The following is a 57,166-nucleotide window of genomic DNA, read 5'->3' as shown; positions in this document are numbered from 1 at the left end:
TCCGGCGCGTCGAGCAGCGACCGCGCCGCCGCCCGCGCCTTCTGCGAGGTCAGAAACCCGCGGGTCACCTCGGCGAGTTCGCGATGGTCGTCGGTCAATGCGATACCCATGCGGGTCCTCCTCGCGGCGCTGCTGATTCCCTAAAGAGTGTACTCAATGCGCCGTGAGGAGCGCCGGGGTGCTACTTGGGCGCGAAGCGCTGCCCCGCGTCCAGCCGCAGGCACTGGCCGTTCAGCATCGGGTTGTCCACGATGGCGGCGACCAGCTTGGCGTACTCTTCGGGCCGGCCGAGACGCTTCGGGAACGCCGCGTCCTTGGTCAGCGCCGCGGCGAACTCGTCCGGGATGCCCTGGGTCAGGCCCGTGGCGAACAGGCTCGGCGCGATCGCCAGTACCCGGATCCCCAGCGACCCGAGGTCGCGCGCCATGGTCAGGCACATGCCCGCGATGCCGGCCTTGGCGGCGGTGTAGGCGACCTGTCCGATCTGGCCCTCGAACGCCGCGATGGACGCGGTGTTGATGATCACGCCGCGCTCCTCATCCTCGGGGTCGTTCTTGGCCATGTGCGCGGCGGCCAGTCGGCTGATGTTGAACGTGGCGATCAGGTTCAGGTCGATGACGGACTGGAAGGACTCCAGGTCGTGCGGGCCGGACTTCGTCATGGTCCGCTTGGCGATGCCACCACCGGCGGTCGTCACCGTGACGTGCAGGCCACCGAGATCGTCGACCGCGGCCTGCAACGCCTGCTCGGTGCCGGCGAAGTCGGTGACATCGACCGGATAGAACTTCCCGTCGATCCCGTCGGCTACCGCCTTGCCGTCCGAACTCTCCCGGTCGAGCACCGCCACCTGGGCACCGCGCTGGTGCAGAAGTTCGGCGCTGGCACGTCCCATCCCCGAGGCGCCGCCGATGACGACGACCTTCTTCCCGCTGATCTCCACCCGAACCTCCAATATCTGGGTTGTCACTTTGACTGAGATTTGTAACGTTAACCCGTCACGGTAGCGGGTTGGCTCCGACACCTTGTCACCGAGCCATGCCAAGCTCGAAACGTGCTCCTTGTCGATGTAGCAAGCACTTCGCTTAATGTGGGCGCCACCTCGTCGCGGCTGACCAAGGTGGCCCACATCGCCGACCTGCTGCGCGGTGCTGCCACCGATCCCGAGCTGGTCGCGACTGTGGTGTCGTGGCTTTCCGGTGAGCTCCGACAGCGCCAGATCGGCGTCGGCTGGGCCGCGTTGCGCTCACTACCCCCTCCGGCACCGGAAGCCACGCTCACCGTCGGGCAGGTGGACGCCACGTTCACCGAGATCGGCTCCGTCGCGGGCAAGGGGTCCCAGGCGCGGCGGGCCGCCCTGCTCACCGGGCTGTTCGCCGCGGCAACCGAACCCGAGCACACCTTCCTGGCCCGTCTGCTCGGTGGCGAACTGCGCCAAGGCGCGCTGATCGGCATCATGACCGACGCCGTGGCCAGGGCCGCCGGGCTGCCCGCCGCCGCGGTGCAACGAGCGGCGATGCTGGGCGGGGATCTGCCGGCCGTGGCGGCGGCGGCCCTGACCGGCGGATCACTGGACGCCTTCACGCTGCAGGTCGGCCGACCGGTCGGACCGATGCTGGCGCAGACCGCGACCGATGTCGCGGGTGCGCTCGAACGCCACGACGGCACAACGATTTTCGAAGCGAAGCTGGACGGCGCGCGAGTGCAGATCCACCGCCGCGGTGATGATGTCACCGTCTACACCCGCAGCCTCGACGACGTCACCGCCCGGTTGCCCGAGGTCGTGGAGGCCACGCTGGCCCTGCCCGTGTCCGACCTGATCGCCGACGGGGAGGCGATCGCGCTGCGCCCGGACAACAGGCCGCACCGCTTTCAGGTCACCGCGTCGCGATTCGGGCGATCGGTGGATGTGGCTGCCGCGCGCGACAAGCAACCGCTCTCGGTGTTCTTCTTCGACATCCTGCATCGCGACGGCGCGGATCTACTCGATGCGCCGACCACCGAGCGGCTCGCCGCTCTGGATGAGCTGGTGCCCGCGCAGCACCGGGTGGATCGGCTGGTCACTTCCGATGCCACGGCCGCGACCGCATTCCTGGACGCAACTCTGGCCGCAGGTCACGAGGGTGTGATGGCCAAGGCGCCGGACGCCCCGTATCAGGCGGGGCGGCGCGGGGCGGGCTGGTTGAAGGTCAAGCCGGTGCACACCCTGGACCTGGTGGTGCTGGCCGTGGAGTGGGGTTCGGGACGTCGCAGCGGCAAGTTGTCCAACATCCATCTCGGCGCCCGCGACCCAGAATCCGGCGGCTTCGTCATGGTCGGCAAGACTTTCAAGGGGATGACCGACACCATGCTGGAGTGGCAGACCCGGCGGTTCACCGAGTTGGCGACCGACGGCACCGACGGGTACGTCGTAGCGGTCAGACCCGAGCAGGTGGTCGAAATCGCCCTGGACGGGGTGCAGGGCTCGAGCCGCTATCCCGGCGGCGTGGCTCTGCGGTTCGCGCGGGTGCTGCGCTACCGCGACGACAAGAGCCCCGCTGAGGCCGACACCATCGACGCCGTGCGCGCCATGTACTGATCCCGCCGCTGTTCCGGCGCCGAGTGGGAACCTCACGACGCGACACGCCGCGGAGGCGTCGGTAGATTCACAGTCGCTATCGGCCGCTGGAAGGGAGCCCGGGTGGACAGCGACATCAGCTACATCCGCACCGAGCCTGACCTCCCACCCGTCGCCATCGTCGACCGCTCCCCCATCAACCTCAGACACAAGGTCGTCTTCGGTCTCATCGCGGTCATCGGCGCGACCGCCTGGACGATCGTCGCCTTCGTCCGCGGCGAGGCGGTCAACGCCGTGTGGATCGTGGTCGCGGCGGTGTGCACCTACATCATCGCGTTCCGGTTCTACGCCAGGCTGATCGAGGCGAAGATCGTCCGCCCCAGGGACGACTTCGCGACACCGGCGGAAATTCTCGACGACGGCACCGACTATGTGCCGACCGACCGGCGGGTGGTGTTCGGCCATCACTTCGCCGCGATCGCGGGCGCCGGTCCACTCGTCGGCCCAGTGCTCGCCACCCAGATGGGTTTCCTGCCCAGCAGCATCTGGATCGTCGTCGGCGCCGTGCTCGGCGGATGCGTGCAGGACTACCTGACGCTGTGGATCTCCACACGTCGGCGCGGCCGATCACTGGGTCAGATGGTCCGCGACGAACTCGGCGCGACCGCCGGAGCGGCAGCGCTGCTGGGCATACCGGTCATCATCACCATCCTGATCGCGGTGCTTGCGCTGATCATCGTCCGCGCGCTGGCGCAGAGCCCGTGGGGTGTCTTCTCGATCGCCATGACCATCCCGATCGCCCTGTTCATGGGTTGCTACCTGCGATTCCTGCGTCCCGGGAAGATCTCGGAGGTGTCGGCGATCGGGGTGGGCCTGCTGCTGCTCGCCGTGATCTCGGGTGACTGGGTCGCCGGTACGTCCTGGGGCGCAAGGTGGTTCACCCTGTCGCCGGTCACGCTGGCCTGGCTGCTCATCGTCTACGGCCTCGCGGCATCGGTGTTGCCGGTGTGGCTCCTGCTGGCACCGCGTGACTATCTGTCGACCTTCATGAAGGTCGGCACCATCACCCTGCTGGCAATCGGCGTCTGTGTGGCGCATCCGGTCCTCGAGGCGCCGCCGGTCTCGCGGTTCGCTCTCAGCGGCGATGGTCCGGTCTTCGCCGGTTCGTTGTTCCCGTTCCTTTTCATCACCATCGCCTGCGGTGCGCTGTCCGGCTTTCATTCGCTCGTCTGCTCCGGGACGACGCCCAAGATGCTCGAAAAGGAAGGGCAGATGCGCCTCATCGGCTACGGCGGAATGATCACCGAGTCGTTCGTCGCCGTCGTCGCGCTGCTGACCGCATCAATTCTCGACCAGCACTTGTATTTTGCGATCAACGCGCCGTCGGCGCAGACTCACGACACCGCCGCCACCGCCGCGCGGTACGTCAACGGGCTCGGGTTGAGTGGGCCGTCGGCGACCACGGAGCAGATCAATCAAGCCGCTGCCGGTGTCGGTGAAAAAACGATCATCTCGCGCACCGGCGGTGCCCCGACCCTGGCCTTCGGGATGTCGGAGATTCTGCACCGGGTGTTCGGCGGCACCGCCCTCAAGGCCTTCTGGTACCACTTCGCGATCATGTTCGAGGCGCTGTTCATCCTGACCACCGTCGACGCCGGTACCAGGGTCGCGCGATTCATGGTCTCCGACGCACTCGGAAACCTGGGCCCCGCACTGCACAAGTTCCGCAATCCCAGTTGGCGCCCGGGTGCCTGGCTGTGCAGCCTGGTGGTGGTCGCCGCGTGGGGCAGCACGCTACTGCTCGGCGTGACCGACCCGTTGGGTGGCATCAACTCGCTTTACCCGCTGTTCGGAATCGCCAACCAATTGCTCGCGGGTATCTCGCTGACCGTCATCACGGTGATCGTGATCAAGAGGGGCCACGTGAAATGGGCCTGGATTCCCGGTGTTCCGCTGTTGTGGGATCTGGCGGTCACGCTGACGGCATCGTGGCAGAAGATCTTCTCCGGGGACCCCAAAGTCGGTTACTGGACGCAGTACTTCCAGTACTCGGCGGCCCGCGACGCCGGCAAGACATCCTTCGGTTCGGCGGCCACCGCGCAGCAGCTCGACGACGTCATCCGCAACGCGTTCGTGCAAGGCACCCTGTCGATCGTCTTCGCAGCAGTGGTCCTGGTCATCGTCGCCGCCGCGATCCTGCTGTCAGTCAAGGTGATTCGAGGCGCCGGAAGGCCGTTGACCGAAGACGATCAGGTGAACTCCCGGCGCTTCGCGCCGTCCGGGCTGATCCCCACCGCCGCCGAACGTGAGGTGCAGCGCCAGTGGGATGCGGTGGCCGCTAGGGACCCCAGCTAGTCAGATCCCTTGCCGGTATTCCATTTTCGGCACAGTAGGTGTGGTATCGCTGAAGCGATGTTTTGTGGTTTTCCTGCCACAGGATCCTGTTGTCCTCGTCGAGGAACAGCAACTCACCGACCAGAATGAAAAAGACCTCGGTGTCCTCGAAGCTCTCGGGAGTGTGCGACGAACCCGCCACCTCGTACAGGGTGTCGCCGGCCCGCGCGATCCAGTCGCTCTCCTTGTAGCGCCACGCTCCGCTAATGGTATGCGCCACAACGATTCCAGTGTGATAGTGGGTTCCCAGTTCGACCCCGGCGGGGATCTTCATCGACACGATAGACTCCGCGCGCACCGGATCGATCTTCCAGTATTTCAAGAAGACCTGGTCGCTCAGGGGCGTGAAGGGTACCCACGGGTTGTCAGACCCGTGCATGTAGTTGACGTCGAGTTCCTGTAGCGCTTGCATCTGCTCCTCCTCGTCCGGGATCGGCATGGGCGCCGATGCCGCAAAACGGTAAGCAACGGTCGCGACATCGGCTCGGGGCGGGGCGACAGAGTTCACCAACGCATTTGTGTTGCCGCCACAAAACCACCGTGCTCGGTGAGCCCACGCACCGCGGGCAGCAACGCCAGGGCCACCGACAGCTCCAGGGTGTTGTTGTCGATCTGGCGGCCGAGCAGTTGCTCCGCCTGGTGGACGCGATAGCTGACGGTGTTGGGGTGCACCGAAAGCCGTTGCGCCGCCTTGCCCGGACTCCGGTTTTCATCGAGGTACACCGCCAGGGTGGCCGCGATACGGTAAGTCGCTTCATCGTCGACGGCCAACGGCCCGAGGACGCGCTTGACGAATGCCACGGCATGCTCGTCGTCCGCGCTGGCCAGCGCCGCGACCGCCACGTCTCGGTAACGAGTCACGACCGCGGCACGCTCGCCCAGCAACGAAGCGAGTCGGTGGGCGTGCGAGGCTTCGCGATAGGTGCGCCGGAAGCCGCCGATCCCCCATCCCGGCTCACCGACCGCCACCGAGACCCCGTCGGGTGATCGAGCGTCATCGCCCAGTGACGCCAGCTCGGCCGCGGTGAACGCCTGCGGCCGGCTGAGCCAGGCTGTGACTGCCATCGAACCGGCGGGAAGGATCATGGGACTTTGCGCCGACAGCGCCTCGGTGAGCTGCCACAGCGCCGCCGTGAGTGTGCTCTGCAACCCGGGGTCGTCACTCGAGCTATCGAGCCAGGCGCGGACACCGAGGTGGTGGCGGTTGATGTCATAGCGCATACGTTTCGAAGCACGTTGAGCGTCGACTTCGGTTCCGGCGAGGATGTCTTCCACCGCCGCTGCCCGCGCGGCAGCCGTCCCTCGCAGCCACGCTTCACGCTCGATTTCGTAGTGGTGCTCGGCCTCGAGCAGAATCACGTCGGCATAAGCGAAGAAGAAGGTGCTCACAAGCTCGAGGCTCGCGGCCTGTTCGGGTGTCGGCGCCCTCGCCACGATCTGCTTGAACGTCCACTGCCACGCTCTCTCGTGCGCCAGGCGCACCGATCGAAAAAGATCGTTGAGAGGTATCCCTCGTTGCACACCGGAGCGCGCAATGACGACGGTGGATGGGGTGAGTTCGAGCCCGCGCGGGTCGTCGCCCATATCGATGCACTGGGCTACTTGGCGCAGACTGTCTTCGACGCTGATCAGCTGCTCGGACACAGCCGGTGGGTCGGGCACTACCGTGGGCACTACGGCCTGGTACCGCTCAACTATCTCCGCAGCCAGTTCTGTTGCTTCCGAGCGCAATTGGGCAGCGACCGGCCGCAACACCTGTTCCCACACGCGCCGGGCGGCCGGCTCCCGAAGCGACCGCCATTGAGGCTCCATAGGGGCAGAATCTAATCCCGTTGTGCCGCTGCCACAATGCTCGGCCGATGTGCGTGACTGCCCCGATCAACTGCCGGGCGGCAGCAGCATCGACTGCCAGGTGCGCTGCCCGCCGGCGATGGCCAGATCAGACTGGGTGTGAACGCGCCCGTCGGGGCCGAGGTAACTGCCGGTGGCGGGGTCGTACTCGGCGGCCGGTACCGGTACCGGCGGTGGCAGTTGCGGGACGGGCTGACCCGACAGCGTCGCGTTCGGGTCGCCCTTCCAGTTGTAGCCGTCGTTGAGCGGTACATAGGTTTGATCGCTCTCACACATCGCGACCGTGGGCGCGCGTTTGCCCGGTTGTGCTACGCACGGTGTATTGCGAACGCCGCGAACGTTGTTCGGCGAATCTTGCGGCACCCGGCAGTACAGATCACCCGGCGGCCGGTCCGGGTGATCCTCCCAGGAAGGCACCCGCTGCTGTTGGGCCGGCAGGTAGCCGGTGGTACACGGCGGCGGCAGGTTGAGCCGCAGATTGAAACTCAGGAAGGCGCCCCGGTAGGCCTGTTTGGTGTTTCGGTTGGGGACGCCGATGGCCTGAATCGTCGCCACGGCCTGGGGAAGCAGCACGAGCAGCTGCTCGATTCCGGCGTGATACGTCAGGGCGACCTGGCCGACGCCGACCAGATTGGACAGCAGGATCGGCAGCGTCGGGTTCACCCGGTCCAACAGCCGGCGCACCTCGATCGCCGCGGGTCCCGCGGCACGCAGCACGTCTTTCAGGGCGCCGTCGTTTCGCTGCAGCCCCGAGCTGATGTCGGACAGATGGGCGGCCCACTGCGTTACCGCGTCCGGGGACGCCGCCTGGCTGTCCAGTACCGGCCTGGAGTGGTCGATGAGCGTCAGCAACGGCCCCAAATTCTTCCGGGCGTCACTGGACAGCGCGCTGGTGCCCGTCACCAGCCTGGAAAGCTCCGGTCCCAGGCCACCCACGGCCGTGAAAGACTCGTCCACAACGGTTTTCAGGTTGTCGCGCGGGATCGCTTCCATACCCCTGTTGACCGAGTCCAGCAAGGTGTCCAGATCGGGCGGCACCGACACACGGTCCCGGGTGATCACGTCGCCGTTGCGCAGCGGCCGGGAATCGCGGCGCGGCAACAGCGCCACGTACTGCTCCCCCACCGCCGACTGGCTGTGCACCTGAGCATCGAGATCGGAAGGGATGTCAACGCCCGATTTGAGCGAAAGCACGGCCGCGACACCGGTGTCGGTGAGCCGCACGCTCTCGACGCGGCCGACCTCGGTGCCGCGATAGGTGACGTTCCCACTGACGTAGAGACCCGCGGCCTGCGGCAACTCCACGGTGACCTGGTAGCGTCCCACGCCGAACATGGCCGGCAACTGCATATAACCCAGGGCCATCGCGGCGCCACCCACCAGCGCGACCACCCCGAAGATCGCCAGCTGGATCAGGATTCGTCTTGTCAGCGGCGGCATGTCAGGGCCCCTGATCCCAATGATAAGGCGCCACAAGGGGATTGCCGGCAGTAGCCGGGCTGGGCATCTGGCCGATGGTGCGGCCCCACTGTAGTTCGAGCTCGGTCAGATTGCCCTCGAACCGGGTGCCGGTGAGGAAGGATGCGTCGAGCCGGCTCAGTGTCAGGTCGATGATTGCGGTCAGGTTCGCGTAGTCGCCGCGGGCCCACTTGCTGATGGTGTCCTTCGGGAAAGGGTAGGTGGGCAGCAGTCCCAGCGAGCGCGTCAGTGCCGGACCGGCATTGGCGAGTGATTCCAGCACCGGCCCCAGGTCTTTCAGCTCCTTGACCAGAGCGTCCTTGGTCTGGTTGGCGGAGTCGGCCGCCAGGGCACTGAATTTGCCGATCTGATCGAGGGCTTCGACCAGTTGCTGGCGCTCCTGTTTGAGGGTGGCAAGCGCATTCGGCATGGTCGCAAGCGCCCGGTCCAGTACCGGACGCTGCTCGGCGAGCTGGCCGACCAGGTTGTTCAGGTGTTCAGTAGCGGCCAGAATGTCACCGGTCTGATCGTTCACGGAGCCGGTGAACCGGTCCAGCTGCCCGATCAGGCTGCGCAGGTCGTCGGCCCGTCCGGACAGAGCCGTGCTCAACGACTCGGTGATGTCCTGAATCTGGCCGATGCCACCGCCGTTGAGCAGCAACGAGATAGCTGCCAGGGTCTGCTCGGTCGACGGGTAACTGCCGGCCGACGCCAGGGCGATCAGCGATCCCTCTCTCAGCTTCCCCTGCGGCGGGACGTCGGCCGGCGGTGCCAGTTCGATGTGCAGCGAACCGAGCAGGCTGGTCTGTCCGATCGTCGCGGTCGCGTTGGCCGGCAGGTCGACGTCACCGTTGAGCCTGATGGTGAGCAGCGCATGCCAGGCCTGTCGCTCGATCCTGGTGACGTTGCCGACGGTGACATCGCCAACCTGGACGCGGGAGTTCTGCTCCAGGGTCCCGACATCGGGCATTTGGACGTGAATCATGAACGAGCCGGGGCCGTTTCCGACGCTGCCCGGCAGTGGCAACGAATTGAGACCGCGCCATCCGCAGCCACCCAGAACCAGCACAACCATCCCCAACAACAGAGCTGCCGTCGCACGGCGAATCATCGGTTACCCCCCTCCGGCAGCAGCAGTCCCGGCAGTCCGTCGGCGGGATCGGTGGCGTGGATCTCGGCCGGCAACGGCACAAGTCCGGCCCCGAATGGCGTATTCGGTTGTGGTGGAACGTAGTCCGGCCGCAGCCAGTCCTCGCTGTAGGTCACCTCATTGGGTCGCGCCGTGGCACCGACCACCGTGTTCTCGCCCAGCGGCGGGAAGTTGTACTGACGGTTCTTGATGATCGGCGCCAGGTACCGCACACACAACTTCGCCGACTGCTGGTACCCCAGCCTCGACGCCGCCTGGATGGCTCCGCAGAGAAAAGCGATGGGATTCGCGAAGTTGTTGAACGCCGGCGCTCCGCTCAACGTGCCCTGCGCCGGCTGGTAGATGTTCATGAAGTTCTGCAGTTCGGTCGGGGCGATGTGCAGTGCCTGCTTGATGTCGCCGAGACTGGCGTTGAGCACCTGGGACACCGACGCGAGCTGGTCGGCCGAAGTGCCCAGCGCTTCCCGATTCTCGGCCACGAATCCCGTGACGTCACGGGTCACCTCGGCAAGGGCAGCCACGGCACTGCCGACTTCGTTGGGATCGTTGGCCAGCAGTCCGGTCACCGCGGCGAGGTTCTCGTTGAGCTGCCTCATCAGGTCCGCGCTGCTCTGCAGCGCCGAAACCAGGATCGACAGGTTGCGCACCGTGCTGAAGAGGTCGTTGCTGTGGTCGGCGATCGCCGAAACAGCCTGGGAGAGCTCGAGAAGGGTGTCCCGGATGGTTGCGCCCTGGCCCCGCAGGTTGGCGGCGGCGGTGTTGACGACCGCGCCGAGGGGGCTGACGTTGCCGGGCCGGGTGGGCTGCAGCATCTGCGCGAGTCTTTCCAGATCCGAACGCAGGTCGTCCCACTCCACCGGTACGGCGGTGCGCTCCAGGGGGATCACGGCGTCGTTGGGCAGTTGCGGGCCGCCGGTGTAGGCCGGCGTGAGCTGAATGGCCCGCGATGTGACGAGTGACGGCGACAGGATCACCGCTTTGGCGTCGGCGGGCACCTGGTACTTGGAGTCGTAGAAGAAGGTGATCTTGACGCGTCGGGGTTGGGGTTCGATGGTGTCGATCTTGCCGACGGCTACCCCCAGGATGCGCACCTCGTCGCCTGCGAAGATGCCGTTGCTGTTCTGGAAGTAGGCGACCACCCTGGTCTTGCCGGAAGCCGCCAGGCCATGCCAGGCCGCCGCCACTCCGGCGATCAGGGTGAGCACCAGCACGGCACCCAGTCCGAGGCGAATGACGTTGCGTTTCATCGCTGTTCCCCCGGGGCCGGCACGAACACCGGCGGGTGCGTCGGCACCGGCGGCGGGGACGTCTGACCGGGCGCCAATGCCGGTGGTCCCGGGGGCGGCCCGCCTGGCGGTGGTGCGGGCGGCGGTTCGCGGTAGGGATAGCGGGGATCGCCGGGGTTACCGGTGATGGCGTCCGGCAGGGTCAACTGTGGCTCGCCGCCCTGGCCGGTGCGCGGGTACGGCATCGGCAACGCCGGTGTACCGGGCTGACCGACTTCGGGGTCCGTGAGTTGCGAGGGCAACAGCACATTGGGGTCCAGCCCCAGGTCGGAGAACGCCGCGTCGATGAAGGGCTGGATGAACTGGCCGGGGATCAGGTTCGCGATGTAGAAGTTGAACCACGGCCCGGTGGACATGGACTCGCCCAGCGACAGCGCGTAGTCGTCGAACTTCTTGATTGCCAGGGCAATCCGCTCCTTGCGGTGGTCGACGATCGCCAGCGCCGCATTGAGTCTGTCCAGCGTCGGTTTGAGCGTCTGCCGGTGTTCGGCGATGAAGCCTTTGACCTGACGACTCGCTGCCTCGATGTTGCCGGATATCTGATCCAGGGCCCGGCTCTGGCTGCGCAATTGGGTGAGGACGGCATTGCTGTCGGCAACCAGACGCACAATCTGGTCGCTGCGCCCGGCCAGCACCGTTGTCGCTTTATTGGCGTTGGACAACAGGTTTCGCAGTTGCGCGTCCCGGTCGGCCAGCACCGCGGAGAACCGGGCCACGCCGCTCAGCGCGATCTTGAGGTCGGGTGCGGTGTCGGAGAAGGTGTCGGCCAGCACCCCCAGCGATTCGGACAGGCGGTTGGTGTCCAGTCCACTGATGGTGGCCGCCAGATCCCCGAGTGCGTCGGGAAGCTGGTAGGGCGATGTGGTGCGCTCGAGCGGAATCGGCCCGCGCAGCCGGCCGTCGCCCCGGGGTGTCACCTCCAGGATCTTGGCGCCCAACAGGCTTTTGGTCTTGATGGACGCCTCGGTTCGTTCGCCGAGCCGGATGTGCTTGTCGACCTCGAAGGTGACCAGCACGCGGGGCCCGTCCAGGGCGATACTGTCGACCTTGCCCGCCTTGTATCCCGAGACCTGTACCGCGGTCCCGATCAACAGCCCGCCCGCTTCGGCGAAGTAGGCCGAATACTCTTTCGCGGATTTGAAGAACGGCAGCTTGCTGTACGTCAGGGCGGTCACCACCGCCGCGGCGACGACCACCACGCCGACTGCGCCGACGACAAGTGGATTGCGCTCGGAGAAATACTTCATCGCGGCGTGCACCTCCCCGACGGCTGACCGATCACCTTGACGTAAACCGGTTGCCCCCCTTTGCCGTTCACCTTCAAGATCAGGTCACACAAATAGAAGCTGAAGAAGTCGCCGTGCAGGCCCTGGCGATTGAGCATCTGATAGGCATCGGGCAGCGTGTTGAGCAGATCGTCGAAGTAGTCGTGGTCGTCCAGGGCGAGACCCGCTATCCGGTCCGACTCGTGCAGGGCTTTCCCGAGCGGCTGCCGTCCCCGTGCCAGCAGATCGGTGACGGAGCCGGCCGCCGCGTTGCTGTAGGCCAGCGAGGTGCTGATGTCCTGCTTTCGGTCGGCCAATGTGGCGAGCAATTGCGCCAATGCGTCTACGGCCTTGGCGAACTGGGTGCTCTGGTCGCCCAGCGATCCGAGCACGGTGTCCAGGTTCCCGATGACCTGCCCGATCAGCGTGCCCCGGTCGGCAAGCGTGTTCGTCAGTGCCGCGGTGCGCACCAGGACCGAGCTGATGGTGGCGCCCTCACCCTGGAAGGCCTTGATCAGCTCGCTGGACAGCATGTTGACCTGGTTGGGATCCAGCGCGTGGAACAGCGGCCGGAAGCCGCCGATCAGCGCGTCCAGGTCCAGGGCGGGCGCGGTCCGGGCCAGCGGAATCGTGCCGCCCGGCGTGAGTTGCCTTGCGCCGCCCGGTCCTTCCTCCAGGGCGAGATAACGCCCGCCGATCAGGTTCTGGTACCGGATGACCGCCCGGGTGCCCTCGGTCAGTACCACGGAATCGTCAGCGCTGAAGTCGACCAGGGCGGTGCCGTCGTCCTGGATCGAGATCTTCTTGACCTGGCCGACCTCGACTCCGGCGATGCGCACGAAGTTGTCGGCCTCCAGCCCGGAGACGTTGCTGAACGTCGCGTGGTACTGCTTCTCCTTCCCGAACCGCAGGTCGGCGAAGATCGCCAGCATGGCAACCAAGCCCAGCACGCACACGGCCATGAAGGCAGCGAGCCGCCAGATCGCCCCTAGCACAGTCATTCTCACCTGGTCTGCTCCTGGGTACTAGTGGCCGCTCGGGGTGGGCTGCACCTGAGCGGGCGCCGGTGGCACGAACGGTTCGGATCCCGGTGGCGCGGGCCCGGGTTCGCGCGGTGCGCCCGGCGGGGGCGCCGGCGGTAAGCCCGGGTAGAGCGGAGTTCCGTCGGGGGCGTACTGCGCGGCGCCGTAGGGCGGTGCCCCGGGATACGGGATCGGTCCGGGCGCCGGGCCGCCCGGGTAGCGGATGCTGGGCGGCTCGGGGATCCCGCGGGTGACCGGGAGGTAGTCGGCGTAGGCGGGGAACGCGATGCCGGGGTTGGGCCGGATGTCGAGTCCGGTTCCCCAGCCGGTGTCCGTGATGAGTTGGCGCAGCGGCCAATTCGCTGCTACGTCGGGCAGGGATCCGCAACCCGGCTTACCGCCCGGACCGCCCTTGGCCCCGACGATCGGCAGGTTCTGCGGATAGCGGTATTGATCGGCGCCGAACAGCGGAGTGCTGTCGATGACCAGTGAGTAACCGTTCGCGCCTCCGGTCGCGTCCAGGTAGCCGGTGTCCAGGGCGAGCTTGGCGCCGACCAGCATGCACGTCAGTCCGGGGTTGTACTTCATCAGCAGGCCGGTGGTGGGCTCCAGCAGGTTCACGGCTTTGATCAGGTTGTCCCGGTTCGCTCCCAGAACCTGGGTTCCGCTGCGCGACAGCCCGATGACGTTGGTCAGCAAGGCATCCAGGTCGGGTGCGTCGGAGAGGGTCGAGCTGGTGACGCTGGCTGTGTCCAGCGTTCGCAGAATGTCCTGTGCCGCAGCACTATACGTGTCAGCGACGCTGCCGGCCGCCCGGGTGTCGCCGCGGATCGTCTCCGCGCGCGGGTTGACCGCCCGGAGCACCTCATTGGCATCGGTGACGCCCTGACCGATGGCTGCCCCGTGTCCGCGCAGCCCTTCGGCCAGCGCCGACAGCACCCCGTTCAGCTTGGCCGGGTCGATCTGGCTGAGCACCTTGACCAGGTTGGCGAACATCGTGTTGACCTCGGTGCCGACGCTGTCGACCCTGATCGCAGCGCCGGCGGCCAGGTGTCGGCCGCTGGGGTCACCGGGGTAGACCAGGTCGACATATTTGGCGCTGAACAGCGTGGTCGCCCGGATGCGGGCCCGCACGTTCGCCGGGATGTGCCTGATCTCTGCCGGGTAGATGTCCAGCCGCAGGCGCACCTCGTCTTTGCCGGTGCTGACGGCGCCGACCCGGCCCACTTGCACGCCGCGCATCTTGACCTTGCCGCCGCGGTCCATCACCAGGCCGGCCCGGTCCGAGATCAAGGTGACCGGAACATAGGATTTGAACGACCCACTGAACAACGCCGAGGTCGCCGCGACGACGCCGATCGTCGACACGAGCAGTATGAGGGTCCACCATGCGGGATGCATTCCCCCTGGTCGCGGCTCCTGCATGCCGACTCCGATCCGCCCGCTAGCCCGACAAGTTGAAGTGACCGGACTGGCCGTGGACGGACAGCGAAATCGCAAGCACCACAAGGGTCAACACGATCAACGAAGTGCGCACGGAGTGGCCCACCGCCTCCCCCACCCCGGCGGGACCACCGCGTGCGGTGTAGCCGTAATAGGTGTGCACCAACATGATTGCGATCGCCGCGACGATCACCGTGACGAACGACCAGAGCAGATCGATCGAGTTGAGGAAGGTGTGGAAGTAGTGGTCGTACACGCCGGTGGACTGTCCATAGAGCCTGGTGGTTCCGAATCGCGCGGCCTGAAAGGCGCACACCACAGCCACGCAGTACAGCGGGATGACCACGACGACACCGGCCACCACCCGGGTGGAGACCAGGTAGGCCACCGAGCGGACCGCCATGACTTCCAGCGCGTCGATTTCGTCGGCGATGCTCATCGCCCCCAGTTGCGCGGTGGAGCCGGCCCCGATGGTGGCGGCCAGGCCCACACCGGCCACCGCCGGGGCGATGATCCGGACGTTGACGTAGGCGGAGATGAAGCCGGTCATCGCTTCCACGCCGATGCCCGACAGCTGGTTGTAGCCCTGAACGGCGATCACGGCTCCGGTCGAGAGGGTCAGGAAGCCGACGATGACCACCGTCCCGCCGATCACTGCCAGCGCTCCGGTGCCCATGCTCATCTGGGCGACGAGTCGTATCATCTCCCTGCCGTACCGCCGGAAGGCGGTGCGCATCTCGGCGAATGTCCGGGCGTAGAAAGCCACCTGGGCGCCAACGTGATTCCAGCTCGCCACCACGTTCATTGCGGCCCCGTGTAGAAGACCGCGGTGGCGACGATGTTGATCAGGAACAGGGCGATGAAAGAGTAGACGACCGTCTCGTTGACGGCATTGCCCACGCCCTGCGGCCCCTTGCTCACGGAAATGCCCTTGTAGCAGGCGATCAGGGCCGCCGCCATCCCGAACAGCGCACCCTTGACCAGGCCGAGGATCAGATCGGGCAGGTGGGTGATCAGTGTCAGACCGGCGGCGAAGGCCCCGGGTGTGACGTGCTGAACGAACACCGAGAAGACGAAGGAGCCGGCCAGACCCACCAGGGTCACCAGCGACACCAGGGACACCGCGACAACGGTGGCGGCCAACACCCGGGGCGCCGCCAGCCGGCGAATCGGGTCCACGCCCATCACCCGTAACGCGTTGAGCTCGTCGTGGATCGCGCGGGAACCGAGGTCGGCGCACATGGCGGTGGCCCCGGTGCCGGCGACGACGAGAACCGTCACCACCGGGCCGATCTGGGTCACTGAGGCGGTCGCTGCGCCGGTGCCGGAGAAGTCGGCGGCACCGAATTCCACCAACAGGATGTTGAGGGTGAAGACCACCAGCACCGTGAACGGAATGGTCAGCAGCAGCGTCGGAATCAGTGAGACCCGTGCCACGAACCAGCTCTGCAGCAGGAATTCGCGCCATGGAAACGGCAGCTTGAACATGGCCACGAACGTGTCCAGTGACATCGCGAAGAATTCGCCGACGGATCGCAGCGGCTTGGTGACCCTCTCCAACTCAACTGAAACCATCGGCGGCTTCCTCTACTTTGCGCAATGCCGGCGGGTTCAGCTTGCGCAACGCGCACGCCGTCCCACTAGGGACTTAGGTCGCCAACTTACGTTCCCGAAAACACTTGCGTATCGGCTGGCCAGGAACGATTCGGCGCCGCGTCATCGCACCGGCCGCGGCGCGCTGGTGGCGGGGTGGTGCCGAACTGCCTTGCCGGGCCCTAGAATTGTGCGGAATGAGAGTCGGTATCGACTTCGGCACCACCCACACCGTCGCAGCGATCGTCGACCGGGGCAATTACCCGGTCGTCTCCTACGACGGCGTCGACACGTGGCCGTCGGTCATAGCGGCCGATCCCGGCGGCGAGTTGCGTTACGGCCTGGACGCGGCGGCGGTGCGCCACGAACCCGGCTGGGAGGTGCTCAGGTCGTTCAAGCGTCTGCTCAACGACGCCGGGCCGCAGACCATGGTGCGGCTGGCGGGCCGTGAATACCGGTTGGCCGATCTGCTCACCGGGTTTCTGGCCCAGCTGAAAAGCGATCTCATCGAGCGCTCGAATGCCGGCGCCGCCAGCGGTGAGGCCGTCCAGGCGGCCGTCAGCGTGCCCGCCAATTCGTCTAGCGCCCAACGCTTTATGACCCTGGATGCCTTCGCCGCGGCGGGGTTCGAGGTCGTCGCGCTGCTGAACGAGCCGTCCGCCGCGGGACTGGAATACGCCCACCGGTACCGCTCCACGATCACCGCCAAACGCGAGTACGTGCTGATTTACGACCTGGGCGGTGGCACGTTCGACGCCTCGCTGCTGAAAATGGCCGGGCACGTCAACGAAGTCGTGGTCAGCGAGGGAATTCAACGACTCGGCGGTGACGACTTCGACGACGCGATCGCGCAGTTGGTGCTTGCCGACTCACAACTGCCCGGCGTGCGGGGCGCACCCTACGAACTGCTCGTAGAGGAGTGCGCCACCCGCAAGGAGGCGGTCGGTCCGCAGACCCGGCGCTTCCTGGTGGACCTGACCGTCATCGACGGCGCTGACCGCCCGCCGTTCTCCTGCCCGATCGACGATGTGTACGCCGCGTGTGCACCGCTCGTCGACAAGACGACGGAGCTTCTTTCGCGCGTCCTGCACGACCCGGTCGGTGACGGCAGAGACGTCCCGTGGTCGGAGGTGGCGGGTATCTACGTGGTGGGTGGCGCGGGCAGCTTCCCGATCGTGTCGCGGATGCTGCGCGCGAGCTTCGGCGACAAGCGGGTCAAGCGCTCACCGCACCCGTTCGCCGCGACCGCCATCGGACTTGCCGTCTTCTTGGACACGGAGTCGGGTTTCGTTCTCTCCGAACGCTTTTCGCGGCATTTTGGGGTTTTCCGGGAGGCGCAGGCCGGCGCCGACGTGGTCTTCGACCCGATCGTGCCCAAAGACGCCGCGCTGCCCGCCGACGGACGCACACCGCTGGTCGTCAGCCGAAAGTACCGGGCGGCGCACAACATCGGGCACTTCCGGTTCGTCGAGTGCAGCCGCGTGGTCGACGGGCGCCCCGACGGCGACGTCACGCCCTACGATCCGGTCCTGTTCCCGTTCGACCCGGCGCTGACCGACCGGGACGATCTGCGGCGCCAGCCGGTGGGCCGCTGGCAGGAGGGGCCCGACGTCGAGGAGATCTACACCGTGGGCCCTACCGGCGCGGTGGAAGTCACCCTCACCACCGAGCCGACCGGCATCCAACGCACCTTCCGGCTGGAACGGCGGGGCCATGGAGTTCTATGACGTCCTGCGAAGCACCTTCGCCGCAAGGGAATTCACCGATGACCCACTGCCCGACGCCGTCCTGTACCGCATCCTCGACAACGCCAGGTTCGCTCCCAGCGGTGGCAACCGGCAGGGCGCGCACATCACGGTGGTGCGCGACGCCGGTACCCGCCGGCGACTCGCGGAACTGGGGGCACCCGCCGCCCGTCGCTATTTCGCCCAGCTGACCGCCGGTGAAAACCCTTGGAATCCGGTGCATCCCACCGCGGTGCCGCAAGACGTCATCGATGACACCGAGGTTCCCGAGACGTTCATTGCGCCGATGGTCAACGCTCCCGTCGTCCTGGTCGTCTCCGTCGACCTGAACGTGGTGGCCGCCTTGGATCAGGAGTTGAACCGCGCCGGACTCGCCGGCGGAGCCTCGGTGTACCCGCTGGTGTGGAGCATCCTGCTGGCCGCCCGCTACGAAGGCTATGGCGGCACCATCACGACAATGGCGATTCCACGCGAAGACGCGGTCCGCGAGCTGCTGGAAATTCCGGGTTCGCACGCGGTCGCGGCGCTGGTGCCGCTCGGAAAGCCACCGCGCCAGCTGACGAAACTGCGCCGCCGTCCGGTCGCGGAGTTCGTCACCCGGGAACGTTTCGACGGCCCGGCGTTCACGGGCTGAGACCCGGTCAGACGGCCTTGGTTGTGCCGACGTAGGACACCACCACGTCAGATTCATCGGTGATGCGGGTCAAGGTCGAGTACGAGCGGATGAACGACTGTCCCACGCATCCGTCGATCTTGATGTGGAAGTCGCTGATCATGATCCAGGGGTTCGGGCCTTTGAACTCTTTTCGCACGACCGGCACCACGACGACGAAGCCGGGCTTCATGCCCACGCTCACCACCCCGTTGTACGAGCCGGTGATCAGCGGCAGCAGCACCGGTGGCTGGCCCGGCCCCAGCGGCAACTCCGCGCCGAGCGACGGGGCGATACCGCCGCCGTTGGCCATGGTGACGCCGTTGGCGGTGCTCATGTCGATGCCGCAGCCGATTTCATAGCCGACTTCCAGGATGCCGTGCGGCGGTTCCGGACCCTGCAACGACGCGACGAACACTCCGCTGGACAGGTATTCGCGCGACGACGCCGCAGTGGTCAGCGGCGCGACGGGAACCTGTTTCTCGTCTTTCGCACCGAGGGCCAGCGTCCAGCCATCGGGGGTGTTGACCCGCGCGGGTGTGCCGGGCGGCAGGACACCGTCGGCCGGTGACCCCGTGCCCGACACCGGTTCGGCGCCGGGCTGCGCAGTCGCCGCGGCGGCGGGCGTCACCAACAGAAGGCACACAGCGAATACCGCAGCCCGGCGAACAACCGCGGAAATCGGCATCACGGCCTACACGCTAGGCACGGCGGGATCTCAGTCCGGGTTTGCGCGAGGCCGCAACTCGAAGTTGTTGCGCGTTTGTAGCTGGTTCGCGATGCAAAGACGGGAGGCTGGACAAACCGTGTCGCGAGTAGACTCCGCAGTTGACCGTTCGCGCCAATCGGCAGGGAGGGCGACCATGACACGTCACAGGTTCGCTACCGCCCTGTTGGCCGTCCTGATCGCGATGTCGGCCCTGGCGGGCAGCGCCGGCGTCGCCCGCGCCGATCCGGACGACGCGGCGCCCCAGATCATCGACGACCTGCTCGTAATCGTTCCGGGATTGACTCTCGATCCCCGCGACCGGGACTCCACACAGCACGGCGCCGGGCCCAAGGAGTGGACCGGCAGCGGAATGTACTGTCAGAACCAACACGTCAAGTGCCAGAAGATGGGATTCTAGGCTGACCGAGACACGTCGCGAATTCCGTTCCGCCTGCTGGCTTTAACGCCTCTGACCGGAAGGAAGGTCGCCGATGTCCACCTGGCTCATCACGGGTTGTTCGACCGGCCTCGGCCGCGCTCTCGCCGAGGCGGTAATCGACGCCGGCCACAATGTCGTCGTCACCGCACGCGACGTCGCGAAAATCGCCGACCTGGCTGACACCGCATCCGAGCGCACGCTGGCCGTGGCCCTCGATGTCACCGACGCCGAACAGGTCGGCGCGGCCGTCCAGCAGGCACAGGATCGGTTCGACGGCATCGACGTCCTGGTGAACAACGCCGGCTACGGATATCGCGCCGCCATCGAAGAAGGTGACGACAAAGATGTGCGCGCCCTGTTCGAAACCCACTTCTTCGGCGCCGTCGCCATGATCAAGGCGGTGCTACCGGGCATGCGGGAGCGCCGCTCCGGTGCGATCGTGAACATCTCCTCGATCGGCGTGCAGCTGACGCCGGTCGGATCGGGTTACTACTCGGCCGCCAAGGCGGCCGTGGAGGGCATGAGCGGGGCATTGCACGGTGAGCTTGCGCCGCTGGGCATTTCGGTCACCGTCGTCGAACCCGGCGCTTTCCGAACGGATTTCGCCGGGCGTTCGCTGACCCAATCCTCTTCCGTCATCGACGATTACGCCGACACCGCCGGGCGCCGCCGGATCGAGAACGACACCATGCACGGCAGTCAGGCCGGTGACCCCGCCAAGGCGGCCGGGGTGATCATCACCGCAGTCGAGTCCGACGAGCCCCCCGCCTTCCTGCTGCTCGGCGAGGATGCCCTGTTCTCCTACCGCCACATCGCCGAACGCAGAGCGGCCGAGATATCGGCGTGGGAAGAGTTCACTACCAGCACCAATCTGGACAACTAATGCAGGGAGCGGTGTTGGCGGCGGGGGTCCTCGGCGCATTCGTCTGCACCGCCATGGGAGTGACGCTGCTGATCATCGGGTTGCGGAGGCGTTCGGCGCGGCGCATTCAGGCCCAGTTCCCGCCGGGCCACCTGCCCGGCTATCCGGGCGGGTACCCGCCCGCATTCCCGGGCTACCCCGGTGGCGGCTACCCGCCGTTGCCGCCTCCACCCCACAAGTCGGGCGCAGGCCTGATCGTCGCGGGTGTCGTGTTGCTCGCCGTGAGCGCCCTCGGCGTCGTCGGTACGGTGGCCCTGGCCGCCGGCCGGAGCACCCGACTGGCGGTGGGCGACTGTTTCACCAACGAAATCCTGGACAAGCAGCGCTGGAAGTCCAAGAGTTGCGGCAATCCCGAGGCGGTGCTCGAATACGCCGCAAAGGTGGACTCCAGGGGCAACTGTCCGGACGGCAAGCTCGACAGCAGCTCCTACCTATCCGTCGAGCACGACGGTTTGCGACGCTGCTTCATACCCAATCTGCTTGTCAGCCATTGCTATTCGTCCGATCACAACGGCGAGACGATACGCGCGGTGAGCTGCGGCGCCGGCGGCACCGTGGTGCGGATCACCACGCGGCTGGACAACACCGTCGACACATCGGCCTGCCCATCGGGGGCGCGCACGGTCACATTCCCTCAGCCCAAACGGACCTACTGCAGCGAACGCGTCAGCGGAATCATCTGAGCCGCAACCGACTACCGCCCAGCGCGTACCGACCGGGCCCTGTGAAAACCAGCAGCAGGAAGCCGAAGCAGAACAATATTGCCGGAGTTCCCCCGTTGCCGTCGGGTGGATTGCTGATCGGCCAGAGCGCCAGCGGTTGATGCATCCAGAAGTACGCGACCGCCATCTGGCCGGAGGCCACGAAGGCAGCGATACGGGTGAACAGTCCCGCAGCGATCAGCAACCCGGTGACCAGTTCGATCACGCCGGCGTACCAGCCCGGCCAGTCCCCGACCCCGACGGGTTGCCCGGATGGGACCGGCCAGTCGAAGAGAATCATCGAGCCGTAGCCGGCGAAGAGGAAGCCGTAGACCAACCGGAACAGGCTCAGAACTGCCGGCGACAAGCCGGCCACGCGGTGGTTGAGGTCGTTTGTCATGGCGCCCACGTTACGGTCGCGGCCCGACATGGCCGAAATCGTGGGATCGGTGTCTGCTGCGCCACTAACGATGACACCGCCGCGGCTCGTACAGTCGTGTTCATGCAACCGGTACCATCACTCCTGAACTCTGAAGTTTCCTGTGCCGCAATTGAATTAGCCCGATCGACCGAATCGGAGTCCGTCTTCAACCACAGTGTGCGCAGCTATCTTTTCGGCGAGCTGCTCGCCGCGCACGAAGGCCTGAAACCCGGCTCGGATTTCGACAGCGAGACGCTGTTCCTGGGCTGCGTCCTGCATGACCTCGGCGCCGGTACGGCCGCCGCCGGCAAGGAACGCTTCGAGATCGAAGGCGCGGACCTGGCGGCCAACCTGCTGACCGAGCAGGGTTGTGAACGTGCGGTGATCGATGCGGTGTGGGAAGCGATTGCGTTGCACAGCTCGTTCGGAATCGCCCAGCGCCGCGGGCCGATCTGCTACCTGGTCAACGGTGGCGTGGGGATCGATTTCGGCCGCAACGCCGACTTCATCGACGACCGGGCGGCCGCGGCCATCCATGCCCGCTACCCACGCCTGGCCATGGCGAAGTCTCTGATGGACGCGATCGCCGCGCAGGCGCAACGCAGCCCCGAGGCGGCGCTCCCGTACACGATGGCCGGCGAGGTGTTGCGCGAACGCCGCGACGGTGGAATCACCCTGCTGGAACAGATGGCCGCCCTCGGCCGATGGGGAAATTGACCGCCGATCGGTGGTGACCCGCCACGATGGTAGTGTACATTTGTACATGTACATCTGTACACAAGGGAGAGTGTCGTGGCATATCTATTCCTGTTGGTCGCCATCTTCGCGGAGGTAGCGGCGACGAGCCTGCTCAAGACCACCGAGGGTTTCACCCGGCTGTGGCCGACCGTCATCTGCCTGGTCGGTTACGCGGTGTCATTTGCCCTGCTGGCGCTGTCCATCTCGCGCGGGATGCAGACCGATGTCGCCTACGCGTTGTGGTCTGCGATCGGGACGGCCGTGATCGTGTTCATCGCCGTGGCGTTTCTCGGCTCACCCCTGTCGGCGGCGAAGCTGATCGGTGTCGGACTGATCATCGGCGGGGTCGTCACGCTCAACCTCGGCGGTGCGCATTGAGCTCCGCGCCCGAACGCCGGCCGCGCGACCCGGCCGGCCGCCGTCAGGCGATCGTCGAAGCGGCTACCAGGGTGATCGCCCGCCGCGGCCTCGGCCAGCTGACACACCGCCTGGTGGCAGCCGAGGCGGACGTCCCGGTGGGGTCGACGACCTACTATTTCAGCGACCTGGGCGAGCTGCGGGAAGCAGCTCTGGCGCACGCCGCCACCACCTCGGCCGAGCACCTGGAGCAGTGGCGGCAGGAACTGGACGCCGACCCCGACCTGCCGGCCGTGCTGGCCCGGCTCACCGCCGACTACCTGGCCGACCACGACCGGTACCGGACGCTCAACGAGTTGTATCTGGCGGCGAGTTACCGGGACGAATTGCGGCCCCTGGCCCGGGTGTGGAACGAGGGCGTCGTCGCACTGCTGGAGCCGCGGGTCGGACGGCGGGCCGCGGACGCCATCGCGGTGTTTCTCGACGGCGCCATGCTGCATCCGCTGGCTACCGGCACCCCGCTGACCACCGACGCGCTGGCCGACGCCATCGCCCGGCTGGCGGCGACTGACTACGAGACGTGAGAGCCCAGCCTGCCCAGGTAGGACAACCAGAGCAACCCACCGAGGACCGTTCCCACGATGGCCCACGTCTTGGCCGTGTTCGCGGACCTGCTCGCCTCCGCCCATCGCCCCTGTGCCCACAGCCCGTCGACCTTGCTGGAATACACCGTGGCAACGATGCCCGGGATCATGCACAGGAAGATGGTGATGATGGACCACACCAGGTAATTGTTGGGCTTCATCGGCTGCCCGTAGGGCCCCTGCGGCGAGAACCCGCCATAGGGCTGCGGCGACGGCGGTGGGTAGCCGCCGTAAGGTCCTTGCGGTGGCGGCTGGTACCCGCCGCCCTGATACGGCGGATATTCCCCGGGTGGCTGATAGCCACCGTACGGGTTGTCGGGCGGCGGTCCGGTCATGGGGACTCCAGACGACGAGGTTGCGCGCAAAGCCTTTTCAAGCCCTTATCACCTTATAACGGCCCCGGGGGCTTGCGGCAAGGCCCGGTTCATGCCGCACAATTGCTGGCCGGACGCCGCCGCGTGGGTCGGGGTCCATGGATTGGGGGGTGAATTGCGGGAGTCAGCTACCAGCTTCGATGACGAACTGCGGTTCGAACAGGACTACGTCACCGGCCTTTATGCCCGGCTCGACGCCGAACGGGCGCAGGCGAAATCGAGGTACAGCGCCGCCTTGCGGGGCGACGGCGAAACGCCGATGGATCGCGATGTCGAAGTCCGGGCGCTGGCGCGGCGGATGAAGCGCCTCGACGTCGCCGACGACGGGCTGTGTTTCGGTCGGCTGGACGGTATTTCGGGAAACCGGTCCTATATCGGGCGCATCGGCCTGCTCGATGAGGACAACGAGTACCAACCGGTGCTGATCGATTGGCGCGCGCCGGCGGCGCGTCCGTTCTACACCGCGACGGCAGCCAACCCCGAGGACATCCGGCGGCGCCGCCAGTTCCACACCCGCGGGCGTCGCGTCGTCGACTTCACCGACGAGGTGCTCGGCCGCGCGGACGACGGAGACAAGCGCGAAAGCTCAAGCGACGCAGCCCTGCTCGCCGCGATCAACGCCCCCCGCGGTGATGGAATGCGCGACATCGTGGCCACCATCCAGGCCGAGCAGGACGCCATCATCCGGCTGGACCACTCCGGGGTGCTGGTGATCGAGGGTGGTCCCGGCACCGGCAAGACGGTGGTTGCGCTGCACCGTGTCGCCTATCTGCTCTACACCCAGCGCGAGCGGATGGAACGCCACGGCGTGCTCGTCATCGGTCCCAATCCGGCCTTCCTGGACCACATCAGCCGCGTCCTGCCCTCACTCGGCGAATCCACCGTGGTGTTCATGACGGTCGGCGATCTGGTTCCCGGTCTGCACATTACGGCCGAGGATGAGCCAACCGCCGCGCGCCTCAAGGGTTCACTGCAGATCCTCGATGTGCTCGCCGCCGCGATCGCCGACTACCAACGGCTGCCGGAGGATCCGCTGCTCATCAAGCTGTCCGATGTCACCCTGCGCATCGACGCCGAGACGGCGCAGTGGGCCAGGGAGGAGGCGCGCGCCACCGGGCTGCCGCACAACGCGGCCCGCGCCGCGTTCACCGACATCGTCACGTGGGTCTTGACCGAGCGGGCGATCGGCAAGATCGGCCGCGGCTGGCTGACCCGGTCGGACCGCAACGCGTGGGAGAAGCTTCGCGAGGAGCTGATCGAAGAACTCGCGGACAACGCCGCGTTCGCCTCCGCGCTCGATGAGCTCTGGCCGATCCTGACCCCGGACGCGCTGCTGTCCGCGCTGTACGAGTCGCCCGAGAGGCTGCTTGCGGCGGGTGCCGATTCCGCGCTGTGGCGCGAGAGCGGTGACGCGTGGACGGTGTCCGATGCGCCCCTGCTGGACGAGCTGGTGGATCTGCTGGGCGTCAACAAAGAGGCCGAGGAACTCGCCAGAAAGACTGCCGCACAGGAACAAGCCGAAGAGGCAGCCTACGCGGCGGGCGTCCTGGACCTGATGGTCAGCCGCGAAGACCTGATGGACGACGAAGACCAGTTGCTCGCCCAGGACCTGCTCTACGGCGAGGACCTGGCCGACCGATTCGTCGAACGCGATCTGCGTGAACTCTCGGAACGCGCCGCGGTGGACCGGAATTGGACATATCGGCACGTGGTGGTCGACGAAGCGCAGGAACTGTCCGAAATGGACTGGCGGGTCTTGATGCGTCGCTGCCCGGCCAGATCCTTCACCGTGGTGGGCGATCTCGCGCAGCGACGATCCGCGGCCGGTGCGACGTCCTGGGATGCGATGCTGCGGCCCTACGTGCCCGGCCGTTGGGTTTACCGGTCGCTGACGGTGAACTACCGCACGCCGGCGGAGATCATGGCCGTCGCCGCCGCATTGCTCGCCGAGTTCGCACCCGACGTCGTGGCGCCCGAGTCGGTCCGCGCGTGCGGCGTCCGGCCGTGGTCAAGAAGGGTAGATGGAAGTCAATTAACTTCTGCCATAGACGATTTCGTGCGTGACGAGGGATCCCGCGAGGGCACCAGCGTGGTGATCGGGCCACCCGGAGTCCCCGGCGCGGTGCTCCCGTCAGCGACCAAGGGGCTGGAGTTCGACGCCGTTCTGGTGGTGGATCCGCAGCGGATCCTGGCCGACGGCCCTCGCGGCGCCGCCGAGCTCTACGTCGCCCTCACCCGCGCGACTCAGCGCCTCGGCGTTGTCCATCAGGAACCGCTGCAGCCGGTGCTGGACGGTCTGGCGACGACGTCTCCGTCGATGTACCGCTGAATGTTGGGCGCGACGGCGGCTACCACGTCTTCTTCGGACATCGAAGCCACCGGTTCGATTTTCCAGATGAAGCGGATCAGGGCGAAGCCGATCAGCTGACTGGCGATCAACCCGCTGCGCCGCAGCCGATCCGTCTCGTCGGTACCCAGCGTCGAACCACCGATGAGGCTGCGCTCGACCACCGCGCGCAGCTTTTCCCGGGTGCGGTCGTCGTGCGCGGCCGTGAGCACCACGGCGCGCAGGACCGGACCGATCTCGTCGTCTGCCCAGGCGCCGAGCACCGTGCGGACCAGGCGGGTGCCCAACTCGTCGCGGGGCGTGGCCCACGTCTGCGCGACGGTTTCCAGCCACTTGGCCGGCGGGTCCGTCGCCGCGTCCAGCAGGCGCTCCTTGGAGCCGAAGTAGTGATACACCAGCGCCGGGTCTACGTCGGCGGTGCGGGCGACGGCCCGGATCGTGGTTCCAGCCCAGCCGTGCGTGGCGAATTCCTGCCTGGCGGAGTTGAGGATTCGCGCCTGCAGCACCCCGCGCTCGTCGCGCGGCCCGGGAGTCACCGCCTTCTTGGCCATCTGTTTCATCGTAGCGTGAGACTAATGCATAACGAGTACATAGCCAGCTGTTCATGTGTTCGGACGGCATTCCCGTGCCAGGTGTGCAAACATCGCTGCAGGCCTCTTTGCCTGTTTCCCCCCGTGCGCCGGCGAGATTTCCAGGGATAGGACCCACCATGACTGATCTTGATCAGACACCCTCCGACGAGATTCCTGCCACCGGCTCAGGGCGGGCCGAACTGATCGAGCACTCCCGAACGGGCATGGGCGCCGCCGCGTTGCAACGTGCGATCACCGATCATCTGCGCTATTCGATCGGCCGCCCGGCGGCCGCGCTGCGGCCCGAGCATTACTACCGCGCGCTCGCGCTCGCCGTGCGTGATCGCATGCAGGACCGCCGGGTTGCCTCGACGCAGGTGTCCCTCGATCTCGGCCGCAAGGTGACCTGCTACCTGTCGGCCGAGTTCCTGATGGGACCTCAGCTCGGCAACAACCTGCTGAACCTGCGCATGGAAAGAGCGGCCAAACAAGCACTCTCCGCGATGGGCCAGAACTACGACGAGGTGCTGGCCTGCGAAGAGGAACCCGGTCTGGGCAACGGCGGTCTGGGCAGGCTGGCCGCCTGCTACCTGGATTCGCTGGCGACCCTGGAGCGCCCGGCGATCGGCTACGGCATCCGCTACGAGTTCGGCATCTTCGATCAGGAGATCCACGACGGCTGGCAGGTCGAGCAGACCGACAATTGGCTGGATAGCGGAAACCCTTGGGAAATAGCAAAACCCGACGTCAACTACCTGGTGAAGTGGGGCGGCTACGTCGAGCGCTACACCGACGACGCGGGGCGCGAACGCGCACGCTGGGTGCCCGGGCTGATGCTCAAGGGCGTCGCCTACGACACCCCCATCCAGGGTTACGGCGTCAACACCTGCAACGTGCTGACGCTGTGGAGTGCGCGCGCGGTGAAGTCGTTCGCGCTGGAAGCGTTCAACACCGGCGATTACTACAAGGCGGTCGAGGACGAGGTCACCTCCGAGACGGTCACCAAGGTGCTCTACCCCAACGACGAGCCGGAGGCCGGCAAGCGCCTGCGACTGCTGCAGCAGCATTTCTTCGTGTCCTGTTCGCTGCAGCACGTGCTGCACATCATGGACGATCTGGCCGACGTCTCGGTGCGTGAACTTCCCCAGCGATTTGCGCTGCAGCTCAACGACACTCACCCGTCGATCGGGGTCGCCGAGTTGATGCGGCTGCTGATCGACGAGCGTCAGCTGGACTGGGAGGAGGCGTGGGACATCACCGTTGCCACGTTCGCCTACACCAACCACACGCTGCTGCCCGAGGCGCTGGAAACCTGGCCCCTGGAGATGTTCGGCGAGTCGCTGCCCCGTCACCTCGAGATCATCTACGAGATCAACCGCCGGTTCCTCGACGAAGTCCGCATCCGGTTCCTCGGTGACCACGACCGGGTCCGCCGGATGTCGCTGATCAGTGAGGACGGTGGCCGGAACGTCCGGATGGCACACCTGGCCACGGTCGGCAGCCATGCCGTCAACGGGGTCGCCGCGCTGCACTCCGAACTGCTGAAAGACAGTGTGCTGAAAGACTTTTACGAGATGTGGCCGGAGCGCTTCAGCAACAAGACCAACGGCGTGACACCACGCCGCTTTCTGGCGCTGGCCAATCCCGGACTACGCGAACTGCTCGACCGCACCATCGGCGACGGGTGGCTGACCGATCTGGGCCGGCTGCGTGGGCTGGAGCAGTTCGTCGACGACTCGTCCTTCCGGGAGCAGTGGCGAGACATCAAGCGCAACAACAAGGCGCGCCTTGCCTCTTTCGTTCGGTCGGCCACGGGCGTGGAACTCAATCCCGAATGGATCTTCGACATCCAGGTCAAGCGGATTCACGAGTACAAGCGTCAGCACCTCAATGTGTTGCACATCGTTGCGCTCTACTACCGGCTCAAGCAGAATCCCGGGCTGTCGATTCCCCCGCGCGCCTTCATCTTCGGTGGCAAGGCGGCACCCGGGTACTTCCTGGCCAAGCGGATCATCAAGCTGATCAACGCCGTTGCCGAGACCATCAACAATGACCCGGAGGTCAACAAGTTCCTGAAGGTGGCGTTCATCCCGAACTTCAACGTGCAGAACGCGCATCTGATCTATCCGGCGGCCAATGTGTCCGAGCAGATCTCCACCGCGGGCAAGGAAGCCTCGGGCACCGGCAACATGAAGTTCATGATCAACGGCGCGCTGACGGTCGGCACCCTGGACGGGGCCAACGTCGAAATCCGCGAGGAGGCGGGCCCGGAGAACTTCTTCCTGTTCGGCCTGACCGTCGACGAGGTCGAAGCGCTCAAGGCGCGCGGCTACCGGCCCGCGGATTACATCGACGGCAATGAAGAACTCAGCGCGGTACTGGACCTGATTGCCGGCGGGACGTTCTCGCACGGCGATCACCAGGTATTCCGGCCGCTGGTCGACAACCTGCGCTACCACGACTCCTTTCTGGTGTGCGCCGACTTCGCGTCCTACGTGGAATGCCAGGAGCGCGTGAGCCAGGCCTGGCAGGACCGGGACGCGTGGACGAAGATGTCGATCCTCAACACCGCGCGCAGCGGCAAGTTCTCCTCAGACCGCGCCATCGCCGAATACTGCGAGGACATCTGGAAAGTCTGGCCGCTGACCGTCAAGATCTGAGGAAGATACGGGGGCTCAATGACTGAGTTCAGCGAGGAATACGGTTACGAGCCCGAACTGAAACGCACCCTGGGTTCCTTCCAGGTGTTCGCCGTCTCGTTCGCCTTCATCTCGGTGGCGGTGGGCATCTTCGGAACCTACGACGACCTGTTGCGCAACTCCGGCCCGGTGGGGATCTGGACGTGGATCGTCGCCGCGGTGGGGCAGCTGCTGATCGCGTTGGTGATCGCACAGTTCGCCGCCCGCATCCCGCTCAGCGGCTCGTCCTATCAGTGGGGATCGCGCCTGGCCAACCCGAAGATCGGCTGGTTCTTCGGGTGGCTGACCTTCTGCTACCTGATCACCGGGCTGATGGCGATCGACAGCGCGATGTCAAGCACATGCCTGATGCCGTTGTTCAACATCGCGCCCGATGAAGACACCGCGCGCCTGATCACCGTGACGGTGATGGTGATCCAGGCTGTACTCGCGATCGCGTCGACAAGGATTGTTGCGCTAATCAATTCGGCGGCGGTGGCTATCGAGTTGTCCATCGTGGTGGTGCTGGCCATCGCGCTCGTCGTTGTCGTGTCGGTGACGGGAAACGGCTCGGTCGGCAACCTCACGTCCCGCGGTATCACCGAGGGGGCGCCGAACTACTTCGCCTTCGGCGGCGGCCTGATGGCCGTCATGATCGTGGGCCTGGGAACGCTGGTCGGCTTTGATTCCGCGGCCAATATGGCCGAGGAGGCCAAGGACCCGTTCCGCAGCGTTCCGCGTGCCATCGTGGGATCGGTGGCCGCGGCCAGCGTGCTGGGCCTGCTGTTCCTGATCGCGTTGACGGTCGCCATCGACGACATCCCGCATGTCTCGGCCGCCGGTTCACCGGTGGCGATGATCATGCACGATCAACTCGGCACGGTGACCGAGCGAATCTTCCTGGTCGCCATTGCGATTGCCTTCTTCGGAGGCGGAATGGTCACGCTGACCAGTTGCTCTCGGATGATTTTCGCAATGTCGCGTGACGACCGTTTTCCCGCCCACCGGCTGATGCGGCGCGTGAATTCCCGGACCCAGACGCCGATTCCGGCGACCGTCGTGCCTGTGGTCATCGGCGTGGCGGTGCTGGCCGCACTGCCGGGCGACGCGCTATTGGAGCTCATCACCTCGGGGACGGTGTTCCCGGCGCTGACCTACGGCATGATCGTCGTGCTGTACCTGGTGGTGCGCAAACGACTGGATCGTCAGGAAGGTGCTTTCGATATCGGGCGGTTCGAGCTGCCGATCGCGGTGGCGGCGCTGATCTGGTCGGTCTGCGCGCTGATCATCCTGCTCTCCCCCGCCTCCGCGGTCGTACCGATGATCATCGTGGCCGGCCTGCTGGGCACGGGCGCCCTGTACTTCGGGTACATGATGATCTTCAACCGCGAGGTGCTCGACAACGAGCCCGGGGATCTGACCGTCTTCTCGCACTGACGGGCAGAAACGGCGACCGGCTAACGGCTCTCGTTGGCGACCCAGACGGCGACGTAACCGATGGGAATGCCGGTTTTGCGTGCGATGCACTGCCGCGCCGCGAGCTCGACCGCCGAACGGCGAACGGCGCGGGCGATCCCGTCCACCTCGGGTATCCGGATCAACCATCCGTCGGCGTCACGGCTGATGTCGATGTCGAAGCACTGGCCAACAGTCACGCAGTTCATACGCTGTGTACGACCTCTGCGCGTGGAGTGTGGGCGGCGCAGAGTGGGCTGAAGAGGCATAGGTGTGTTCCTGAGTCGGATGACGGACCGCGCGCAAGACTAATGCGACTCCGGAGTAAAGCCTAATCGGAACTCGGAAAAGGAGGCAGCGTGTCGATTGTTCTGGTGCATGGCAATCCGGAGACGGATGCGATCTGGGGTCCGTTGATCGACGCGCTGGGACGCGACGACGTGGTGCGGTTGTCCCCGCCGGGATTCGGCGCACCCCTACCTGAGGACTTCCCGGCGACGTATGTCGCCTATCGCGATTGGCTCGAGCGCGAACTGGAGCGGATCGGCGGCGTGATCGACCTGGTCGGTCACGACTGGGGTGGTGGGCACGTGGTGAATGTGGTGATGCACCGGCCCGAGCTGGTCCGCAGCTGGGCCAGCGACGCCGTCGGCCTGTTCGACGCGGACTACGTCTGGCACGACATGGCGCAGATCTGGCAGACGCCCGGCGACGGTGAGCAACTCGTCGACACCATGCTGGGTGGAACCGTCGAGGACCGGGCCGCGCAAATGGGTGCGCTCGGCATACCGGCCGACATCGCCACGGCGATCGCGCGGGAACAGGACGCGGCCATGGGCCGGGCGATTCTGACGCTCTACCGCTCGGCCGCCCAGCCGGCGATGGCCGAAGCCGGACGGGCCCTCGAGAACGCCGCGGCCCGGCCCGGGCTGTCGTTGCTGGCGACCGACGACCCGTATATCGGCGGCGAAGAAACCAGGCGGCGGGCGGCCGAGCGGGCCGGCGCCCGCACCGCAGTGCTTGACGGCCTCGGGCATTGGTGGATGGTGCAGGACCCGGCACGCGGCGCGGCGGCCCTGACCGAGTTCTGGAATTTGCTGGACTGAGCGACGCATCGTCGGAAACAGGCCTTACGCTTCGTCTCGTGGGGAAATATCTCGTGCTGTATTCGCCGGCCCACCGAACCGGCCAGGAGCTGCGGTGGCGCCTCGCCGAAGATGCCGATGTCACGGACGTGCGCCGCCGCCTCGACAAGGCGCAACCGGGCGAATTCGTGACCGTTCCCGTGGTGCTCGAAGACGAATTGGACACCCTGTTGCTGCGCGTGCAACCCCACCAGTTCGGCGCGTGGCTGGTTCTGGACCTGGCCGAGACGCAGCGTCCGACGGCGCCGCTGCCCGCCGCGCGTGCCCGGGTACCCGACTTCGGGCAGATCTTTCGCGATGCGGCCGAAGCGGTGCGCGAATCCACGCGTCAGCAACGCAAGTGAGGCAACCAATTTGGCGATGACGCGTAATTTTGCCCAGTTCCTGGGCTTCCGATACGTGCCGTCGCAAGGGCCGGACGCGATCGTGGAGGCCTTGCCAGCTGCCGAACACTGCAACGAGCGCGGAAGCGTCCACGGCGGATTCCTTGCGGCCCTGTTGGACACCAGCACCGGCCTGGCGGTTCACTCCGCACTCGACGACGAGAGGGCGGCTCCGCATTTCGACCTGATGATCCAGTACCTGCGGCCGGCGGTCGCGGGGACGCTACTCACCTGCAAGGCGCGGACGACGAAGGCCGGTCGCCGCGTCGTCGCCTCGGAGGCGGAGGTGTTTCAGGACGGCAAGCTGGTCGCCCGCGCGGTCGGGAGTCACGCCGTCGTCTGACCTCCGGCGTCGGTCAGCCGAACCGTAACGGTGACCCGGCCCTCGCTGTCCCGGGCGGCCACCGCATGACCGGTGCGCTCGATCCCCTTGAGTTGTAGCGTGACCGGGCCACCGTCGCCGAGGAAGTTGCGCCACCACGTTTTCGTCTCGGGCAGGTTGGCGTTCACGGTGACCTCGTCACCGGTGCGGCGATATGCGACGGGGATGCTGATGCTGCGTCCGGAACGCCGCCCCGTGTAGCTGAGCATGGCGATGTTTCGATTCACCAGTCCGGCGAAACGCGGTGACCTGGCTACTGCGGCGACCGGCGCGTTGATCACCGGAGCGGCGCGCATCAGCAGTCGCCCAAGGGTTTTCGGTCGTGTGGTCATCGGTCCATTCCTTCCGGGTTCGCTTCGGCGCGGGGTCAGGCGATCAGAGCGAGGCACAAGGCGGCCAGCGCGAGACCCTGCAACAGGGCGCGGGCATTGATGATCCGGTCCCAATCAGCCTGCAGCACGCGCACATTCGGCAATACCCGACCCCGATCGGCGGCAGCGGTGAGCTGCCGGTTGATCGGCGCGCTGACGCGGAGGTAGAGCAGCAGCCAGACGAACAACAGTGCCACGGCCACGCCGGCCGAGATCGCCTGGTCCCAGTGCCCCGCGACTGCGGCAAGTGCGGCGCTGGCGGCGGCCGCGACGACACCGACGACTCCTGGCACGGGCATTCGCCGGTCACCGTAGCGGTGCACGAAACCGCTGACCGCCGACAGCGCCTGGTCGTCAACCTGGGCCAGGGCGGGCCGCAACACGAGCCGCAGAACACATCGGTGCCGTAAACCACCCCGTTGGCGACGACGGCGATCAGCGCCGCAAGTTGAGCGAACTGGACGAGGGACATGCGAGGCCTTCCTTTGGTCACTGCTAGATATGCTAGCAACGCTAGACAGTTCCGTCGCACGTGTCAATAGCGGTGCTATTGGAACTAGCAATGCTACTATTGCGCATGCCCGCCGAGGACCGTCGCACCCGTGAACGAGCCGCGCGACAGCAGCTGATCGTGACGACCGCGCGCCGTCTGGCCGAGGACGAAGGATGGGACGCCGTCACCACGCGCCGACTGTCGTCCGAGATCGAATACAGCCAACCCGTGCTGTATTCGCACTTCACCAACATGGACGAACTCGCGAAGGCCGTCGCCCTCGAGGGGTTCGGCGAGCTCACCGAGAAACTGCACACCGCGCGCGCCGGCGCCACCACGACTACCGACGCGCTGCGGCGGGTTGCGCACGGGTACGTCGATTTCGCCTGGGAGAGCCCTGCCCTTTACGACGCGATGTTCATTCGGGCGACCTCCCTGCACTTCGCCGCCGAGGACACGCCGCCAGAATTGGCAGCGGCCTTCTCCGAACTGCGCGAGGTGGTCGCGGCCATTGCCGAGCACCGCGATGCGGACACCCTGACCGAGGTGCTCTGGTCGGCGTTGCACGGATTGGTCAGCCTGTCCCGCACTCGCCGGCTACGCCCGGGCCTCGACGCCGACCGTGTCAATCTGCTGGTTAACCTACTTGCGCCGTGACGTAGTTTCTGAAGATTTCTTCATAAACGCCTTGACTGCCGATTACCTCGTGACTGAAGATATCTTCACTACTCTTTTCGCCGGAGGTCGACCGTGGCAGCTTCTGAACTTAACTACACCGCGCCCCCGCCGCGGGTGGCTGACAAGCTGCAGGACGGCCTCGCTGCCGCGGTGCAGACCGCGCACGAACTCGTCACGGCCCTGGGTGAACAGGAACCGCCCCGCCCCAATCACGACGGTGAAGCCGAGCAACTGGGCGATGTGAGCGTGGTCCACCGCTTCGTCGAAGCCCCGGGCGACAGCGAAACGGTCCGCTGGCACGTCGTGGAATCCGGAACGCCGTCAGATCCCACAGTGGTGTTTCTGCACGGACTGCCCGATTCGTGGTGGCAATGGCACTACGCCCTGGAGGCCCTCAGCCCCCGTTATCACTGCCTGGCCATCGACCTCAAGGGCTACGGTCAGTCCGACAAACGCAGCGGCGACTACCGCCAAGAGGGGGTGGCGCAGCAGCTCGGCGCCCTGCTCGACACGCTGCAAGTCGGCGAACTCACCCTCATCACACACGACCGCGGCAGCCCCGTCGGTGACCACCTCGCCGCGGCGCTCGGCGATCGGCTCCGCGGCTACGGCCGTGGGCAGCAACACTTCTGGCATTTGCACCCCAGTCTGCACCCGCAACAACAATTGATGCAGTCGCCGGAGGCGCCGGCCATGCTCACCGAGGCACGCCGCTTCGTCCTGACCGTGTACTCGTGGCTCACCGAAAGGCCGGTCGCCGAACGGGATCTGCTGCGCTCCAGCGCGGAGTTCAGCTACCCGGGAATCGCGACCTCGGTCCCCCGCTATTTCCACTCGTCGTCGTTTCGTCAGGAATGGGTGGACCGGCGCACCCGGCTTATTCGGTCCTGGACGGCTCCGGTGCTGCTGCTGCAGGGCGCCCACGATCCGCTGCAGCCCCGCGAATTCTACGAGGAATCAGGACTTTTGGAGCTGCTGCCGCCTGGAAGTGGCCTGCATCTGTTCGACACCGGGCACTTCTGGCCGTTCGAGGCGCCACAGGAAACGGTTGACGTGCTGAGCGACTTCTGCGACACGGTGTCCCAAAGCCGTTCGGCGCGTGCCGCCTACGGCTGAACCGCCGCCTGCAATTGGCCAAGTGTGTCGAAATCTAATGGCTTGCAGCATAATTGGTGAGCCTCGTCGGCCGACATCCCGAACATCCTCAGCAGGTCTTCCGCGACCCGGTCGGTGTTCTGCGCCGCGTCACGCTCAGGTTCGGCCTGCAGCAGTTCGCCCAGCCCCAGCAACACTCCGGCGGTGACGGCCATCGCCAGTTTCGGATCCGCGACGTGGAGCCTGCCGGCTGCGGCCGCGGCGGCGATGTCGCGCTTGGCGCGCGGCGCCAGACCCCGGTCGGCGGTGATGGGGGCCAGGCCGTGGTTGAGGACGATGCGGCTTGCCGGCTGAGGAAACATCCGCCCGGTCAGCCGGAAACTGAATGCAAATTTCTCGGCCGGGTCGTCTATCGACTCCGTCAGCGCGTCCAGCAACGCCCCGTGCGCATCGAGGATCTCATTGATGGCCGCTTCGAAGAGATCTTCTTTCGTCTCGAAGTGGTTGTAGAACGAGCCGACGCCGACGTCAGCGGCTTGACTGATGTCTTGGATCGGCACGTTGAGCTTGCCCGCCGCCATGAACTCCTGCGCGGCTGCGATCAGCGCCGCACGGGTGCGCTTCTTCCGTCTTTCCAGGCGGTTGAGTGGGCGGTCATCAGACACGGGCGTTGGCTCCTCGGTTATGAAGCTTTCTTCAAAAATAGCGCCATTCGTGAATGACGATATCTTCAGGCGGGTGTTTCGGAGTTGATCAGCAGGTGCGTCGTGTCGCACGCATACCAGCGATAGCCGTTGCCTATCCTCGGCGCATGGTCGACACCGCCCCGGACATCGTCGTCATTCACACCGACGGCGGGTGCAGACCCAACCCCGGCCCCGGCGGGTGGGGTGCCGTCCTGCGCCAGCGTCACCACGTTCGCGAGATGTACGGCGGCGAACCCGGCCTGACGAGCAACAACCGGATGGAGCTGACGGCGCCGATCATGGCGCTGGAGGCACTGACCCGAGCGGTGCAGGTCCACCTCTACACCGACAGCACCTACGTCCGGAACGGCATCACCAAATGGGTTCTCGGCTGGGAGCGCAACGGCTGGATGACCGCCGCGAAGCAACCGGTGAAGAACGTCGACCTGTGGGTGAGGCTCCAGGCGGCCTGCGCCCGGCACCGCGTCGAGTGGTTCTGGGTGAAGGGGCACGCAGGTATCGACGACAACGAACTTGCGGACGAACTGGCAACCCGGGGTCTGCGGGAAGCGCTCTCCGGCTAGCCTTCGCGCGAGCGGTCCACTCGTTTTCGACTCTGTCCGGTTAACCGCACGGACCGATTTGGTATCAGGTCACATACGCCACTTCTATCTCCGACGGTCACATACATAGCATCACGCGATGCAGGACTGCTCGATCAATCTTTGGACACGGCACGCGCGCCCTGTTGCTCGTCGTGACTTCATGCGCTATGCCGTCGCCTTCTCCGCGCTGCCGGCTTTATACGTGGCCTCGACAACGGCACCTGCGACGGCTGCCGCCGCACCCAAACTGATCGACTTCGCCATGCACCAGATCCCAGCCGAGCACATCAAAGCCGCCGGCTACTCCGGGGTCATCAACTACGTCTCGCTGTCGCGTCCCGGCTCGTCCTTCGGCGCCAAGCCGATCACCCGGTCCTACGCCGAGCAGCTGACCGCTGCCGGGCTGATGATCGTCAGTAACTACCAGTACGGCAAGCCGGGCGGGACGGCATCGTCGGACTTCAAGCGCGGGTTCGCCGGTGGCGTCGAGGATGCCCGCACCGCCTGGAAGTTGCACACGGCGGCGGGTGGCGGTCAGAGTGCCCCGATCTTCTTCACCATCGACGAGGACATCAACCACGACACCTGGAACAACTTGGCGCTGAAGTGGTTTCGCGGAATCAACTCCGTTCTGGGCGTGCAGCGGACCGGTGTCTACGGCGGGATCGATGTATGCCAGTGGGCAGCCGCTGACGGAGTCATCGGAAACTCGCGCACCCCCGGCCATCGGTGGGCCTGGCAGACCAAAGCCTGGTCCGGGAGCAGGATCGACCCCGCCGCGGTCCTCTACCAACGCGTGGTGAGTACGGCGTCGAACCCGGGCCCCAAAGTGGGAGGACAAGAAGTGGACGTCAACGACATCCTTGCCGCGGATTGCGGTCAGTGGCACCTGCATCCGTGAGCCGGTAAGGCCATATTCCCGTCTCTGGCGCTGCTCGCCGACCGGATCGGGTTCCCGCCGACGAGGTCGAAGCGAACATCTGGTCCGTCATCACCTCGGCGGGAATCATCTTCGCCGCCAGCATGTTCGGCTTGATGATCGGATCCGTCGGCATGATGATCCAAGCGGGGTTCATTATCGGTTGCGGGCTGCTGCTGGATACGTTCGTCGTCCGAACCGTCACTGTACCTGCCATCGCCACGCTGTTGCGCGAGAAGAGCTGGTGGCCACATCGACCGAAAAAGATGGACATTCACGGCTCAGGTAGAGGAGCGGTAGCGCCGTGAAGAATTGCATTACAACGCATCTGAAATCTCTTACTTCTTCGGCAGCGGTACCGGTGCATACTTCGACGCCGCGACGATCTTGAAGGTTGCCTTCTTCATCGCATCGCGCCTGTCTCTCGTGACGAAAACGAACATGTCCCTCTGGGCGGCTTCGCCCGGCGCCAGGATGTCCACGAAAGCGGTGTCGTCTGCGATGCGATCTCCGTTGGCGTCCAGAGCTTCAACTTCGACGCTGAAGGATTGGCTGCTGTTGCTCTTGTTGCGCAGGGTCACAACCATTTTGCCGGGCTTGCCCGGATCGCTGTCAGTGACAAATTGGCCCAACTGGACGTCGAGATCGTTGCGCAGAATCACGTCGGTGTCCTGGCCCGTGATGGACTCCATTGGTGGGCGGCTGTCCTTGAAGGAGTTGAGGATGACGACGATCCAGAAGCTCCCGAGGACCAGCGCCAGCACGCAGAGCAATGTGCCGGCAATGGCCCCGGCTCTGCCCGCCCGCACTCCTCTGATCGCGCCGACCAGCGCGATGATGCCGAACACAAGGCCCACGGCGGCGACCGGCAAGGCCATGATCCCGACCACGGGAAGCAGCCCCAGACAAGTACCGACGATGCCGAGCAAGAGGGCCGTCAGCGCAAGGCCCTTGCCCTTTCGTGGTTGTGGCGGCCGCGGCCGAGGGCCGTCGGGTGGCAGTCCTCCCGCTACAGGTGCCAGTTGCCACTCTCGCGGTGGCGGCGGGGAGGACATGCAGACCCCTATCGGTGAAAGTGCCGGAGTTTATAGACGGCACGTTAAGCCGCAGTGCTGCTGCGTAAGTAGTGCCAAAAGTCCCCGACCACCGAGCAGATTCACTCGCGATAATCGGCAACCGGCGTTGTTGGTCGGATAGGCAATCGCTCCCGTTGAGCGCCGGAGCGCCGTAATTCCCCTGCACACCTACACTTTTGCGACTGGCAGCCCAGGGCAGGCGCTGATGTAGCCGATATCTTGTGATACCGAGTCCTGCCACTGCTGGCGGCTCATATTGGTGGAGAGCTTGGCGCACAACCCCGACGTGGCATCGCGGTAGTTGAGCCACAACCGCACGCTGTGGTCGACACTGCCGGACACCAGATAGCTTCCATCGGGGCTGAACGCCACGCTCTTCACCGGCTGCGTGTGGCCCCTGAGCGGAGCACCGACGGGTTGCCCGGTGTCGGCATTCCACAGACGCACGGTGAAATCCTCACTGGCGGAGGCGATCCGCGTGCCGTCGGGGCTGAACGCGACGCTCAATACGCTGCCCGTGTGGCCAGTCATCGGCTGGCCGACGGCTCTGCCGGTCTCCGCGTCCCATAAGCGCACCTCATCGTTCAGTCCGCTGGAGGCGATCCGCTTGCCGTCGGGGCTGAACGCGACGCTGTATACCCAGCCGGGGCCGGGCATCGGCTCACCGATTTGCTTGCGGGTGGCCATGTCCCACAGGCGCACAGCGCCGTCGGTGTCACCCGAAACGATCCGCGTGCCGTCCGGGCTGAACGCGACGCTGACTATCCAGTCCGGGCCGGTCATCGGATCACCGATCTCTTGGCCGGTCGTTAAGTCCCACACCCGCAACGTTTTGTCGCCGGCGGAAACGATCCGCGTTCCATTCGAGCTAAAGCCGACAATGTCCATTTTGGTCCCGATCGGGGCACCGACGGGTTGGCCGCTGGCCACGTCCCACACCCGTACCGTGGAGTCGTCGGCGCTCATCGCCGCGATCCGCGCACCGTCTGGGCTCCACGCCATACCTCCCCCGCCGTAACCGGTGATCGGGACGCCGACGGGTTGGCCGGTGGCTGCATCCCACACCACGATGCGGTCGCGACTGCCGGAGGCGATCCGCTTGCCGTCGGGACTGAACACGGCGCTGTTTACCGCCCCCGGGGACCCGGTAAGCGGCTGCCCGACCAGCGGGGTGGGTTCGCCACTCCAGATACGGACCGTGTGATCCTCACCGCCGGAGACGATCCGGTGGCCGTCGGGGCTGAAGGCTAGGGTATGAACTCCGCGCCGGTTGCCCACCAGGGGCGGGCCGTCGGCCTGGCCCGTAGCGGCATCCCACAACCGCACGGTCGTGTCGTCACCACCGGAGGCGATCCGCTTGCCGTCCGGGCTGAATGCCACGCTGGCCACGGGCCCGGTGTGGCCGGTCATCGGCGGGGCGAGGGCTTGGCTTGCATCAGAGTTCCACACCTGAATGGTGCCGTCCCCGCTACCGGAGGCGATCCGAGTGCCGTCGGGGCTGAACGCGACGCTGAACACTCTGCCGCCGGTCAGTTGCAGACCGACGGGTTGACCGGTGTCCGTGTCCCAAACCCGCAGTGTCTTATCTGCGCTACCGGAGACGATTCGCCGACCGTCGGGGCTGAAGGCCACGGTACTCACCGAGTCCTGGTGCCCCGCCATGTAGCGCCCGACCGTCCGGCCGGTGTTGAGGTCCCACATCTGCACGGTGCCGTCCCGCCTGCCGCAGGCGATCCGGGTACCGTCCGGGCTGAAAGCCACCGAATCGGTAATGCCGACGAGATTGAGCTGATCACCGATCGGATTACCGTTCTGCGCGTCCCATACCCGCGCGACACCCGCACTGACCGCGACGACCCGCGCGCCGTCCGGGCTGAACTGCACCGCACGGACAGAAAAGAGGCTCACGCGGTCGACAACCGGCTGGCCCGTGTCGGCATTCCAGAAAGACACACCATTGGCGCCGCCTGAGGCGACCCGCCGCCCGTCGCGGCTGATAGCCACACTGTCCACTGACTCACGTGTCTCGATGATCTTCAACGTCCGCGAGTTGTCTTCCAGCGCGCTCCGCAACGGACCGTCGTCAGGCGTTTGCGCAAGTCGCGCCGCCGTAACCAGTCTCTGGAAGGCCATCACGTCCGACCCGGGTCGGGTGCGGGCCAGAATCGACTGCGCCTCGGCGACCAGGCGAAGGCTCGTCGCCTGGCGAAGGTCCCGCTCCGCCGCATGTTTGGCCCGGAATGCCATCACGAAGCCGGCCGCGGCGGCGACCAGAGCTACGAGTGTGGCCACCGCCAGCGCGGCTATCAGAACCCGAGGACGCTTTGTAGTCACGGGCGAGAGCCGTTGGGCAGCATCCTGTTCAGCGACAACCTGTGGGTCGGCCTTGTCTCCCACGGAACATCTCCTTCACAGCAATGTGCATACCCCGTCGCATGCGTCTGCCTCGATGACTACTTCGGCTTTGTCGTCGATGTCTTGTCGGGCACGCATGTCTCGGGATTGTGCTCGCAGTGATAGCCGGTCCCAGGGCAGGAAACGCAGTAGGGCGTCGGCTCCGGAATCGTCGTCGATCCCGCGCTTCGCGAATTGCCACAGGCAGCCACCAAAATCGTTGTCACGAAGACGAATAGCCAGCGCCGGAACATATTCCGCTCCTCTCAGAAGCAACCGATTCGCGGATTCCACGGGTTAGGTCACCGCTGTGCACAACCCGGCAGCCGCCCCCAATCTTTCTGGTGCCGGCCGTGAATTCCCGAGACGCCACGTTCCCGCATCCCAGTGCTGTTCGAGAAGAGCCTTTTGAACCGACCGTGCAGAGCCTTAAGACCCCAATATCGGCCACAGGTCCGCGGGGCCGACCTCGCCGTGGGGTGGACAAACGAATCGAAACTTGTTCTCGTCGAAGACTGGTGGACGGCCATTCTGCTTCTGATCAAAGTAACGCCGACGCCCCATCAGGGACGAAAGGCCCTAGCGGGACATCACCTTAACGAGAAAATTCGCTCCTATGATTCGCTCATTACTTGCCGCAGCGGCCGTCGCGGCGGCCGCGCTGGGATTTGCTCCCATAGCCATCGCCGACCCTGACCCCGACCGGCCCTGCAGTGAAGAAAGTAGTAGTTGCAGCGACACCTGTTACGAACGCTGTTGCGGGGACGTCTACTGCCGCACCTCCTCACAGCTCTCGTGCCTGACCAATTGCCTGAAGAACTGCTAGTCCAGTCCCGACTAGCAGTTGCAGATAATGGATTTCGCGATCTCGCGCCGCAACCCGTCACAGCGAGATCGCCCCACCGGTTGGACGGGCGCGATTCCACAGAGAATGGCTCGTACCGTGTGGAAAGCATCTAATCCATTGCGGGGTTTGGCAATCCGAGCCCTTGCGGTGGTGGGAGCCGTTGCGACGACCGCCATTGGTGCCGCTTCCACGGCCGGTGCCGGCCCCGAAGAACAGCTGAGAAGCGTGCTGCCAGCTGGTTATGACCCCGCCTCGTGCCAGTCGCCGAACAATCAGTCGTCACCCACGGGAGTGGCGCAGTCGATGCTTGCCCTAGCCGCCCTTGAATGTCGGGACAACTCCCTGCCTGGCGGCCCAACCTACGCCTACTACAGGCTCTACGCGGATAACGAAAAGCTGGATAAGGCGTTCTCGGGGGAGAAAAATGCCAGCCGCCAGGCCTATTGGTGGTTCCTACCGTGCCCTGGCCAGCAGGGAACCGGTCCCGCGGCCGCGGCGACCTGGCATGAGAATCGCGCGCCAGACAAGGTTGCCGGCTGGATGGTGTGCGGCAAGGTCTACGGCCCGGTGCACGGCAACGCCGAGGCGAAATCCATCATGTGGACGCGGGACTCCGACCGGCTCCTCAGCATCGCCGAAGGACCCGATCTCGCCGGTTTGTATGACTGGTGGACGCGCAACAGGTGAGCTTCCTACGGCGATACAAACTACGATCGATGTTCGATCACCAACACTGTGGCGCTGCCTTGGTTGGCGCCGTACACAGGGCTGCTGACGTAGACAGTATGGGTGCCCGGGTCCACTGCCAGCATGTGCAGCGTTTCCTTGCCGGTGTGCAGCTGCAGGGTGGCGGTGACGGTGCGCGTCGCTCCGTCAACCACGGACAATGTGTCGTTGTAGCCGTAGGTGACATAGAGGGTATGGGTGCCTGGGTCCACCGCCAGGTCGTACGGGTACGAGTGCATCGAACCGCTGTCGACGTGCAAGGGCATGTTGGCGGTGACGGTGTGTGTCGCCCCGTCGATCACCGACACGCCGTCGCCCGCGGTGCCGTAGACGGTGTGGGTTGCCGGGTCCACTGCCAGGTTGTCCGGATGAGGACCTTCGATGGGAACGGTCGCGGTGACGGTGCGCTTCGCGCCGTCGATCACTGCCACGCCGCCGAACGTGCTGATGTAGACGGCATGGGTGCGCGGGTCCACCGCCACGTCGGTTGCGTCACCATTTTCGAGGGACACGGCGCCGACGACGGTTCGCGACGCCCCGTCAATGACCGAAACTGTGCCGTCGCCGTAGCAGAACCCTGCATTGCCGCACATGCGTCCGGTTGTGACGTAGACGGTGTGGGTGCTCGAGTCCACCGCTAAGTCGACAGGGCTCTTGCCGAGGGGCACGGTGGCGGTCACGGTGCGGGTGGCCTCGTCGATCACCGACACCGTGTTGTCCAAGCTGGCGACATAGAGGGTGTGGGTGTTCGAGTCCACCCCCAGGTCGACTGGGCTCTTGCCGACGGGCACGGTAGCGGTCACACTGCGCGTCGCCCCGTCGATCACCGACACGGTGTTGTCAGCGTTGGCGACGTAGATGGTGTGGGTGCCCGGGTCCACCGCCAGGCCGAACGCGCCGCCTTCGACGGATATGGTGGCCGCGACGGTGTAAGGACCTGCCCCATTGGGATCGGGCTTGCTTGTCGACGGCGCAGCCGGCGGGGAACTCGCCGACGAAGCCTGGCCTTCGGTCGAGCCCCGGCATCCGGCCAGGACCACCGCGAGCACGACGGCTGCGATGAACGCGAGCACGCCGGAGCACAACGGGTGGTGTTGGCGAGTGGGTCGGCGTTGCAGCCTAACGAGGCTGGGGAAGAGGGCCGGGCTTTTCACAATTCATTCTCCAGTGCGTTCGAATTTGTCGTCGAAGTCGTAGACGCTGTCGCAGGGGGTACCGCCGGTCACCTGTTGGTGGGCGCGCCCCGTGAGGACGGGAATCGGATCCTGCGGCGCAGGGGGCAACGGGAATTCCCGGATGTCCGTATAACGCCCCGCGCCACCACTCGCACATCTCATGCCGCGTTCAAAATTCACGGTCCATTTTTGGCCCGCAAAAACCAGCGGCGTAAAGTCGAGGGCGGTGTAGACGAGGCTTATGCAGTGGTCGCCGGTGCGGACACAATACGTCTTGACAGTATTGCTGCGGGTGTAGGTGCCCGTTTCTTGTTGCATTGTCTCCAGGTATTGACCGTGTAGTCCCTGGGCAGGGGACGCGTGTCGCGGTGGTTGTGTTTCGTTGTCACCTACCTGAACATTCGAGTCGACGTTTCCGGTGCGCCTGAGTGTCAGGATTTGCTTGGCGGGCAGGCTCGATCCCCGAATACCGGGGACGCCGCATTGGATTTGAGGGACCTCGAGATATTCGCCGGCCAATGTTCCATCGGGACGGGGTTGCAGCGTAAAGATCAGCCAAACATCGGTGCCGACCGTGTCACACGTGCCCGGCGTCACCGCGACCGCCAGCCATCGTCCGTCGATCTCGTCGAACACCAAACTCGACAACTTGGAATTCTGCCGACCATAAGATGCGGTCGCCAGACAGCCATTAGCACGACACATGGACCGGATTGACCATGGCCCGTCATAATTTTCAGTCACCACATTCCCCTGATAGGCGTTGCCGAAGATGTCAGTCCGCGGGCCGAATTCAGCACTAAAAGTGCCATCGAGGGGGCCGATGGGTTCGGCTGTCGATTCTTCTGCGGACCGGCGCGAGTAGACGATGACGGCCACGATCGATGCGAACACCACGACGACCAGCACAGCGGCAAGGATGCCGGCGCGACCGGCCCGACGGCGCGGTGGCGCGGCGGACTCTGGGTAGCGCTCACACGAGGTCTCGGCCATCGAGCCCTCCCGACTGTCCAGCCCATCAGCCGACTCACCATAAGGCGCGCCTGGCCACACTTGATAGGCACCTTCGGCACCAAAGAAGAGGACAAAGGTCCATTCGCGGCGGGCGCCTTCACCCGTGCGGCACGGCGCCCGCTTTCACCCTGACGACCGGCGACGGCGTCATCGGCGCCGGGCCGTCGCACCACTCAAATCGATTCCCCTGGTGGACGTTTGGCCGTCAGCGGGCCTGGCCGGTTCGCCGCGCACAAAGAACAACATAAGGACCCCGATCAGTCCTCGATACGGCCGTGTGTACCGCCTTAGTTGCGCAAAAAGCATCTCGTTACGCGGCCGCGGCCTGATAACCGTTACCGGACAATGGTTTATGCTCAGCGCAAACCCGGATGCGAACATCGAACTGCAGCGGCCTACCTACCACTCGTACTCCTTCTTGATCGGAAGTCCCGGGCAGGCCTCGGTGTAGTCGATATCGGGTGACACCCAGGCCTGCCACAGCCGGCGGCTCATGTTGGTGGAGAGTTTGGCGCACATTGCCGATGCTGCGTCGTAATAGTTGAGCCACAACCGCACGGTCCCGTCCTCACTTCCGGACACGAGGAAAGATCCGTCGGGGCTGAAAGCCACGCTGGTCACGTCCTCCACGTGGCCTCTGAGCGGAGCACCGACCGGTTGTCCGGTGTCCGCGTTCCATAACCGCACGGTGCGGTCCCACGCAGTCGAAGCGATGCGCTTGCCGTCGGGGCTGAACGCCACGCTCATGTTGTACAGAACCAGGCCCGGATAACTCGTCAACGTGTTCGCCGTCATCGGCCGGCCCACGGGCTTGCGGGTAGCAGCGTCCCATAGGCGCACCGTGTCGCCTGTGGTGAGAACCTCGCCAGAGGCGATCCGCCTGCCGTCGGGGCTGAACGCGACACTCTCGACACCGCGCGTTTCGTGGCCGGAGATGTTCATCGCGTCACCGATTTGCCGGCCGGTCGCCACGTCCCACAAACGCACACCGTCGCTACTGCCCGAAGCGATGCGCGTGCCGTCCGGGCTGAATGCAACGCCCTTCACGTCAGAACTGTGGCCTGTCATGGGGTTTCCGATTTGTTGGCCGGTCGCCACGTCCCACAGCCGCACGGTCTTGTCGTCACCGCCCGAGACGAGCCGCGTACCGTCCGGGCTGAAGGCGACGCTTCGCACGTCCCAGCTCTCTATGGGCCTGCCGACGGGTCGACCGGTGGCCACCTCCAACACATGTGTCTTTCCGTCACCGCTCGCGGCGATCCGCTTACCATCGCGGCTCAACGCCACGAAGCGCCCGTATTCGGTGAGCGGGGCGCTGACGGGTTGACCAGTGGTTGGGTCCCACCGCGCGATGCCGTCACCGCCGGAGGCGATCCACGCGCCGTCGGGACTGACCGCGACTTTGACCTCCGTTACCGTTCCTGGGGGCAGCGGGGTCCAGCCGGGCGGGGTCAGCACCTGGCCAACCATCGGAACTGGTTCGGCATTCCAAATTCGGATGGTCCTATCGCCGCTGCCGGAGGCGACCCGCTTGCCGTCGGGACTGAACGCCACTGTCCCGACGGTCCATTGGTGGCCGATAAACGGGCGGCCGATGGGCTGGCCGGTGTCGGCATTCCATAACCGCACGGACATGTCCTCGCCCCCAGATGCGATCCGCCTGCCGTCGGGTCCGAACGCCACGCTGTACACGTTCCCCTTGTGGCCGGTCATCGGTAAGCCGACCGCCTGGCTCGCATCGGCGTTCCACAACTGGATGGTGCCCTCGCTGTTGCCGGAGGCAATTCGCGTGCCGTCGGGGCTGAATGCCACACTGCGAACCGAGCCCGCGGTCATTTGCTGACCGATGGGCTGGCCGGTGGCCACATCCCACACTCGCAGGGTCTTGTCCGCACTGCCGGAAACGATCCGGCTACCGTCGGGGCTGAATGCCACGGCGAGGACCGAATCCTGGTGCCTTACCAGAGGTTTGCCGACGGTTTGACTGGTGTTGACATCCCAAATCTGAATGGTGCCGTCATCGCCGCCGCACGCTATCCGCGCATTGTCCGAGCTGAACGCCAGCACAGGACTCTTGACCTTCAGCGGATCGCCGATCGGATGGCCGGTCTGGGCGTCCAACACCTGCGCGGTGTTCCGAAGGACGGCGACGGCGCGCGTGCCATCAGGGCTAACCACCACCGCTCGGACGTCGTTGAGGTTCGACCGCTCGCCGACTGGTTCGCCGGTTTGGGCGTTCCACAACGACACGCCAAGGTCATCGCCCGCGGCAATCCGCTGGCCATCGCGGCTGAATGCGACCGCGTTGACTGCATTGGGCGGCTCGAGCAATGTCTCGATGATCTTTATGGCCCGCGAGTTGTCCTCCAGCACAACGCGTAACGGGCCGTCATCGGGCGTCTGCGCAAGTCGCTGCGCAGCGACCAGCGCTTGGAAGGCCGTAGTGTCCTTCCCAACACGGGCGTGGGCCAGGATCGACTGAGCTTCGTCGACCAGGCGAAGGCTGGTCGCCTGGCGAAGATTCCGATCCGCCCTTCGCTTGGCCTGGGCTGCCATGACGAAGCCGACCACGGCGGCGACCAAAGCGATGACAGTCGTCACCGCGAGCACAGCTATGAGCGCGCGGCGTCGCTTCGACTGCGCAACCGCGGCGGGTCTGATGGCGGCGTCCGGTTCCTCACCGCCCCCTTGGCGTTCGGGCGTGCCCTCCACCGAAATCTCCTTCGCTGCGGCCCTTCTCGGTTTCGAACACCACGGACCCGAGTTGTCGCCAGCCTTCCAACCCTGGCTACTCAGTGTCGGCGGTCGAAGAGTCACGGAGCTAGTGCCTTTTGACCCTCGTAGTCGGGCCCAATTTCCCGCCCGGACCGTTATTGAGTAGCTCGGTAAAACACGCGGGTGATGTCGGCCATGAGGGCAGAGCTGTCTTCACTGTTGGTCATCCCTCGGACGAGGATCACAAGTACGAAGGGTTGCCGCCCGTAGACGATTGCCGCATCGTGGTGAATTCCTTTCAGGGTGCCGGTCTTATGGGCGACCGGGATGGTGGGGTCCAGGCCGGAAGGAATGCCGTCGTTGATGTGCTGGCGTTTGAGGATTTCCACCATTTGGCGTGATGAGTCGGGGTCGACGACTTTGCCCTGGGCGATTGCGGTGAGCAGGATCGCCAGTCCGCGCGCAGTCGTGGTGTTGTTGAGACCCAGGTCGTAGGCCTTATTGTCTTCGACGCCGCGCAGCACGTTCATGCCGTCCGCGCCGAGGAGATGAACCGTGGCGCGAATGTTCTCTATGCCGAGCTTCTTGATAAGCAGATTCGTTGCGAGATTGCTGCTCATCGTAATCATCAGTTCGCACAATTCGCGAAGGGTTCGGGTCTGACCTTCGGACCTGTAGAGGTCGCCGTCGGAATCGTTGCCAGGATCGAGGTAAAAGGCAGATCCATCGACAAGCGAAAAAAACTCATTGTGGATGAGGAGCGGATCATCGAGGGCGAGCTTGCCTTGTCGCGCCTGATGGAAGAGTTCGATCATGACGGGCACCTTCATGGTGCTGGCGGCGTGGAATGTGTCGTCGGGTTTGTAAGACCACTCCGATCCACCACCGAGGGGGCGGAAGAAAACAGCGACATCGGCGTGCGCGGCAAGGATGCGTCGTTCGACCTGTCGTTCGGCACCGGCCAGGGAGTAGATCCGGGGCGAGGACGACGGTATTGCCATGGACGCCAATAAGACGAAGACGAGGGCAGCACGAGGCTTCCGGAGAACGTCTCGGCAGTTTCGCCAACAACCTGCCACCGGTGGCCCCACCTGGCGTTTCTAACCAGCGGTGCAATTAACGCTGGTATGAGAAGGATCGATTGGACATTTGCTGCCTTTCGTGGAACCAGTCCGCGACACCGGGTTCTTCGGGCAGAGGCGGTGCGTGTAATTCATGCATTGTCGCCGGGTGACGGTGCGGACGAACTGCTTCATCGTTTCAGCCATATCTGCTTAAATTTCCGCGGCGTCATCAGACCGCGACTGCCTTCCGCGCCTTGATGAACCGTTTTTCAAACCGACCCCGGCTCCCAAGTCATGGCTCGGCCGCCGTCGCTACGACGCCAATCATCGGGCCTGAAGGGGAAATGCGGCAGGGACTTTGGACCCCTAAATGCGCGGCCTTCGTATGTAAGACCCGGGGACGGATGTCATGTGGACACACGTCCGGTTGGACGCGATGTTGAACACGCAGGCGGTGAAGTGGTTTCGCGAATCCCGCGCTGTTCTCTCCAACGCGAGGCGAACTGGCTAAACCCCGCGTTCAACTGGCAGCAAACCTCGATCGACAGCGCTGACCAGTGCGGCGTGGTCTTTTTCGGTCTGATCGGCGTAGCGCCGCGCGAACGTGCACAGCGCCTTGTCAACCCGGCCGGAACTCCCCAGGTAACCGGCAATCATCGAGGCGCCGCTTGTCCTGGCGTGCCCCTTGGCCAGAAGCTGACCCACCACTCCGGCGTAGTCAGCCAGCGCGGCCGCATCGATCGCCTCTAAAGGTATGCTTCCCTTCATGTTTCGGAACTGCCGCACGTAGTATTGCAAGCCGTCGATCGTGGTCCAACCCAGCAGTGGATCGCTCACCGTCTGCAGTGACTGCTGGTATTCCACCACCCGCTGCCCCTGGTGCGCGTGCCATGCCGATTCACCGTGCACGTAGCGCGCAAGCACCGATCGCCGAGCTTGTTTGAGCTGTAGGAAAATTACGTCCTTCTCCGATGAGCCTTCCAACAGCGCCACGTAGGCACGCAGGCCGACACTGCCCACCCCGACGACCTTGTGTGCAACGTCGACCAATGTGTAGCCACCGAGCACGCGTCGCCAGTACGACGGCAGGGTTTCGACATACTCGTCGAGTGCTTTGGCCAGTGACGCCGATTCACCGGAGGACAACCGGGTGATCAGCGGTGGCTCCTCGACAATTTTCCGCTCGCCATCCACCTCGTGGGTGAAGCGCGGCAACGCCCGGTCGCCGGTGCGATGGCGCGCCCGCTTCGCCGACCTCACGACCTGTTTCTTGAACCGGCCTGACGTCTCGGCTGCCAGCCTGTCGACATCAAGCCTGACGAAAGACCTTGTGAACAATGGCAATTCGGCAAGCCGCCGCAATTCCTGACGATACGACGCCACACAGGACCGCACCGCATCGCAGCAGTCGTCTTCCGACGTCCCGTTCTGGCGCCCCGCCACCCAGATGCTCGCGGCCAACCGCCGCAGGTCCCACTCCCAGCAGCCTGGGTGGGCCTCGTCGAAATCGTTGAGGTCGATCACCAGATCCCGCTCAGGAGATGCATAGAACCCGAAATTGCCGAAGTGCGAGTCGCCGCACACCACGGGTGAGATACCAGTTGCCGGCAGGTGCGCGACGTCCTCGGCCATCACCACCGCGGACCCGCGCAGAAAGCCGTACGGCGAGTCGACCATGCGGCCGACCCGGATCGGGATCAGCCGGTCATCCCTCCCCTGGTGACTGATGTTGATCAGGTCCACGGGGTCGGGACGGTTGGAAGGCGCCGCCCAGTCGGCCAGCGACTTACGCGGCACCCGCTTACGCAGACTCTTGCCAAGCGCGTAGCGCTCGGCCCGTGTCACCGGTCGCTGCCGCAACGACCGATACGGGGCGGCGTCGGCGTCGGCGAGTACGGTGTGCCCGCCGGCCCCTGCATCGCGATCCATATCGGCTAGATACCCCGATCGTTACCGGGTAAGTCCAGGGAAACCTGGCGAACCCCTGACCCCCACACTGCCAGGAGCGTGCAGATGCCGTTAACACAGCCTGGTCCGGCAGCAGATCGACCCCGAGGGGCCCGAGAAGTCGACGTCAACGACGTGCTTACCGAGGAATGCGGCGGAGCTACACGCCATTGGGGGCTGCATCATCCACGTCGGCCAAGCTAACCTTCAACGTCGTGGAACCGCCGATGCGGGCAAAGCTGGCCGATGGCCGTGACTTGCTGTTCTTCTCGTTGCCCGGGCACCGTCCAGCGCCGGTTCCGGATCGCCGGCCGTTGCTCGAGCATGACGGGTACCAGTCGGAGTTGCGCTTCGACCGGTCAACCGGACAGTGGGTGATCGTCGCCGCGCTACGCCAGGACCGCCCCTACAAGCCGCCCGCCGACCATTGCCCGCTGTGTCCGGGTCCGACCGGACTGACCAGCGAGGTGCCCGCCCCCTACTATGACGTGGTCGTTTTCGAGAACCAGTTCCCGAGCCTCTCCGGCGCCGCACGATCGACCCTGGCGTCAAGTCCCGCACCGATCCTGGCGCCTGCGGATGGCGGCTTTGTGTCCGCGCCCGGATACGGCCGCTGCGAGGTGATCTGCTTTTCCAGCGAACACTCCGGGTCGTTCGCGAATTTGGAGCCGGCCCATGCCCGGTTGGTTGTCGAGGCGTGGCGGCATCGCACTGCTGAACTGATGGCCGAACCGGGCATCGAGCAGGTGTTCTGCTTCGAAAACCGTGGCGAGGAAATCGGGGTGACGCTGACCCATCCACACGGTCAGATCTACGGCTATCCGTTTCTGACGCCACGCATCACCACGATGCTGGGGCAGGCGCGTGAACATCGGATGCGCCACGGCGGCAACCTCTTTGCTGACCTATTGGCGCGCGAGGTGGCCGATGGCAGTCGCGTGTTGGCGCGCACCGAGCACTTCACCGCATTCGTGCCGTTCGCGGCGCGCTGGCCGGTCGAGGTACACCTCTACCCGAACAGGTTCGTGCGCAGTCTGGTCGATCTTGAGGACGACGAACTGGACGGGTTCGCGCGGCTCTACCTCGATGTCCTGAGGCGATTCGACCGCATGTATGCCCCCACTCCGCTGCCCTACATGTCGGCCCTGCATCAGTTCACCGCGACCGACGCCCAGGCCGACGGCTACTTCCACGTCGAGTTGGTGTCAATCCGGCGCGACGCCGACAAGCTCAAATACTTAGCCGCCTCCGAGTCCGCGATGGGCGCGTTCATCAGCGACGTCACGCCCGAAAGCGTGGCCCGGCGGCTGCGGGAACTCGGATGACGGTCCGTTTCGCCGCACCCGGTCGGATCAACCTGATCGGGGAGCACACCGATTACAACCTCGGCTTTGCACTGCCGATCGCGCTACCGCAACGCACCACCGTCACTTTCACCCCCGACCACAGCCGTGTGATCACGGTCAGCAGCGATCGCGCGGACGGCTCCGTGCGCATTCCGCTGGGCACCGCACCCGGTGACCCCGACAGCTACATCGAGGGCTGGGCCGGCTACGTCGCCGGGGTGATGTGGGCCCTGCGTGAAGCCGGCCATCCAGTGCCCGGCGGCGCGATGTCGATCACGAGCGACGTGCCGATCGGGTCGGGCCTGTCTTCGTCGGCCGCGCTGGAGTGTGCGGCGCTGGGCGCGATCGCGTCGGCAGCCGATGCACACATCGACCGAATGGAACAGGCACGCCTTGCGCAGCGGGCGGAAAACGACTATGTCGGCGCGCCAACGGGTTTGCTTGACCAGCTGGCATCGCTGTTCGGTGAACCGGCCACGGCGCTGCTGATCGATTTTCGCAGCCTCACCGTCACACCGGTCGCATTCGACCCCGACACTGCCGGCGTCGCGCTGTTGCTGATCGACTCCCGCACACGCCACCGTCATGCCGGCGGGGAGTATGCCGCCCGACGCGCATCCTGCGAGAAGGCGGCTGCCGATCTGGAGGCGTCATCACTGCGCGACGTTCAAGACCGCGGCCCGTCGGCCTTGGCCGCGGTGACCGACCCGGTCGCCGCCCGTCGTGCCCGTCATGTGCTGACCGAGAACCGCCGGGTGCTTGACTTCGTTGCTGCGCTAGGTGATTCGGATTTCACTCAAGCCGGTCGGATCATGAGCGCCTCGCACGCCTCGATGCGCGACGATTTCGAAATCACCACCGCGCACATCGACCTGATCGTCGATGCCGCCATCGATGCCGGGGCTCTGGGTGCCCGGATGACCGGCGGCGGCTTCGGGGGCTGTGTGATCGCCTTAGTGCCGATCGACCTCGCGGATAGGGTCGGCGAGGCGGTGCGCCGGGCAGCGTCTGACGCCGGCTTCGCGGGCCCGGCGATCACCCGAACCCGGGCTGCCGGAGGCGCCCGGGCGCTCGGGTGAGTGATCTGGAAGCATCGGCGCCGTAACCCCGTCGCTGCCAGCGCAACTCAAACGGTTGCAAATCGATCAAAGACGCGCAATGACCTCAGTCGGGGAACTATCGTCAATAGGTGCGGCGTCGAACTGTGCTGAAGTTACCGGTGCTGCTGGGGGCAGGGTCTGCGCTGACGCACGTGCCGCGCGCCGCCGCACAGCAGAGCCGGTGGTCGGCTGACCGAGCCAACCGTTGGTATCAAGCGCAAGCCTGGCCCGTCGGCGCCAACTACATCACCTCGAACGCCATCAACCAACTCGAGATGTTTCAGGCCGACACCTTCGACCCGCACCGCATCGATGTCGAACTCGGCTGGGCCCAGCAGCACAAGCTCAACACGGTGCGGGTATTCCTGCACGATCAGCTCTGGGCCCAGAATCCCTGGAGCTTCCGGATGCGTCTGGCGGAGTTTGTCACCATCGCGGCGAATCATCGCATCAAGCCGATATTCGTCTTCTTCGACTCGTGTTGGGATCCGTTTCCGAAGCCGGGTCCGCAGCGGGCGCCGACGCCCGGCGTGCACAACTCCGGCTGGGTGCAAAGCCCGGGGGCTGAACACCTCGACAATCTGGACTACCGCCGCACGCTGCACGACTACGTCACGGGAGTGTTGAAGCAATTCCGCTCCGACGATCGCATTTTGGCTTGGGATCTGTGGAATGAGCCCGACAATCCAGCGCGTGCGTACCGCAAGGTCGAGCGGAAGGACAAGGTGGAGCGGGTCGCCGACCTGCTCTCACTGGCGTTCGATTGGGCACGTTCGGTGGATCCGATTCAGCCATTGACGAGTGGAGTATGGCAAGGCGAGTGGGGAAGCCCTAACCGCCGCAGCACAATTGCCAACATACAACTGGACAATTCCGATGTGATCACATTTCACAGCTATGACCGACCAGCGGCATTTGAGGCTCGGATCGCCGAACTCTCCCCGCTGGGGCGGCCAATGATCTGCACCGAGTACCTGGCCCGGACGGTCGGCAGCACCGTCGAGGGAATATTGCCAATTGCCAAGCGCTACAACGTAGGTGCGATCAATTGGGGTCTCGTCGCCGGGAAGACCCAGACCTACCTGCCCTGGGACTCATGGGATCATCCGTACAAGACGGATCCCGAGACCTGGTTTCAGGACCTGCTCCAACCGGATGGAAAGCCTTACCGGGACAGCGAGATTCAAACCATCGGCAAACTGAGCGGTCCCGACGGCCCGGGATGACTCCTACCTCAGTCGGGGCGGTGGCGGCGATAGTGCCGCGCCACTCGAGTCCGGTTGGCGCAGATGTTCTGGGTGCAGAACTTCCGGCGGGCATCGGAGGCCACGAAAAGCATGCTGCAGGCCGGGTTCTGGCATCGGCGCAGGCGGCCGCGCGCGGGCCCCACCAGCAGGTCGATGAGGCTGTCGGCGACCACCGCAAGTGCGATGTCGTAGGGCTGGTCGGTGGCGGCCCGCCATCGGGTGAGGGCGCTCCATCCCGAGGGTGACCGCGCCAACCGTCGCGTCGCGGCGGCCCGGGAGGCGACATCGTTAACGAGTTCGACTGTGTCCACCCTCGGTGCGGCCCCCGTCAGATGTGCGTCGAGAATGTCCCTGACGGCACGGCGCAACTCGATCGTTGGCGCCAGGGGTGGCGGCGGTGCGACCTCAGGCAGGCGATCCCGTTGCAGGTCCCACCACCCTCGGCAGGCGGCCTCATCAGGCAGAAGGTCGGTGGGTGGGTCATGGACCGTGATGATCGTGTCCGCCAGGTCCACCGCCAGCGGCTCCCCCGCGACAAAGTAGCCGGCCGCTTGGGCGCGCTTGAGCCGCAACTCGGGATCCATGTCCTAACGATAACAAAAACTTGACACCGTTAGACCGACAGCCCATGATGACTAACGTCAAGCTATTTTCGTTAACGTTAGGATATCCCCAGTGACCGCACTCGACCTCCTCCAGCGTGCCGATCGCCGCCTCGCCGGCCTGACCGCTGGTCTCGAAACCGCCGATCTGAACCGCCCCAGCCCGTGCACGGGGTGGAATGTCCGGTCCCTGCTCAGCCACACCGTCGCGTCGATCGACGCCTTCGCCACCGCCATCGACGGACAGGGCGGCCCCACCGAGGAAGAACTCTTCAGCGGTTCCGACATCCTCGGCGCGGCCCCGCTCGCGGTCGTCGAGCGCTCGATCGCGCGGTCTCATCGGGCGTGGTCGACCATCACCGACTGGCAGTCTCCGGTCGCGACCGTACTTGGCGAGATGCCCGCCGAGCAGGCCATCGGGATCATCACCTACTCCACCCTGGTGCACAGCTGGGATCTCGCGGTCGCCGTCGATGTGCCCGTCGAGTTCGACGCCGACGAAGCGGGATTGGCGGAATCCGTCGGGTCCCAACTGGTCCCGGCCCTGCGGCCGCAGAACCTCTTCGGCCCAGCCGTCGCAACAGGTTTGACGGCAACGCCGACTCAGCGAGTAGTCGCCTTCGCGGGTCGGCATCCGTTGTGAGGACGAACGAAAGCCGGCGCGCCGCTGTGGGATTCCACAGCGGCGAGCTCGCCGTTCAGACGCAGGCCGGTGTGAGCAGTCAGGCCGGACGGCTTTCCGCGATGGTGGGTCGCGGCCAACTCCGTTCGGGAACAGCGGATTTCCTGGGTGCTGTGCGGCTGGCGGTCGTGACCGCCCGCGACCCCGGAGGCACACTGTGGAGCTCACCACTGTTCGGAGAGCCGGGCTTTCTGTCGGCGCTCGACTCGGGCACGCTGCACGTCGACAGCCGCCTTCCCGCGGCGGACCCGCTGAGCAACATGCCCAGCGGTCAGCTTGCCGGCATGATCGTCATCGACTTTGCCACCCGGCGTCGTTGGCGGATCAACGGCGTGGTGAGCGCCAGCCCCTCTGGGGGATTCGATCTCGAGGTCGACCAGTCATTCGGCAACTGTCCGAAGTACATCACGATGCGCAATCTCCCCACCCCTTTTAATTCGCTTGTGCCGCAACGGACTCCGATCTTCGCCGGGTCCACCCTACGTGCACAGGACCGTCTGCTCATCCAACGCGCTGACACGTTCTTTTTGGGCACGTCGCACCCGACGGCGGGGGCCGACTCCTCCCACCGCGGTGGCCCAACAGGTTTCGTGACCGCCGTGCACGATCGGCTGTGGTTTCCCGACTATGCCGGCAACAACCTCTTCAACAGTCTCGGCAACATCGCCGTCGACCCCAGCGCCGCTCTGCTGTTCATCGACTTCGACACCGGGACAACACTTCAGCTGTCCGGGGAGGCAGCTCTGACGTGGGACGGCAGCACGCCCGCCGAGGAGGTTCAGACCGGACGCGGCGTGAGCTTCACTCCACGGCACGTCGTGGTCGCCAGGATGGGCCGGTAGCGCTATTCCGCCGGGCGGAAATACGGTTCGACCGTACCGCTCAGCTTGATGACCATGGGATTTCCGCGGCGATCTTTGGCTGTGGGGACTTCAACACGCACCCAACCCTCGGCAACGTCGTATTCGTGGACGTTGGTTTTCTCGACGCCGTTGAAGCGAATGCCTACGTCGCGGCTCAGGGCCTCTTCGCTGTAGAACGGGCTGCGCGGATCAATGGAGAGGCGATCCGGCGGGACGTCTTTCGTCTGTTCCTCGGACATCATGGCTTTCGGTAGATCCTGCGCTGGGTGATCGGTCGATCTGAGCGTAACCCGACGGGTTGCGGGGAGCGGCTTGGAGGGCTAACTCACGAATTTCGCTGCAGCAAAAAACCCGAAGCCATCTGACTTCGGGTTTCTGTGGGTGGAGCTAAGGGGACTCGAACCCCTGGATTCGGTCTTCGTCAACGCCTCTACCTGGGCTTTTGGCCGTTCTCGATCAATTTCAGGGCCGTTCGTCACCTGCGGTTTTCGGTTCGGCGTGTTGACGGCGTCAACACAGCGCACCGTCTCCATTAACGGCAGGTTCCGCACCATCACGGACCCAGCAGCGCAAGGGGGACCACGCCGATGCCGTCGGGGCATCGGTAGGCATTGGGTCCGGTATTGATGATGATCGCGTCGAGCAAGTCCGCGCGCAGGTGCTCGGCCAGCCAGCGCAGATGCGCGGTGTCTCGATCGTCGACTGTTGCAGCCAGTTTCACCTCGATGGCAAGAACCCGGCCGTCGTCACGCACCACCACCAGATCTACTTCGTGGTCACCGTTGCGTGTCCGGAGGTGACCAACGGTGGCCTCGGCAGCCTGGGCAGCAACCCGTACGCA

Annotated in this window: 54 protein-coding genes and 3 pseudogenes (1 of these 57 cut by a window edge); 27 read left to right on the top strand and 30 right to left on the bottom strand. The window is 65.4% G+C overall.

Going from position 1 to position 57,166, the window contains the following annotated elements; genetic code table 11:
- Together AO501_RS09450 and AO501_RS09445 are read right to left on the bottom strand one after the other, a co-directional pair.
- A protein-coding gene (locus AO501_RS09450; RefSeq protein WP_055577463.1) for an acyl-CoA dehydrogenase crosses the window boundary here: on the bottom strand, positions 1–110 show its 5' end (the start). The gene continues 2,056 nt to the left of window position 1, outside the view; the window shows 110 of its 2,166 coding nt (coding positions 1–110); its start codon is at positions 108–110; the stop codon falls past the left edge of the window.
- Positions 111–181: 71 nt separating this feature from the next.
- Positions 182–940 carry an SDR family NAD(P)-dependent oxidoreductase gene (locus AO501_RS09445; protein WP_055577462.1) on the bottom strand — a complete coding sequence of 253 codons (759 nt, stop codon included), beginning with the start codon at positions 938–940 and terminating at the stop codon, positions 182–184.
- Positions 941–1,051: 111 nt separating this feature from the next.
- Here AO501_RS09445 and AO501_RS09440 point away from each other — a divergent pair, with 111 nt between their 5' ends.
- Entirely contained in the window at positions 1,052–2,575 is a 1,524-nt protein-coding gene (locus tag AO501_RS09440; protein WP_055577461.1) for an ATP-dependent DNA ligase, read from the top strand.
- Between the two features lie 78 nt (positions 2,576–2,653).
- The gene (locus tag AO501_RS09435) at positions 2,654–4,909 is read left to right on the top strand and encodes a carbon starvation CstA family protein (protein WP_055577460.1); all 2,256 of its coding nucleotides are present in this window, start codon (positions 2,654–2,656) and stop codon (positions 4,907–4,909) included.
- Here the strand turns inward: AO501_RS09435 and AO501_RS09430 are convergent.
- The 10 genes from AO501_RS09430 to AO501_RS09385 form a co-directional block, all read right to left on the bottom strand.
- Positions 4,893–5,456 carry a 2,4'-dihydroxyacetophenone dioxygenase family protein gene (locus AO501_RS09430; RefSeq protein ID WP_231752419.1) on the bottom strand — a complete coding sequence of 188 codons (564 nt, stop codon included), beginning with the start codon at positions 5,454–5,456 and terminating at the stop codon, positions 4,893–4,895. The genes AO501_RS09435 and AO501_RS09430 overlap by 17 nt on opposite strands.
- Positions 5,453–6,760: a PucR family transcriptional regulator gene (locus AO501_RS09425; protein ID WP_055577459.1), complete on the bottom strand. Its 1,308-nt coding sequence runs from the start codon at positions 6,758–6,760 to the stop codon at positions 5,453–5,455. Before AO501_RS09425 ends, AO501_RS09430 begins: the two co-directional genes overlap by 4 nt.
- Before the next feature lie 66 nt (positions 6,761–6,826).
- A complete protein-coding gene (locus tag AO501_RS09420) occupies positions 6,827–8,239 on the bottom strand; it encodes an MCE family protein (protein ID WP_055577458.1) in 1,413 nt (470 codons plus the stop codon).
- A gap of 1 nt (position 8,240) precedes the next feature.
- The gene (locus AO501_RS09415; RefSeq protein WP_269435171.1) at positions 8,241–9,332 is read right to left on the bottom strand and encodes a virulence factor Mce family protein; all 1,092 of its coding nucleotides are present in this window, start codon (positions 9,330–9,332) and stop codon (positions 8,241–8,243) included.
- Between the two features lie 32 nt (positions 9,333–9,364).
- On the bottom strand, positions 9,365–10,654 hold the full coding sequence (locus AO501_RS09410; RefSeq protein ID WP_055577456.1) for an MCE family protein: 1,290 nt from the start codon (positions 10,652–10,654) through the stop codon (positions 9,365–9,367).
- Positions 10,651–11,940, bottom strand: a complete 1,290-nt coding sequence (locus AO501_RS09405) for an MCE family protein (protein ID WP_055577496.1) — start codon at positions 11,938–11,940, stop codon at positions 10,651–10,653. The genes AO501_RS09410 and AO501_RS09405 overlap by 4 nt, the downstream gene beginning before the upstream one ends.
- The gene (locus AO501_RS09400) at positions 11,937–12,959 is read right to left on the bottom strand and encodes an MCE family protein (RefSeq protein ID WP_082658503.1); all 1,023 of its coding nucleotides are present in this window, start codon (positions 12,957–12,959) and stop codon (positions 11,937–11,939) included. The genes AO501_RS09405 and AO501_RS09400 overlap by 4 nt, the downstream gene beginning before the upstream one ends.
- Before the next feature lie 24 nt (positions 12,960–12,983).
- The gene (locus tag AO501_RS09395) at positions 12,984–14,405 is read right to left on the bottom strand and encodes an MCE family protein (protein ID WP_055577454.1); all 1,422 of its coding nucleotides are present in this window, start codon (positions 14,403–14,405) and stop codon (positions 12,984–12,986) included.
- Positions 14,406–14,424: 19 nt separating this feature from the next.
- Positions 14,425–15,228, bottom strand: a complete 804-nt coding sequence (locus AO501_RS09390; protein ID WP_055577453.1) for an ABC transporter permease — start codon at positions 15,226–15,228, stop codon at positions 14,425–14,427.
- Complete coding sequence (locus tag AO501_RS09385) at positions 15,225–15,998, bottom strand: MlaE family ABC transporter permease (RefSeq protein ID WP_055577452.1); 774 nt, start codon at positions 15,996–15,998, stop codon at positions 15,225–15,227. Before AO501_RS09385 ends, AO501_RS09390 begins: the two co-directional genes overlap by 4 nt.
- Before the next feature lie 215 nt (positions 15,999–16,213).
- On the opposite strand from AO501_RS09385, the gene AO501_RS09380 reads away from it, so the two are divergent.
- Together AO501_RS09380 and AO501_RS09375 are read left to right on the top strand one after the other, a co-directional pair.
- Positions 16,214–17,743: an Hsp70 family protein gene (locus AO501_RS09380; protein ID WP_055577451.1), complete on the top strand. Its 1,530-nt coding sequence runs from the start codon at positions 16,214–16,216 to the stop codon at positions 17,741–17,743.
- Entirely contained in the window at positions 17,730–18,395 is a 666-nt protein-coding gene (locus AO501_RS09375; RefSeq protein WP_055577450.1) for a nitroreductase family protein, read from the top strand. Before AO501_RS09380 ends, AO501_RS09375 begins: the two co-directional genes overlap by 14 nt.
- Before the next feature lie 7 nt (positions 18,396–18,402).
- Here the strand turns inward: AO501_RS09375 and AO501_RS09370 are convergent, their stop codons facing one another.
- On the bottom strand, positions 18,403–19,101 hold the full coding sequence (locus AO501_RS09370; protein ID WP_197419809.1) for an MspA family porin: 699 nt from the start codon (positions 19,099–19,101) through the stop codon (positions 18,403–18,405).
- Between the two features lie 175 nt (positions 19,102–19,276).
- On the opposite strand from AO501_RS09370, the gene AO501_RS09365 reads away from it, so the two are divergent.
- The 3 genes from AO501_RS09365 to AO501_RS09355 all read left to right on the top strand — a co-directional run bounded on the left by AO501_RS09365 (position 19,277) and on the right by AO501_RS09355 (position 21,166).
- Positions 19,277–19,540 carry a hypothetical protein gene (locus AO501_RS09365; RefSeq protein ID WP_055577449.1) on the top strand — a complete coding sequence of 88 codons (264 nt, stop codon included), beginning with the start codon at positions 19,277–19,279 and terminating at the stop codon, positions 19,538–19,540.
- A gap of 73 nt (positions 19,541–19,613) precedes the next feature.
- Positions 19,614–20,444 carry an oxidoreductase gene (locus tag AO501_RS09360; RefSeq protein ID WP_055577448.1) on the top strand — a complete coding sequence of 277 codons (831 nt, stop codon included), beginning with the start codon at positions 19,614–19,616 and terminating at the stop codon, positions 20,442–20,444.
- Between the two features lie 14 nt (positions 20,445–20,458).
- Positions 20,459–21,166 (top strand): hypothetical protein, encoded by a 708-nt coding sequence (locus tag AO501_RS09355; protein WP_156452426.1) that lies wholly within the window; start codon positions 20,459–20,461, stop codon positions 21,164–21,166.
- Here AO501_RS09355 and AO501_RS09350 read toward each other — a convergent pair.
- Positions 21,159–21,584: a DoxX family protein gene (locus AO501_RS09350; RefSeq protein ID WP_055577494.1), complete on the bottom strand. Its 426-nt coding sequence runs from the start codon at positions 21,582–21,584 to the stop codon at positions 21,159–21,161. The two genes, AO501_RS09355 and AO501_RS09350, sit on opposite strands and share 8 nt — an antisense overlap.
- Positions 21,585–21,686: 102 nt before the next feature.
- Between AO501_RS09350 and AO501_RS09345 the strand changes: the two genes are divergently transcribed.
- The 3 genes from AO501_RS09345 (at position 21,687) to AO501_RS09335 (ending at position 23,284) form a co-directional block, all read left to right on the top strand.
- Complete coding sequence (locus AO501_RS09345; protein ID WP_055577493.1) at positions 21,687–22,322, top strand: HD domain-containing protein; 636 nt, start codon at positions 21,687–21,689, stop codon at positions 22,320–22,322.
- A gap of 75 nt (positions 22,323–22,397) precedes the next feature.
- The gene (locus AO501_RS09340; RefSeq protein ID WP_055577446.1) at positions 22,398–22,721 is read left to right on the top strand and encodes a DMT family transporter; all 324 of its coding nucleotides are present in this window, start codon (positions 22,398–22,400) and stop codon (positions 22,719–22,721) included.
- Positions 22,718–23,284, top strand: coding sequence for a TetR/AcrR family transcriptional regulator (locus AO501_RS09335; RefSeq protein ID WP_055577445.1), 567 nt, complete (start codon positions 22,718–22,720; stop codon positions 23,282–23,284). The genes AO501_RS09340 and AO501_RS09335 overlap by 4 nt, the downstream gene beginning before the upstream one ends.
- Here the strand turns inward: AO501_RS09335 and AO501_RS09330 are convergent.
- The gene (locus AO501_RS09330) at positions 23,272–23,679 is read right to left on the bottom strand and encodes a CD225/dispanin family protein (protein WP_063892842.1); all 408 of its coding nucleotides are present in this window, start codon (positions 23,677–23,679) and stop codon (positions 23,272–23,274) included. The two genes, AO501_RS09335 and AO501_RS09330, sit on opposite strands and share 13 nt — an antisense overlap.
- Before the next feature lie 91 nt (positions 23,680–23,770).
- Between AO501_RS09330 and helR the strand changes: the two genes are divergently transcribed.
- Positions 23,771–26,047 (top strand): RNA polymerase recycling motor ATPase HelR, encoded by a 2,277-nt coding sequence (gene helR / locus AO501_RS09325; RefSeq protein WP_197419807.1) that lies wholly within the window; start codon positions 23,771–23,773, stop codon positions 26,045–26,047.
- Here the strand turns inward: helR and AO501_RS09320 are convergent.
- A complete protein-coding gene (locus AO501_RS09320) occupies positions 25,984–26,625 on the bottom strand; it encodes a TetR/AcrR family transcriptional regulator (protein WP_371934962.1) in 642 nt (213 codons plus the stop codon). The two genes, helR and AO501_RS09320, sit on opposite strands and share 64 nt — an antisense overlap.
- A 149-nt stretch (positions 26,626–26,774) precedes the next feature.
- On the opposite strand from AO501_RS09320, the gene AO501_RS09315 reads away from it, so the two are divergent.
- Both AO501_RS09315 and AO501_RS09310 read left to right on the top strand, forming a co-directional pair.
- Entirely contained in the window at positions 26,775–29,297 is a 2,523-nt protein-coding gene (locus tag AO501_RS09315; RefSeq protein WP_082658502.1) for a glycogen/starch/alpha-glucan phosphorylase, read from the top strand.
- 18 nt (positions 29,298–29,315) lie between these two features.
- Positions 29,316–30,752: an APC family permease gene (locus AO501_RS09310; RefSeq protein WP_055577444.1), complete on the top strand. Its 1,437-nt coding sequence runs from the start codon at positions 29,316–29,318 to the stop codon at positions 30,750–30,752.
- A gap of 20 nt (positions 30,753–30,772) precedes the next feature.
- On the opposite strand, the gene AO501_RS09305 is transcribed toward AO501_RS09310, so the two are convergent.
- Positions 30,773–30,979 (bottom strand): hypothetical protein, encoded by a 207-nt coding sequence (locus AO501_RS09305; RefSeq protein WP_055577443.1) that lies wholly within the window; start codon positions 30,977–30,979, stop codon positions 30,773–30,775.
- Between the two features lie 150 nt (positions 30,980–31,129).
- Between AO501_RS09305 and AO501_RS09300 the strand changes: the two genes are divergently transcribed.
- Genes AO501_RS09300 through AO501_RS09290 form a run of 3 tightly spaced genes read left to right on the top strand, consistent with a single transcriptional unit; the run spans position 31,130 to position 32,641 of the window.
- Positions 31,130–31,876, top strand: coding sequence for an alpha/beta fold hydrolase (locus AO501_RS09300; RefSeq protein ID WP_055577442.1), 747 nt, complete (start codon positions 31,130–31,132; stop codon positions 31,874–31,876).
- A gap of 38 nt (positions 31,877–31,914) precedes the next feature.
- The gene (locus tag AO501_RS09295) at positions 31,915–32,259 is read left to right on the top strand and encodes a hypothetical protein (RefSeq protein ID WP_055577441.1); all 345 of its coding nucleotides are present in this window, start codon (positions 31,915–31,917) and stop codon (positions 32,257–32,259) included.
- Positions 32,260–32,275: 16 nt separating this feature from the next.
- Complete coding sequence (locus AO501_RS09290) at positions 32,276–32,641, top strand: PaaI family thioesterase (protein WP_055577440.1); 366 nt, start codon at positions 32,276–32,278, stop codon at positions 32,639–32,641.
- Here AO501_RS09290 and AO501_RS09285 read toward each other — a convergent pair.
- Together AO501_RS09285 and AO501_RS09280 are read right to left on the bottom strand one after the other, a co-directional pair.
- A complete protein-coding gene (locus AO501_RS09285; RefSeq protein WP_231752417.1) occupies positions 32,626–33,012 on the bottom strand; it encodes a nitroreductase/quinone reductase family protein in 387 nt (128 codons plus the stop codon). The two genes, AO501_RS09290 and AO501_RS09285, sit on opposite strands and share 16 nt — an antisense overlap.
- Positions 33,013–33,047: 35 nt before the next feature.
- Positions 33,048–33,523 (bottom strand): annotated as a pseudogene (locus AO501_RS09280) (DUF1772 domain-containing protein).
- 105 nt (positions 33,524–33,628) lie between these two features.
- Here AO501_RS09280 and AO501_RS09275 point away from each other — a divergent pair.
- Together AO501_RS09275 and AO501_RS09270 are read left to right on the top strand one after the other, a co-directional pair.
- On the top strand, positions 33,629–34,201 hold the full coding sequence (locus AO501_RS09275; RefSeq protein ID WP_055577438.1) for a TetR/AcrR family transcriptional regulator: 573 nt from the start codon (positions 33,629–33,631) through the stop codon (positions 34,199–34,201).
- 93 nt (positions 34,202–34,294) lie between these two features.
- Positions 34,295–35,338: an alpha/beta fold hydrolase gene (locus AO501_RS09270; protein ID WP_082658500.1), complete on the top strand. Its 1,044-nt coding sequence runs from the start codon at positions 34,295–34,297 to the stop codon at positions 35,336–35,338.
- Here AO501_RS09270 and AO501_RS09265 read toward each other — a convergent pair.
- Entirely contained in the window at positions 35,329–36,003 is a 675-nt protein-coding gene (locus AO501_RS09265; RefSeq protein ID WP_055577489.1) for a TetR/AcrR family transcriptional regulator, read from the bottom strand. The genes AO501_RS09270 and AO501_RS09265 overlap by 10 nt on opposite strands.
- A gap of 125 nt (positions 36,004–36,128) precedes the next feature.
- On the opposite strand from AO501_RS09265, the gene rnhA reads away from it, so the two are divergent.
- From rnhA to AO501_RS09250, 3 genes and pseudogenes are all read left to right on the top strand, one after another.
- Positions 36,129–36,587, top strand: coding sequence for a ribonuclease HI (gene rnhA / locus AO501_RS09260; protein WP_055577436.1), 459 nt, complete (start codon positions 36,129–36,131; stop codon positions 36,585–36,587).
- A 118-nt stretch (positions 36,588–36,705) separates the two neighbouring features.
- Positions 36,706–37,509 carry a DUF1906 domain-containing protein gene (locus AO501_RS09255; RefSeq protein ID WP_055577435.1) on the top strand — a complete coding sequence of 268 codons (804 nt, stop codon included), beginning with the start codon at positions 36,706–36,708 and terminating at the stop codon, positions 37,507–37,509.
- 71 nt (positions 37,510–37,580) lie between these two features.
- Positions 37,581–37,835, top strand: a pseudogene (locus AO501_RS09250) (MMPL family transporter); the annotation flags it as partial.
- Positions 37,836–37,865: 30 nt separating this feature from the next.
- On the opposite strand, the gene AO501_RS09245 reads toward AO501_RS09250, so the two are convergent.
- Entirely contained in the window at positions 37,866–38,417 is a 552-nt protein-coding gene (locus AO501_RS09245) for a DUF4190 domain-containing protein (RefSeq protein ID WP_055577433.1), read from the bottom strand.
- Positions 38,418–38,771: 354 nt separating this feature from the next.
- Positions 38,772–40,895, bottom strand: coding sequence for a WD40 repeat domain-containing protein (locus AO501_RS09240; protein ID WP_055577432.1), 2,124 nt, complete (start codon positions 40,893–40,895; stop codon positions 38,772–38,774).
- Positions 40,896–41,850: 955 nt separating this feature from the next.
- Between AO501_RS09240 and AO501_RS09235 the strand changes: the two genes are divergently transcribed.
- Positions 41,851–42,531, top strand: a complete 681-nt coding sequence (locus AO501_RS09235) for a hypothetical protein (RefSeq protein ID WP_156452425.1) — start codon at positions 41,851–41,853, stop codon at positions 42,529–42,531.
- Between the two features lie 20 nt (positions 42,532–42,551).
- Here the strand turns inward: AO501_RS09235 and AO501_RS09230 are convergent, their stop codons facing one another.
- The 5 genes from AO501_RS09230 to AO501_RS09210 all read right to left on the bottom strand — a co-directional run bounded on the left by AO501_RS09230 (position 42,552) and on the right by AO501_RS09210 (position 50,467).
- Positions 42,552–43,643 (bottom strand): YncE family protein, encoded by a 1,092-nt coding sequence (locus tag AO501_RS09230; RefSeq protein ID WP_055577430.1) that lies wholly within the window; start codon positions 43,641–43,643, stop codon positions 42,552–42,554.
- Between the two features lie 84 nt (positions 43,644–43,727).
- Positions 43,728–44,738 carry a hypothetical protein gene (locus tag AO501_RS09225; RefSeq protein WP_055577429.1) on the bottom strand — a complete coding sequence of 337 codons (1,011 nt, stop codon included), beginning with the start codon at positions 44,736–44,738 and terminating at the stop codon, positions 43,728–43,730.
- 420 nt (positions 44,739–45,158) lie between these two features.
- Complete coding sequence (locus tag AO501_RS09220) at positions 45,159–47,471, bottom strand: WD40 repeat domain-containing protein (protein ID WP_055577428.1); 2,313 nt, start codon at positions 47,469–47,471, stop codon at positions 45,159–45,161.
- Positions 47,472–47,629: 158 nt separating this feature from the next.
- A complete protein-coding gene (locus AO501_RS09215) occupies positions 47,630–48,475 on the bottom strand; it encodes a serine hydrolase (protein WP_063892841.1) in 846 nt (281 codons plus the stop codon).
- 570 nt (positions 48,476–49,045) lie between these two features.
- On the bottom strand, positions 49,046–50,467 hold the full coding sequence (locus tag AO501_RS09210; RefSeq protein ID WP_055577427.1) for a DUF2252 domain-containing protein: 1,422 nt from the start codon (positions 50,465–50,467) through the stop codon (positions 49,046–49,048).
- Between the two features lie 245 nt (positions 50,468–50,712).
- On the opposite strand from AO501_RS09210, the gene galT reads away from it, so the two are divergent.
- From galT to AO501_RS09195, 3 genes are all read left to right on the top strand, one after another.
- The gene (gene galT / locus AO501_RS09205; protein ID WP_231752421.1) at positions 50,713–51,810 is read left to right on the top strand and encodes a galactose-1-phosphate uridylyltransferase; all 1,098 of its coding nucleotides are present in this window, start codon (positions 50,713–50,715) and stop codon (positions 51,808–51,810) included.
- The gene (locus AO501_RS09200) at positions 51,807–52,910 is read left to right on the top strand and encodes a galactokinase (protein WP_055577425.1); all 1,104 of its coding nucleotides are present in this window, start codon (positions 51,807–51,809) and stop codon (positions 52,908–52,910) included. Before galT ends, AO501_RS09200 begins: the two co-directional genes overlap by 4 nt.
- A 110-nt stretch (positions 52,911–53,020) precedes the next feature.
- Positions 53,021–54,157 carry a cellulase family glycosylhydrolase gene (locus tag AO501_RS09195; protein ID WP_055577424.1) on the top strand — a complete coding sequence of 379 codons (1,137 nt, stop codon included), beginning with the start codon at positions 53,021–53,023 and terminating at the stop codon, positions 54,155–54,157.
- 8 nt (positions 54,158–54,165) lie between these two features.
- Here AO501_RS09195 and AO501_RS09190 read toward each other — a convergent pair whose 3' ends face one another.
- The gene (locus tag AO501_RS09190) at positions 54,166–54,762 is read right to left on the bottom strand and encodes a CGNR zinc finger domain-containing protein (RefSeq protein ID WP_055577423.1); all 597 of its coding nucleotides are present in this window, start codon (positions 54,760–54,762) and stop codon (positions 54,166–54,168) included.
- 91 nt (positions 54,763–54,853) lie between these two features.
- Between AO501_RS09190 and AO501_RS09185 the strand changes: the two genes are divergently transcribed.
- Both AO501_RS09185 and AO501_RS09180 read left to right on the top strand, forming a co-directional pair.
- On the top strand, positions 54,854–55,423 hold the full coding sequence (locus AO501_RS09185; RefSeq protein WP_055577422.1) for a TIGR03086 family metal-binding protein: 570 nt from the start codon (positions 54,854–54,856) through the stop codon (positions 55,421–55,423).
- Complete coding sequence (locus tag AO501_RS09180; protein WP_055577421.1) at positions 55,420–56,304, top strand: pyridoxamine 5'-phosphate oxidase family protein; 885 nt, start codon at positions 55,420–55,422, stop codon at positions 56,302–56,304. Before AO501_RS09185 ends, AO501_RS09180 begins: the two co-directional genes overlap by 4 nt.
- A 2-nt stretch (positions 56,305–56,306) precedes the next feature.
- On the opposite strand, the gene AO501_RS09175 is transcribed toward AO501_RS09180, so the two are convergent.
- Both AO501_RS09175 and AO501_RS09170 read right to left on the bottom strand, forming a co-directional pair.
- Entirely contained in the window at positions 56,307–56,564 is a 258-nt protein-coding gene (locus tag AO501_RS09175) for a DUF3297 family protein (protein ID WP_055577487.1), read from the bottom strand.
- A 314-nt stretch (positions 56,565–56,878) separates the two neighbouring features.
- Positions 56,879–57,166, bottom strand: a pseudogene (locus tag AO501_RS09170) (DUF4143 domain-containing protein); the annotation flags it as partial.

Origin of the sequence: Mycobacterium gordonae (assembly GCF_001417955.2) — a bacterium.
GTDB classification, from domain to species: Bacteria; Actinomycetota; Actinomycetes; order Mycobacteriales; family Mycobacteriaceae; genus Mycobacterium; species Mycobacterium gordonae_B.
Note: the sequence above shows the minus strand (reverse complement) of the source record. Positions and strands in the feature narration are given on the sequence as shown.

Bases quoted from the DNA above. Each gene is read 5' to 3' on its own strand.
- AO501_RS09425 (WP_055577459.1), bottom strand. From the start codon at position 6,760: ATGGAGCCTCAATGGCGGTCGCTTCGGGAGCCGGCCGCCCGGCGCGTG.
- AO501_RS09420 (WP_055577458.1), bottom strand. From the start codon at position 8,239: ATGCCGCCGCTGACAAGACGAATCCTGATCCAGCTGGCGATCTTCGGG.
- AO501_RS09415 (WP_269435171.1), bottom strand. From the start codon at position 9,332: ATGGTTGTGCTGGTTCTGGGTGGCTGCGGATGGCGCGGTCTCAATTCG.
- AO501_RS09410 (WP_055577456.1), bottom strand. From the start codon at position 10,654: ATGAAACGCAACGTCATTCGCCTCGGACTGGGTGCCGTGCTGGTGCTC.
- AO501_RS09405 (WP_055577496.1), bottom strand. From the start codon at position 11,940: ATGAAGTATTTCTCCGAGCGCAATCCACTTGTCGTCGGCGCAGTCGGC.
- AO501_RS09400 (WP_082658503.1), bottom strand. From the start codon at position 12,959: ATGACTGTGCTAGGGGCGATCTGGCGGCTCGCTGCCTTCATGGCCGTG.
- AO501_RS09395 (WP_055577454.1), bottom strand. From the start codon at position 14,405: ATGCAGGAGCCGCGACCAGGGGGAATGCATCCCGCATGGTGGACCCTC.
- AO501_RS09390 (WP_055577453.1), bottom strand. From the start codon at position 15,228: ATGAACGTGGTGGCGAGCTGGAATCACGTTGGCGCCCAGGTGGCTTTC.
- AO501_RS09385 (WP_055577452.1), bottom strand. From the start codon at position 15,998: ATGGTTTCAGTTGAGTTGGAGAGGGTCACCAAGCCGCTGCGATCCGTC.
- AO501_RS09380 (WP_055577451.1), top strand. From the start codon at position 16,214: ATGAGAGTCGGTATCGACTTCGGCACCACCCACACCGTCGCAGCGATC.
- AO501_RS09375 (WP_055577450.1), top strand. From the start codon at position 17,730: ATGGAGTTCTATGACGTCCTGCGAAGCACCTTCGCCGCAAGGGAATTC.
- AO501_RS09370 (WP_197419809.1), bottom strand. From the start codon at position 19,101: ATGCCGATTTCCGCGGTTGTTCGCCGGGCTGCGGTATTCGCTGTGTGC.
- AO501_RS09365 (WP_055577449.1), top strand. From the start codon at position 19,277: ATGACACGTCACAGGTTCGCTACCGCCCTGTTGGCCGTCCTGATCGCG.
- AO501_RS09360 (WP_055577448.1), top strand. From the start codon at position 19,614: ATGTCCACCTGGCTCATCACGGGTTGTTCGACCGGCCTCGGCCGCGCT.
- AO501_RS09350 (WP_055577494.1), bottom strand. From the start codon at position 21,584: ATGACAAACGACCTCAACCACCGCGTGGCCGGCTTGTCGCCGGCAGTT.
- AO501_RS09345 (WP_055577493.1), top strand. From the start codon at position 21,687: ATGCAACCGGTACCATCACTCCTGAACTCTGAAGTTTCCTGTGCCGCA.
- AO501_RS09330 (WP_063892842.1), bottom strand. From the start codon at position 23,679: ATGACCGGACCGCCGCCCGACAACCCGTACGGTGGCTATCAGCCACCC.
- helR (WP_197419807.1), top strand. From the start codon at position 23,771: ATGCCGCACAATTGCTGGCCGGACGCCGCCGCGTGGGTCGGGGTCCAT.
- AO501_RS09320 (WP_371934962.1), bottom strand. From the start codon at position 26,625: ATGAAACAGATGGCCAAGAAGGCGGTGACTCCCGGGCCGCGCGACGAG.
- AO501_RS09315 (WP_082658502.1), top strand. From the start codon at position 26,775: ATGACTGATCTTGATCAGACACCCTCCGACGAGATTCCTGCCACCGGC.
- AO501_RS09310 (WP_055577444.1), top strand. From the start codon at position 29,316: ATGACTGAGTTCAGCGAGGAATACGGTTACGAGCCCGAACTGAAACGC.
- AO501_RS09305 (WP_055577443.1), bottom strand. From the start codon at position 30,979: ATGAACTGCGTGACTGTTGGCCAGTGCTTCGACATCGACATCAGCCGT.
- AO501_RS09290 (WP_055577440.1), top strand. From the start codon at position 32,276: ATGACGCGTAATTTTGCCCAGTTCCTGGGCTTCCGATACGTGCCGTCG.
- AO501_RS09285 (WP_231752417.1), bottom strand. From the start codon at position 33,012: ATGACCACACGACCGAAAACCCTTGGGCGACTGCTGATGCGCGCCGCT.
- AO501_RS09275 (WP_055577438.1), top strand. From the start codon at position 33,629: ATGCCCGCCGAGGACCGTCGCACCCGTGAACGAGCCGCGCGACAGCAG.
- rnhA (WP_055577436.1), top strand. From the start codon at position 36,129: ATGGTCGACACCGCCCCGGACATCGTCGTCATTCACACCGACGGCGGG.
- AO501_RS09255 (WP_055577435.1), top strand. From the start codon at position 36,706: ATGCAGGACTGCTCGATCAATCTTTGGACACGGCACGCGCGCCCTGTT.
- AO501_RS09235 (WP_156452425.1), top strand. From the start codon at position 41,851: ATGGATTTCGCGATCTCGCGCCGCAACCCGTCACAGCGAGATCGCCCC.
- AO501_RS09225 (WP_055577429.1), bottom strand. From the start codon at position 44,738: ATGGCCGAGACCTCGTGTGAGCGCTACCCAGAGTCCGCCGCGCCACCG.
- AO501_RS09215 (WP_063892841.1), bottom strand. From the start codon at position 48,475: ATGGCAATACCGTCGTCCTCGCCCCGGATCTACTCCCTGGCCGGTGCC.
- AO501_RS09210 (WP_055577427.1), bottom strand. From the start codon at position 50,467: ATGGATCGCGATGCAGGGGCCGGCGGGCACACCGTACTCGCCGACGCC.
- galT (WP_231752421.1), top strand. From the start codon at position 50,713: ATGCGGGCAAAGCTGGCCGATGGCCGTGACTTGCTGTTCTTCTCGTTG.
- AO501_RS09200 (WP_055577425.1), top strand. From the start codon at position 51,807: ATGACGGTCCGTTTCGCCGCACCCGGTCGGATCAACCTGATCGGGGAG.
- AO501_RS09190 (WP_055577423.1), bottom strand. From the start codon at position 54,762: ATGGATCCCGAGTTGCGGCTCAAGCGCGCCCAAGCGGCCGGCTACTTT.
- AO501_RS09175 (WP_055577487.1), bottom strand. From the start codon at position 56,564: ATGTCCGAGGAACAGACGAAAGACGTCCCGCCGGATCGCCTCTCCATT.